Below are 55,015 nucleotides of genomic sequence, written 5' to 3'. Positions count from 1 at the left end.
TCGCGGACCGGACCGCCGACGGCCGTGCCTTCCACGTCCGCAGGAACGCCTCCGGCACCTGGCAGAAGACCGAGATACCGGTACCTCTCGACTCCAGCCAGCGCACCAAACTCATCCTGGACACGTACGACAACGCGTACGCGGTCTTCCCCTTCGGCAGGATCGCCGGGGCCTCCGCGGCCTCCGGGTACACCGACTGGAAGATCCTCTTCGACGGCAGCGGCCTCAATGCCTTCGGCGAGGTCGTCATCGACGAGACACGGGTCGCGCAGGACGGCGTGCTGTCGTTCATGTACCAGGAGAAGTCCAGCGGGACGACCCCCTCGGCGCTGCACGTCGTCGACTTCCGGCTGCCCGCCTGACCGCGACCGGTCCCCGGTGCGGCGTGCCGGTAATGTGAAACCGCCCCGCCCGCCGCCCCCTCGTCTCCCTCTGGAGGTCCCTGCCCGATGGCCCAGCCGGTGGGTATCAAGGACGTCGCACGCGTCGCCGGAGTCTCCGTCGGCACGGTCTCCAACGTGATCAACCGCCCGGACGCGGTCGCGACCGAGACCCGGGCCCGGGTGCTGTCCGCGATAGACCGGCTCGGCTACGTCCGCAGTGAGTCCGCGCGCCAGCTGCGCGCGGGCCGCAGCCGCATCATGGGGCTGCTCGTCCTCGACATGGGCAACCCCTTCTTCGTCGACGTCGCGCGCGGTGCCGAGCGCGCCGCCCGGCAGGCCGGACTCGGCGTCATGGTCTGCAACAGCGCCCAGAACCCCGGCGAGGAGGCCGAGTACCTGTCGCTCTTCGCCGAGCAGCGGGTGCGCGGTGTGCTGCTCACCCCGGCCGACGCGACCGGCCGCAACATCGAGACGTTCCGCCGGCACGGCATCCCGTTCGTCCTGGTCGACCGGGTCGCCGAGGGCACCACCGAGTGCTCGGTCTCCGTCGACGACGTGAGGGGCGGCGCCCTGGCCGTACGCCACCTCGTCGAGGCCGGGCACCGCTCGATCGCCTACGTCAGCGGCCCGCCCGGCCTGAACCAGGTCAGTGACCGCCGCACTGGCGCCCTCGAAGCCCTCGCCGAGGCCGGGCTCGGCCCCGACGCGCTGCGTGAGCTGCCCACCGAACGGCTGGACGTCGCCGCGGGACGGGACGCCGGGGCCCGGCTGCTCGGGCTGGCGGACCGGCCCACCGCCGTGTTCTGCGCCAACGACCTCCTCGCCCTCGGCCTCCTGCAAGCCATGTACGCGGCCGGCGTCGGTGTCCCCGACGACCTCGCCATCGTCGGCTACGACGACATCGAGTTCGCCGCCGCCGCTGCCGTCCCGCTCACCTCGGTGCGGCAGCCCGCCGTCGCCATGGGCGCCCTGGCCGCCGAGCTGCTCCTGGAGGAGACGGAGGGGGGCGCGGCGCGCGCACACGAGCACCGGAGGATCGTCCTCCAGCCCGAGCTGGTGGTCCGCCGCTCCAGCCTGTCCGCCCGCTGAGCCTGAACGGCGGTTCAGCAAGATTTCATGATCGAAGGGCTCACCCGCCGGTGATCCCTGTGATGAACTGGGACGCGGTCCGAAAATCCGTCCGTCCCGGGAGCCCTGTTGACCGTCAGCTACCGCCAGCCCGGAGTCGTCCTCACCGACCGTCGCTTCACCGTCCCCCTCGATCACGGCCGCCCCGAGGGCGAGACGATCGAGCTGTACGCCCGCGAAGTCGTCGCCGGCGACAAGACGCACCAGGACCTCCCCTGGCTCCTGTACCTCCAGGGCGGGCCCGGCTTCGGCGCCGACCGCTCCGTCGGCAGGCCCGGCTGGCTCGGCAGGGCCCTCAAGGAGTACCGCGTCCTGCTCCTCGACCAGCGCGGCACCGGCCACAGCACACCCGCGAACCGGCAGACGCTCCCGCTGCGCGGCGGACCGGCCGAGCAGGCCGACTACCTCACGCACTTCCGCGCCGACTCCATCGTCCGCGACTGCGAGGCGATCCGCGCGCAGCTCACCGGCGGCAGGCCGTGGACCGTGCTCGGCCAGAGCTTCGGCGGCTTCTGCGTCACCAGCTACCTGTCCCTCGCCCCCGAAGGTCTGGCCAACGCCGTGATCACCGGCGGTCTGCCCTCCCTCGACGCCCACGCCGACGACGTCTACCGGGCCGCCTTCCCGCGCATCGAACGCAAGGTCACCGCCCACTACGCCCGCTACCCCCAGGACGCCGAGCGCGCCCGCCGCATCGCCCGCCACCTCCTCGACCACGACGTGGTCCTGCCGAACGGCTACCGGCTCACCGTCGAGGCCTTCCAGTCCCTCGGCATCGCCCTCGGCACCGGCGACGGCAGTCACCGCCTCCACCACCTCCTCGAGCACGCCTTCGTCCGCACCCCGCAGGGCCGCACGCTCTCCGACGCGTTCCAGGAGCAGGCGCAGAGCATGCTCTCCTACGCCCGCCACCCGCTGTACGCCCTGATCCACGAGTCGATCTACGGCCAGGACGCCCGGCCCACGGCCTGGTCGGCCGAGCGGGTCCGCGCCGAGTTCCCGCAGTTCGACGCCGCCAAGGCCCTCGCGGGCGACGAACCCCTGCTCTTCACCGGGGAATCGATTCACCCCTGGATGTTCGACTGCGACCCCGCGCTGCGCCCGCTGCGCGAGACCGCCGACCTGCTCGCCGCCCGCACCGACTGGACGCCCCTGTACGACCCGGCCCGCCTCGCCGCCAACACGGTGCCGGTCGTGGCCGCCGTCTACCACGACGACATGTACGTCGACACGGCCCACTCCCTGCGCACCGCCCGCGCGATCCGGGGCCTGCGCACCTGGGTCACGGACGAGTTCGAGCACGACGGCATCCGCGCCGGCGGCCCCCGCGTCCTCGACCGGCTCCTGGCGCTCGTGCGGGACGAGGTGTGATCTCGTGCCGCAGACCCGGTGACGCCGCCGGCGCGGATTAGTCTGCCGACATGACGACCACTCAATTGCAGCCCATGCCCGGCGACTGGCGGCGTGCCCTCGCGGTCGTGGCGCATCCGGACGATCTCGAGTACGGCTGTTCGGCGGCGATCGCGGGCTGGACCGACGAGGGCCGCGAGGTCGCCTACGTCCTCGCGACGCGGGGCGAGGCGGGCATCGACACGCTGGACCCCGCGCGGTGCGGGCCGCTGCGCGAGCAGGAGCAGCGGGCGAGCGCGGCCGTGGTCGGCGTCTCGGAGGTGGAGTTCCTCGACCACAAGGACGGCGTCATCGAGTACGGCACCGCCCTGCGCCGCGACATCGCCGCCGCCATCCGCCGGCACCGGCCCGAGCTGGTCATCACGCTCAACCACCGCGACACCTGGGGCGGTGTCGCCTGGAACACCCCGGACCACGTGGCCGTCGGCCGGGCCACGCTCGACGCGGCCGGCGACGCCGGCAACCGGTGGATCTTCCCCGAGCTGATCGAGCGGGGCCTCGATCCCTGGGACGGCGTGCGCTGGGTCGCGGTCGCCGGATCCAGCACACCCACACACGCGGTCGACGCCACAGCGGGGATGGAACGGGCGGTGCGCTCCCTGCTGGAGCACCGCACGTACATCGAGGTGCTGACCAGCGAGGATCCGGAGACGTACGCACGCGGCTTCCTGGCCCGCAACGCCGAGGCGACGGGGGAGCGGTTCGGGGGCAGGCCGGCGGTGGCGTTCGAACTGTTCAGCAGATGACCGGCGGTTGACCGCAGACGACGGGGGAGAGCACGACAGGCAGCGAGGAACTGGCCGGGCGGTTCGAGGAACACCGGGGGCATCCGGAAGCGGTGGCCTACCGCATGCCCATATCGCTCGCGAGGCGGAGGACGCCGTCCAGGAGGCCTTGTTCGCCCCGTTCGTGCGCTCGCGGAGCTGGTGCTGATCAACCGCCGATCGGGGTGATCGACACGTCCGAGGGCCGGGTGCGGTCGGTCATGGGCTCACGATCGCCGACGGCCGGGCCTCCGGCAGTACACCCCGGCCGACCCCGAACGGTGGGAGCGCCTGAGGTGCCCCGGGCCGGTGGCATGACCGGCACCCGCCCGTCACCGGTCGTTTCGTATGCTGAACGGCATGCGGGATCACCAGGCCGGGCGGCCGGAACTGCGCGGCGACTGCGAGCGGTGCTTCGGGCTGTGCTGCGTCGCCCTGCCCTTCGCCGCCTCGGCCGACTTCGCGGTCGACAAGGCCGCCGGCACGCCCTGCCGCAACCTCCGTGAGGACCACCGCTGCGGCATCCACGCCCGGCTCCGGCAGCAGGGATTCACCGGCTGCACGGTCTACGACTGCTTCGGTGCCGGACAGCAGGTCTCGCAGATCACCTTCGGCGGCCGGGACTGGCGCACCGGGCCTGCTGAGGACGCCCGGCGCATGTTCGAGGTGTTCCCGGTGGTCCGGCAGCTGCACGAGCTGCTGTGGTACCTGACCGAGGCGCTCGCCCTGCCGGCGGCCCGTCCCGTCCAGGCCGAGCTGCGCAAGGCCTTGGAGAAGACCCGGGAACTGACCGGCGGGAGCCCCGAGGAGCTCGCCGCGCTCGACGTGGCGGCCCACCGCCAGGAGGTCAACGTCCTGCTGCTGAGGACGAGCGAACTGGCCAGGGCCGGCTTCAAGGGCCGCAAGAAGGACCGCCGGGGCGCGGACCTCATGGGCGCCCGTCTCAAGGGCGCCGACCTGCGCGGTGCGACCCTGCGCGGTGCCTACCTCATCGCCGCCGACCTCACCGGCGCCGACCTGCGGGGAGCGGACCTGATCGGTGCCGACCTGCGGGACGCGGACCTCACGGACGCCGACCTGACCGGGGCGTTCTTCCTCACCCAGCCGCAGCTGAACGCGGCCCGGGGCAGCGCCGGGACGCGGCTGCCCGGGTCAGTCACCCGTCCCGGGCACTGGACCGCGCAGGTCTGAGGCCGGCTCCCGCACCGGGGTGCGGCGCTCCGGGTGCAGGCGCAGGCCCTCCGGCATCAGCGTCAGCCGCTCCGTCACGCGCAGCCGGTAGCCCGGGTCGGCCCGCAGCTCGTAGCGCCGCAGCAGCAGCCCGAGCACCAGCGTCGCCTCGTGCAGCGCGAACTGCCGCCCGATGCACGCCCGTGCGCCCGTCCCGAACGGCTTGAAGGTGTGCGGGGGCCGGGACCGTACGGCACCGGCGTCGAAGCGGTCGGGGTCGAACCGTTCGGGGTCCTCGCCCCACACCTCGGGGTCCCGGTGCAGCATCGGCGTCAGCACCAGGGCCCAGGCGCCCCGCCGCATGGGGTGCTCCCCGGCCAGCACCGTGTCCTCACGGGCCTCCCGGGCGAACGCGGGCGCGGTGGGCCACAGCCGCAGCGACTCGTCCAGCACCCGGCGGACGTAGCGCAGCCGGGCCACCTGCTCGTAGGCGGGCTCCGCCGTGTCTGCCCACACCCGGTCCACCTCGGCGCGGGCCCGGGCGGCGATCTCGGGGTGGCGGGCGAGGTAGTGCAGGGCGAAGGAGAGGGCGCCCGAGGTCGTCTCGTGGCCGGCCACGAGGAACGTGATGACCTGGCGGCGGACGTTCTGCGGCGCCAGCCGTTCCCCGGTGCCGGGGTGCGTCGTCTCCAGCATGCGGTCCAGCAGATCGCCGTCGCCGCCACCAATGGCGCGCCGGGCCCGGACCAGTTCGTCGACCGTGTGGTTGAGGTGGGCGATGTCGGCCGCGTTGCGCCGGCTCGCGCTGCGCAGCAGCAGCGGGGCCAGCGGGAAGGGCACGGTGTTGAGCCGCTGCGCGTAGGTCAGGGTGCCCACCATCGCGGTCACGAAGGGATGCGGGAGGGAGCGCTCGAACGAACCGAAGTCGTGCCCGAAGCCGGTGCGCGCGATCGTCTCCAGCGTCAGCTTGGTCATGTCGCCGGGTACGTCCACCGCCCGGCCCGTCGCCGCCGCCCGGTCCCAGTGCTCGGTGAGCCGCCGCGCGACCGACAGCATCATCGGGTGGTAGCCGGCCATGGCGTCGCGGCTGAACCCCGGTGCGAGCACATCGTGGGCGAGCTGCCAGTTGGGCTCGTGGTTGTAGGCCGTGAACAGCCCGTCTCCGGCGACCGGCCGCAGGTTGGCCACGCCGAGCCCCACGTGCTTGGCGAACCGGGACTCGTCCGCGAGGTCGGCCGCGTGCCGGGCCCCCCACACGAACACGAACTCCTTGCCGAACGCCTTGCGCCGGAACACCGGGCCCAGCTGCCGGGCGTAGCGCAGCGAGTCCTGGATCGGAGTGCGCCGGTCGACACCCAGGACGTCCCCCAGCAGGGGGATCCGGCGCGGCGGGCGCGGGATGCGGTCCAGCTGCGGCCATCCCAGCTCGGCACTCCGGAACCCCTTGGGTTCCCCGGTCCGTGTCGGCGCCTCCGTCATGACGCGATCTCCCTTGATCCGGCAGCGGGTTCGCACGTGTTGTACGTGGGTTCAATAGCGCGGTTCAGTCTGGAGCCGTTGTTGAACCGGCGTCAAGTAAAGTGCGGCCATGGCCGCGAACCAGGGCGGGCGCACGCGCCGTCGGCTCAGCACCGAGGAGCGCCGGGAGCAGCTCCTGTCCGTGGGTGCGCGGCTGTTCTCGGAGAGCCCCTACGACGATGTGTGGATCGAGCAGGTGGCCGAGATCGCCGGGGTGTCGCGCGGACTGCTCTACCACTACTTCCCGACGAAGCGGGACTTCTTCGCTGCGGTGGTCGAGCGCGAGAGCGAGCGCATGCTGCGCATGACGGCGGCGGTGCCCGGAGTCCCGGTCCGTGAGCAACTCGCCGCGGGGCTCGAGACGTTCCTGGAGTACGTCCAGGCACACGCGCACGGCTATCGCGCCTTCCATCGCGCCGACGCGGCCGGGGACCAGGCGGTGCGGCGGGTCTACCAGCGGGCTCTCGGTGCGCAGGAGCGGCAGATCCTCACCGCGCTCGCCGCCGATCCCGAGTTCGGCCCCGCCTTCGAGGAGCGGCCGGAGGTCCGGCTGGCCGTGCGCGGCTGGCTGGCGTTCACCACGAGCGTCTGTCTGGAGTGGCTGCGCGGCGCGGAGTTGGACCGCGCGCAGGTGCGCGAGCTCTGCGCACGCGCCCTGCTGGGCGTGCTCACACCCTGAAGGTTGTCGCAAAGGGGATGTGCCGTGGTTGGCGCACACTCGGATCTTCGATAGGTTAGGTGAGGCTTACCTAAGGAGGTCTGGGATGGGTGACGACAGCCACAGCTGGACGGCGGCTCCCGCCGCGGCGGAGCGGGCGCGCTCGGTGCTCGCCACCGCGTGGTCCTGCTCCGTGACCGCGGAGGGCACACGCGAGGAACTGGTCGGCGCGCACACCGTGGGCGAGGACGGCCGGCTGCTCGTGGACGTGCCCGAGGACAGCGCCCTGCTCGCGGCCGCGATCTGCGCGCCCCGCGGCGAGCCGTCCGCGGTGCTGGAGTTCGCCGACGTCGCGCCCGTCCCGGTCCGCAACCGGATCCGCGCCCGGCTGTGGCTCGCGGGCTGGTTCGCCGTCGAAGGCGAGCGCATCGCCTTCACACCCACCCGGGTCGTGCTGCGGCAGCCGTCCGGTTCCCGGGTCGTGGACCTCGGCGAGTTCACCGCCGCCGTGCCCGACCCGCTCACCACGGCGGAGGCGCGGCTGCTGACGCACCTCGCCGACTGCCACGCCGACGCCGTCGAGCGGCTCACCCGGCTCGTCGACTCCGACAGCCTGCACGGCGCGGTCCGCGTCCAGCCGCTCGCCGTCGACCGGCACGGCCTGACGCTGCGCATCGAACGGGTCCGCGCCCACGGCGACGTGCGCCTCGCCTTCCACGCGCCCGCCGACGACGTCGCGCAACTCACCGAGCGCATGCACGTCCTGCTCGGCCAGGCCGCCGCCGCGTCGTGCCCGCGGGCACTACAGCGGCAGCGCACAGACGGCGACGGGTGAGGGGAACGTTTCTTCTGCGCGCCGGAGTTCGCCGTTCGCCTCGTCCACGTGGAAGACGGTGACGGTGGAGGACTTCTGGTTGGCGGCGAACAGCAGCGCGCCCTCCGGTGAGAAGGCGATCTGCCGGGGGAAGTCGCCGCCCACCGGCACCGTGTCGAGCAGCCGCAGCCGGGCGCCCTCCGCCTCCACGGCGTAGCGGGTGAGGCTGTTGTGGCCGCGGTTGGCGAGGTAGGCGTACCGGCCGTTCGCGGTCACCAGGATCTGCGCCGGGTGGTTGGTGCCCGAGCCGGTGCCGGTGGACTGCGCCTCGCCGACGGTGACCCGGCCGGAGGCCCTGTCGTACGAGCAGACCGCCACCGTGTCGTCGACCTCGTTGGCGAGGTAGGCGTAGCGGCCGCCGGGATGGAACGTGAGGTGGCGCGGACCCGCGCCCGGCCGGGTCCGCGCCCGCCCGACCTCGGTGAGCGTGCCCGCCTTCTCGTCCAGCCGGTACGTGTAGACGGTGTCCGTCCCCAGGTCCACGGCGAGCACATGCCCGCCGTCCGGGCTCGTGACGACCTGGTGGGCGTGCGGGCCCTCCTGACCCGGACCGGGCGGCGGAGCGGAGTGCCGGACGAGGTCGGTGCGTTCACCGAGGGCGCCCGAGGCATCGATGGGATGCACGGCCACGCTGCCCGAGCCGTAGTTCGCGCTCAGCAGCCAGCGGCCGCCCGGATGCACCGACAGGTGACAGGGGGCGGACCCGCCGGTGCTCCGGCTGCCCAGCACCTTCCGGTCGGACAGCCGGACGGCGGTCACCGCGCCGTCGTCCCGCTCGTCCACCGCGTACAGCGTGCGGCGGTCGGGGTGGACCGCCAGATACGACGGGTCGCCGACACCGCCGATCGTGCCGGCGCCGGTGATCCGCCCCGTCCCCGGGTCGTACGTCGCCAGGCCGACGCCCGTGCCGCCGCCCTCGACGGAGGTGTATGTGCCCAGGTAGAGCGGGCGGGGCCCGGAGGGGCGGCGGGCCTCGCGCGACGGGCTCGTGCCCGCCTCAGGGGCCGTGGCCGGATCCGTCGCCGGGGCGGGCGCGTCGCCGCAGGACGGCAACGCCGCCACGCCCGCCCCGCACGCCAGCGCGCCGACGAACCGGCGCCTGCTCCAGCCGCCACTGCCCATGTCGCCCCTCGTCGTCCCTCGTCCCGGTCGTGACAGCCACCTTGGCGTTTCCCGCCCGCCGGGTGCAAACAACGGCCGCCGCTGTCGCGCGCGATGCGACGGGCCGGCTACCAGTCGCCGTCCTGGACCGGGGCGCCCGGAGCGTCTTTGAGCTGCTGGGTCTGCCCCGGCGTGGGCGACTGCCAGGGCTCGTGGTCGTCGCCGAGCCAGTCGCCGACCGGCTTGACGGACTGGAGCGTGTCCGTGGGGGCGAGGTCCTCCGCGTCCTGGTCGAAGTAGTCGAACCAGGGCAGGCCGGCCCGGGTGTACGCGGCCCGGTCCACCGGCGACGGCGGTGCGGCCTCACCGGTGATGCGGCGCCACTCCGGCGGCGTGACCAGGTGCACGAACACCCGCCCCGCGGGTTTTTGCGACCAGTCGGTGAGCGGCCGGTCGTCCTGGTAGACCTCCTGCCGCATGGAGCCGCCGACACCCAGCCCCATCGCGGCGGCAGCGCGGCGGACTCGCCGGAACGGCACCGGCGGCGGGCGCCGGAACCGACCCGGGCGAGGCCGGGGCCGCCGGAGGCATCGGGGCGCCGTAACCGCCGGATGCGGGCGGCGCGGCCGAGGGCATCGGAGCGCCGTAGCCGCCGGGCGCGGGCGGCGCGGCCAGGGGCACCGGTGGGCCGTAGCCGCCGGTCGCGGCCGTCGGCAGCCCGCCCGGCATCGCCGCGCCGTAGCCGCTCGTCGGCGGTGCGGAGCGCTCCCGCTCCGCCCGCAGCCGCTCCTCGGCGCGCCACCGCGCCAGCTGCCGGTCGTTCAGAGCGAAGGACTGCAGCTGGACGCCGCCCCACACCTCCTCGCCGGTGACCTGCCCCTCGACGGTGGCGCCCAGACCGAGCGGGACGGCCACGAACTGCCGGACCGTGCCCGTGCCGGAGTTGATGCCGTCCAGCCAGGGCTGGCGGGGGAGCACCACGTAGTTCTGCGGGTCGCGTGCCGGACGGTCGCTCCAGGGCCGGCCGGAGACCGCGCACACCTTGCCGACGCCGACCTGGAGCGCGGCCGGCTCCGAGGTGCCCGCGAAGCTCAGCCACATCGCCTCGCGCAGATACACCGGCAGCATCACACCGCCGCGGGCCCGCCACTCCGCCGGGACCCGGTCCGCGTAGTCCTCGACGCGCCGCACCGGGAACTCGCCGAGGCCCGGGGGCAGCGGATGAGTGCCCGTCTCCGGCAGGCGCAGGGTGCGGATGAACCGCACGGCGACCCCGCCCGGCAGCCGCAGAGTGTTTCCGTCGATCCGCACGCCCGTTTCGGCCATCGGCCCGCCCCTCGCATCAGGCGCCGGCTCCCTGCCGGCGTTCCCCTCAGCGAGAACGCCCGCCGAACCCCGCGCGGTTCCGCCACATCTGCTCCGTGACGCCCAGCCGCTCCCGCAGCCGCGTCAGACGGGGCATCCGGGCCCGCTGCTCGCGCGACACACGGTCCAGTTCCTCGAACAGGCGGCGGGTGCGGTGCTCGGTGTCGAGCTCGTCGAGGATGCGGTTCACCTCCGTCAGCACGGCCCCCGGAAGCTGCCAGTGCCCGGGGGAGCGCTCGGCCTCCTCGCGCAGCAGCAGAGCCAGCTTGTCGCGGGTGCCCGCCGCGGTGCGCAGTTCGGCGGCGAGACGTTCCTCCGCCGACTCGGCGCTCGCGCTCAGATGGGTGGTGACCAGCACGGCGAAGCTCACCACGGCGTCGGCGATCTCGGATAGCACCTGCTCCAGGGCGGCGCCCGTCTCGGGCTCGAACAGCGGCTCGGGCTCACGCTCCTTCGCCAGGTCGGTCAGGGAACGGGCGAGCACGCGCAGGACCACCGTGCAGATCTCCAGCGTGTCCAGACCGGTGCGCATCACCACCCGGTGCAGCACGCTGTCCTGCACGCGCGGATTGAGCCGCAGACTGTCCTCCGCCTGCCGCAGCGCCGCGTCCACCTCGACGATGTCGTGGTCCAGCCGGCGCGCCTCGTGCAGCTGGCTCTCCGCGCGCTCCACGGGAATGCCGCCCGCGGCCTCCTCGCCCATGCGCAGCATCAGCTGCCGCAGCCGGCGCGCGAGACCCTCGATGGACTCGCCGGCCTCCTCCACCCACACCGGCGGAGCCAGCAGCAGGTTGCAGGCGAGCCCGACGGACGCGCCGATCAGGGTCTCCACCACCCGGGCCCACGCGTAGTCCCCGACGCTGGTCACGCCGAGCACGAGCATCGCACTGATCGCGACCTCGGGTACGTACTCCTCCACGCGGACCAGCCGTCCCACCGCCAGCGAGGCCAGCAGGAGCAGCGCCAGGCTCCACCAGGTCAGGCCCACGAGCAGGCTGAACGCGATGGCGAGCAGCACGCCGGTCACCACCGCGTTCACCCGCCGGAAGCCGTTGGTGATCGTGGCGTACAGGGTCACCTGGACGACCAGCAGCGCCGTCAGGGGAGCGGTGAGCGGGGCCGGCTCGGGGCTCAGCCGCAGCGCGATGACGTAGGCGATCGTCGCGGCGGTCGCGGACCGCAGCGTCTGGACGACCACGGGATCACGCCGCTTGCTCACGATCCGCTCGGCGTGCGCCGTCCACTCACGTACCTCTCGCATCCTCGGGCTGTTCCCCTTCCCCGGCGTATCGAACGGATCCGTCGAACACGTCCATCACTTCTCTGAAGGACGCTCACGAAGGACGTTAGTGCCGGGGCAAAGCACGGGCGACCGAGGAGGGCTCGGGCGGACCCCGTGTCTCAGGCGGACACCTTGTCGAGGAAGGCGGACAGATGGCTCCTGGTCCGCGCGATCTGTTCGTCCACGGTCAGGCTCTCCTCGAACCGCGACCCCGCCTCCGGTGCCTTCTTCCCGCGTACATAGAGGGAACAGGCGAGGTCGGTGCACATGTACGCGCCCACCGAATTGCCCTCACGGCCGGCCGCGCCCGCCTGGCGGGCGGTCATCAGCGAGACCCCGCCGCGCGGATGCGTCGTCAGGCACAGCGAACACATGCTGCGGTGCAGGAAACCTCGCTGCGCCGCCTGGAACCGCATCGAGAGGCCGACGAGCCGTCCTCCGCGCTCGGTCACCAGATAGCTCCGGTCGGGTGCCCCCGGGTCCCGCCACCCGAGGAAGTCGAGATCGTCCCAGGGGCGTTCGTCGAGGTCCCGGGGCACGGCCAGACGCTTGGCCTCGCCCTTCGAGCAGTTGATGAAGGAGGCGCGGACGTCCTGCTCGGTGAGCGGCTGCATGGAAGCTCCAGGGAGTCGTCTTCGTGAACCTAGGGGCCCTAGGTTTTGTGGGCCGGGCCAGAGTAGGCAGTCGCACCGCCGAGGGCGACCGGATTTCCGTCAGGCCCGGGGGGCCCGCGCCGGATCTGCGCGGCGTGATGCGTCGGCGACCCCCCGGCCGCCGACCTCCGGCGGCCACACCCCGGGCGCCAGCACCCCCAGCGCATACGCCCGGGCCACCAGTTCCGTGCGGTTGGACGCACCCCAGCGGGACGACAGCCGGCGCAGGTGGTAGGTGACGCCGTCGGTGGTGAGGCCCGTCTCCCGCGCCGCCCGGGCCGTGGTCGCGCCGGCGGCCAGGAGCGCCAGGACCCGGGTCTCCGTCGGAGTGACCCGGGCCTGCCCGACGGCCGGGGCGGGGGAGGGTGCGCGCTCGGGCTCCACCCGGAGCATCACCAGCAGAGCCGGGGTGTCCTCCGCGGTGTCGCTGACCGGATCCGCCGTCAGTTCGCCGTAGCGGTCCGCGCCGCCGGGGGTCCGCCAGCGCACCGACACCTGGTAGCGCGAGCGGCGGCGCAGGCGCAGGGCCTCGGCGATTCGCTCCACCTGGGTCGCCTCGCTCGGGCTGAACAGGTCCAGCACATCGCGTCCACGCAGCTGCCCCGGCGTCCTGCCGCACTCCGCCGCCATCGCCGGATTGGCCAGCAGCACCGCCCCGTACACGTCGCACACCGCGACCGGCATCGCGACCCGGTCGAACAGCAGCAGCGCGCGGTTGCGCCACGTCACGGCCTCCTGCCGGGCCAGGTCCACGCATCGGCTCCTTCCACGCCGGGCCGCTCCCGCGCAAGAGCGGGGCGGCCGCATGTACTACACAATCATGTAGGGCCGCCGACCCGCCTCCCCGGCCCGGTGGACCACGCTGGATCGCAGTACTTCCGTACCGCGAAAGGCAGTTGCCGCGTCATGCCCCCCACCGGACAGACTCCCCTGACCGCCGACGACCTCCCCGGCGTCCCCCTCGCCGACATCTCCGCCACCGGACCCGGTGGTGCGCCCATCCAGCAGGTCATGGACCTGATGCGCGAGCACGGGCCGGTCCTCGTGCGGCGGCTGTACGGGCGGGACACCCTGTTCGTGAGCGACCTGGACCTCGTGGCCGACCTCGCCGACGAGCAGCGGTTCGCCAAGCACGTCGGGCCCGGCCTGGAGAACGTCCGCGAATTCGCCGCCGACGGCCTGTTCACCGCGTACAACGACGAGCCCAACTGGGCCAAGGCGCACGACATCCTCATGCCCGCTTTCGCGCTGGGCTCGATGCGCACGTACCACCCGGTGATGCTGCAGGTGGCGCAGCGGCTCATCGCGTCCTGGGACCGTGACGCCCGCGCCGGCCGGCCGGTCGACGTGCCCGACGACATGACCCGCATGACCCTCGACACCATCGGACTCGCCGGCTTCGGCTACGACTTCGGCTCCTTCGAGCGGACCGAGCCGCACCCCTTCGTCCAGTCGATGGTCCGCTGCCTGGAGTGGAGCATGACCCGCCTGGCGCGCGTACCCGGGCAGGACTACACGCAGCAGGACGCGGCCTTCCGGAAGGACTCCGCCTACCTCGCCGAGGTCGTCGACGACGTCATCGCCGCCCGCACCGGCACCGACCAGAGCGACGCCGACGACCTCCTCGGCCTGATGCTCACCGCCCAGCACCCGGACGACGGCACCACCCTCGACACCGCCAACATCCGCAACCAGGTCATCACGTTCCTGATCGCCGGCCACGAGACCACCTCCGGCGCGATGTCCTTCGCGCTGTACTACCTCGCCAAGCACCCGACCACGCTCCGCCTGGTGCAGCGCGAGGTCGACGCGCTGTGGGGCGACCGGGCCGACGTCGAGCCGACGTACGAGGAGGTCGGCAGGCTGACCTACACGCGCCAGGTCCTCAACGAGGCGCTCCGGCTGTGGCCCACGGCCGCCGTGTTCTCCCGGGAGGCCCGCGAGGACACCCTGCTCGGCGGCCGTATCCCGCTGCGCACCGGGCAGGGCGTCCTGGTCCTCGCGCCGATGCTGCACCGGCAGCCCGTGTGGGGTGACAACCCCGAGCTGTTCGACCCCTCCCGCTTCACGGCCGAGGCGGAGGCCGAGCGGCCGGTGCACGCCTTCAAGCCGTTCGGCACCGGCGAGCGGGCCTGCATCGGGCGGCAGTTCGCGCTGCACGAGGCGACCATGCTGCTGGCCATGCTCGTCCACCGCTACCGGCTGAACGACCACGCCGACTACCGGCTCCACGTCAAGGAGACCCTCACCCTCAAGCCCGAGGGCTTCACCCTCGCACTGACGCCCCGCACCTGCGCCGACCGGGTCCACGGCCCGCTGCCCGGAGCCGCCCAGGCCCAGGACACCGCCACGGCCGAGCCGCAGGACCTGCCCGCCCGCGTCCGCCCCGGCACCGCCGCCCTCTTCCTGCACGGCAGCAACTACGGCACCTGCCGCGACTTCGCGGCCCGGCTCGCCGACGAGGCCGCCGCCCTCGGCTGCGCGACCGAGGTGGCACCCCTCGACGCCTACGCGGGCGGCCTGCCCACCGACCGGCCCGTCGTCATCACCGCCGCCTCCTACAACGGCCGCCCCACCGACGACGCCACCGCATTCGCCACCCGGCTGGAGGAGACCCGCGACCTTTCGGGCGTCACGTACGCCGTCCTCGGCGTCGGCGACCGCAACTGGGCCGCCACCTACCAGCACGTCCCCACCCGCATCGACGAACGGCTCGCCGCGTCCGGCGCCGACCGCCTGCTGGAGCGCGCCGCCGCCGACGCCTCCGGCGACCTCGCCGGCACCGTCCGCGCCTTCACCACGTCCCTGCGCACCGCCCTCCTGGAGCGCTACGGCGACCCGGACGCCACGACGCCGGACCCGCAGCCCGCGACCGCCTACGAGGTCCGCACCCTGACCGGCGGCCCGCTGGACGCCCTCGCCGAACGGCACGGACTCGTCCCCATGCGGGTCACCGAGGCCCGCGACCTCACCGCCCCCGGCTACGCCCGGCGCAAGCGGTTCCTCCGCGTCGCCCTGCCGGACGGCGTCACCTACCGCACGGCCGACCACCTCACCGTGCTCCCCGCCAACGCCCCGGACCTCGTCAGGCGCGCCGCCGCCGCGCTCGGCGCCGACCTCGACACGGTCCTGGACATCCGCGCCACCCGCCCGCGCCGCGACGGCATCGCCGTGGACCGGCCCGTGACGGTACGGCAGCTCCTCACCCACCACGTGGAGCTGCAGGAGCGCCCGAGCCCCGGGCAGCTCGCCGTGCTCGCCGCCGCCCACCCGTGCCCACCGGAGCGCACGGCCCTGGCGGCCCTCACCGACGACCCCCGCACCCTCGTGGAGATCCTGGAGGACCACCCGGCCCTGCGCGGCGCCCTGGACTGGCCGCAGCTGCTCGACCTCCTCACCCCCCTGCGCCCGCGCCACTACTCCGCCTCCTCCTCGCCCGCCGTCGACCCCCGCCACGTGGACCTGATGGTCTCGCTGCTGGAGGCACCCGCCCGTTCCGGCAAGGGTGTCTACCGGGGCACCGGCTCCGGCCACCTCGCCACCGTCGAGCCCGGCGACACGGTGTACGCCCGTGTGCAGCCGTGCCGCGAGGCCTTCCGCATCGACGCCACCGGCGATCCGGCGCCGGTCGTCATGGTCGCGGCCGGCACCGGCCTCGCCCCGTTCCGCGGCGCCATCGCCGACCGTGCGGTGGCCCTCGCGGCGGGCGCCGAACTCGCCCCCGCGGTGTGCTACTTCGGCTGTGACGCGCCTGACGCCGACTTCCTGCACGCCGACGAGCTGGGCGCCGCCGACGCCGCCGGGGCCGTCTCGATGCGGCCCGCCTTCAGCGAGGTCCCCGAGGGCGAGGTGCGGTTCGTACAGCACCGCATCGCCGCCGAGGCCGAGGAAGTCTGGGCCCTGCTGGACTCCGGGGCGCGGGTGTACGTCTGCGGCGACGGTTCCCGGATGGCGCCCGGGGTGCGGGAGGCGTTCCGTACCCTGTACCGCAAGCACACGCCGAGCGCCGACGAGGCGGCTGCCGAGCAGTGGCTCGACGGACTGGTCGCGCAGGGGCGTTACGTCGAGGACGTGTACGCGGCCGGCTGACCGACGCGGCAGGCGAGGGGCGGGCACACGGTGGTGGACTCCTGGGAACGGGCCCGGCGTGCCCTGGCGGCGGGCCTGGACCCCGGCCGGCCTCGCCCACCGGCCCTGGACGAGATCGCGGAGGCCTGCTGACCCCGCCACACCGGACGAGGCGGTTAGCTCACATCGTGAAATAAGGGGTGGAGGAATGTCGCGCCGGGCCCGTCCCCGACGGTATGTTGCAGGTCGGGCAGGGGATGCGAAGGGAGCCACATGACTGCGCGGAACGGGCGCACGGTACGCGATCTCAGGCGGGCCAACCGCACGGCCGTGCTGCAGAGGCTCTACTTCGACGGCCCGCTCAGCCGCTTCGAACTCGGCCCGGCGACCGGCCTGAGCTCCGGGTCCGTCAGCAATGTCGTCGCCGACCTCGTCGCCGACGGGCTGGTCGAGGAGGCCGGCAGCGTCGACTCCGACGGCGGCCGCCCCCGCATCCTGCTGCGCGTCGCGCCCGGCAGCGGCCACATGATCGGCGTCGACGTCGGCGAGACCCGGGTCCGGGTCGAACTCTTCGACCTCACCCTCACCGAACTCGCCCGCGCCGAGCGCCCGCTGTCACCCCAGCGCTACGAGGTCGAGGCCATCGTCGACCACATTCGTCACGGCATCGCCGAGGTACTGGACACCGCCGGTCCCGCGCCCGAACGGCTCCTCGGCGTCGGCATCGGCGTCCCCGGCATCGTCGAGCGCACCCCCGAGCGCGGCGCGCTCGTGCACGGACAGACCATCGGCTGGGACGCCGTCCCGCTGGAGGCCCTGCTCCGGGCCGGCTCCCCCCTGCCGGACACCGTCCCGTACTTCATCGACAACGGCGCCAAGACGCTCGGCCAGGCGGAGATGTGGTTCGGCGCCGGACGCGGCGCCCGCAACGCCGTCGTGGTCCTGTTCGGCTCCGGCGTCGGCGCCAGCCTCGTCACCCCCGACGTGGAGCAGGGCCGCGCGGTCGAATGGGGGCATCTGACCGTACGGGTCCGGGGCCGCCGCTGCCGGTGCGGGGCGCTCGGCTGCCTGGAGGCCTACGCGGGTGCCGAGTCGCTGCTCGCCCGCTGGCGGGAGGAGGGCGGACGGGTCCCCAGCGGTGCCGACGAGGAGACAGCCCTCACCGCGATGCTCGCCGCGGCCCATCCGCCCGAGGGGACCGCGGCCGACCCCGTCGCGCTGGCCGTCCTGGAGGAGACCGCCGAATACCTCGGAGCGGGCCTGTCCGACCTGATCAACCTCTTCCAGCCCGAGCGCATCCTCATCGGCGGCTGGGCGGGCCTGGCGCTCGGCGCGCGCTTCCTGCCCGCCGTACGCCGCCACGCCATGGCGTACGCGCTGCGCCACCCGGCCGGGAAGGTGACCGTCGACCTGGGACGGCTCGGACCCGACGCCGTCACCGTCGGTGCCGCGATCCTGCCGCTCGCGGACTTCTTCGCCCGCGGCGGACGGCGCCCCGACCCCGCACCGGAGTACCCGCTCCCCGCGTGGCGCACGGCACTCCAGGAGCGGATTCCGCGCTGAGGTTTCGACGATCAGCGCGGAGGTACTCGCGTGGCGCCCGGACCACAGAAGGGAGCACGCCGTGACCGACCACCGCCTCGAAGGACCCGGCGAGAACGGTGAGCCCATCCCGCGGGACATGCCGGACCAGCAGGCCGACGACGGCGAGGACCCGTGGGAGGTCGCCCCGCGCTTCACGGGCACCGGCGCGAAGGACGGGCGCCGGAGCGACGACGAGACCGACGAGCCCGCCGGTGACGTCCCCGACACGGACGAAGCGGGGACGGGCCGGCAAGGAGCACCGCGCTCGGGAACGGTGCAGACCGAGCACCCGGTGCCGGACGAGCCCTCCGCCTAGGAGGGCATCCCAACCGAGGGCCGCAGCCGGCTGTGGGGGTCGGCTGCGGCCCTCGGGCCTGTCCTGAGGCGGGCATGTCCTGGCATGGCCAGGTGCAGCCTGCCGGTTCAGCCCACCTTGCGTCCGCGCAGCGGTTCCGTCTGCGCCCCCGCGCCCTGCCGCAGGCCCAGCAGGAACTCCTCCAGCACCTCGGGAGCCGTGTGCTCCGGCCGCCAGCCCAGCTCCGTACGCGCCCGCGCGCAGTCCATCAGCGGCAGCCGCAGGACCGCGTCGAACAGGTGCGGCGAGGCGGGCAGCAGATGCAGACCCCAGGCGGCGGCGATCGCCGACCGGACCGCGGTGCGCGGCAGCCGCACCGGACGCGCGTCGAACATCTCGCCCAGCAGCCGCGCGTCGACCGGCGGGTCCGCCGCCAGGTTGAACGCGCCCCGGACGTCGGAGTGCAGCGCGAGCCGGTAGGCGTTCGCCGCGTCGTCCGTGTGCAGGGCCTGCATCCGCAGCCCCGGAATGTCGGGCAGGACGGGCAGCAGCTCGGGGCGGGCCAGCGGGCCGGGCAGGAATTTGCCGCCGAAGATGCGGCGCTGCTCGCTCGCGGACTCCCGCCGGAACAGGAAGGCGGGCCGCATCCGCACCACCCGTGTCCCCGGGTGGTCACGCTCGAAGGTGTCCAGCGCCCGCTCCAGATAGGCCTTCTCCCGGCAGTAGGCGGCATCCGGCCAGCCGTGCGTCGGCCAGGATTCGTCCACCGCCTCGTCCTTCGGGCCGGGCGAGTACGCGCCGACCGACGAGGCGTGCACCAGGGCCGGAACGCCGGCGGCGGCCACCGCCTCGAAGACGCGCATGCTGCCGAGCACGTTGGTGCGCCAGGTCGACGCCGGGTCGTGCGTCGGCTGGAACGCCCATGCCAGATGGACCACCGCGTCGGCGTCCGAGAACCGCTCCGCCAGGCCGGACCGTTCGGAGGACAGATCGACGGCGGCCCAGTCCGTCTTCGGCGGCGACCAGTCGGGGATCCGCCGGGCCAGCCCCAGCACGGAGGCGACCTCCGGGTCCTCCGACAGCAGGCGCACCACGCTCGTGCCGACGTTGCCGGTGGCACCCGTGACGACGACCCTCTTGCCCGTTGTGCTGCTCACTGCGTGCTCCTCTCGGCCACCTGGTTTTACGAGAGGTGACCGAGTACCCGGGTTCCCCGTCCCGGACCCCTGACCGCCGGGGTGCTCACCGGTCCTCGTCGCCCGGGACCGTCTCCGCCCAGAGGTTCTCCGCCTGGAGCAGCAATGTGCCCAGCACCGCCGTATGGGCGGCGCCCTCTCCGGCGTTCCGGCGCAGCTGCTCCTGCAACTCCTCCTGCAGTTCCCGCATCGCCTTCTGCGTCTCGTCGTCCGGCCGGGCGGTCACGCTGCCGTCGAGCAGGCTGTCGGCCTCGGCGCACAGGGCGTCCCCGATCAGCTCCAGCAGCCGCGCGTACGAGCGCAGAGCCGGACCCTCCGGCGGGGCGGGGGAGCGGTTGTCGTCCACGGACACCGCGAGGGCCCGGGTGAGCGTGCCGACGTGCCCGGTGACCCGGGCGAGCCGCTCGTCCTCGTCCACCGCCGGCAGCGCACCGCCATGCGGTACGCGGTGCAGGGCACGCAGCGGGGCGTAGGTCAGGCGCAGGCTCTCCTGCGACCACCGGCGCGCCGAGCGCAGCGCCTGCACGCGGTGGTCCAGCCGTTTCGCCGCACCGACCCAGCCGCTGGCGGTCTGCGCGTCCCACTCGCCCTCGCGCAGATCGCCGGCGACGAGGTGCAGCACCTCGCCCGACTCCCGCGCGAGCGCGGCCAGGTTCGCCCGTACGTCCCGCAGGTGGATCGGCGGCAGGATGAGTGCGTTGACCGCGACGCCGATGACGGCGCCGATCGCGGCCTGGCCCACCCGGTGCCCGACGGCGGACAGACTCACCATGCCCGAGGAGATGGTGAACAGGGCCGTCGTCGCCGCGTAGATGCCCTGGTCGCCGAAGCGCGGCCAGTTCGCGAGCAGCATCAGCACCGGGACGGACAGGGCGATCGCGCCCAGCGTGTCGTCGGCGATCGCCTGCGCCGCCGAGGCCACCAGCGTGCCCACGCAGATGGCCCCGAACTGCCGCGCCCCCTGCACCAGGGAGCTGAACACCGTGGCCTGCACCAGGACCAGCGCCACCCAGGGCGCCATCAGCGCCAGCGGGTCGCCCATCCAGACGCCGCCCACCGCCCAGGCGAGCACGGCCGCCCCGGCCGCCTTCAGCGACTGGACCACCAGGTCCCGCTCCCGGCCGGGCCCGCGCCACGCCGCCAGCACGGCCTCCCAGGCCGACCGGGACTCCCGCCGTACGGCATCCACCGGCCGCACGGTCCGCTTCCCCTGCCCCGGATGCTCGATCCGCCCCCGGCCCGCGGCCGCTCCCCGCGGCCCTGCCTCCGAGGCCGCCCCCGTGTCTTCGTTCATGTCCCTCCGACCGCGGATGGCCTCCGCCGTCCGCCGTAGCGCACTCGTCACACGCGTCATGTGCTGTGGGTATCCGTCCCACCGGCGGTTTCACGTTCCTTCATGCCAGCGGGCTGTCGCCGAGGGCGGACAGCAGGTGCGCGGGGTCGGCGTAGACCGCGTCCGCGCCGGACTCCGCGAGGTCGGCGCGCGGAATGCCGCCGCACAGGACGCCCACACAGCGCACCCCGGCCCTGCTGCCGGCCTGCATGTCCCACACGGTGTCGCCGACGAACACCGCTCGCTCCGCCGGCACCCCGGCCAGCTCCAGGGCGTGCTCGACGGGCTCGGGCGCGGGCTTGCCCGCGTCGACGTCGTCGGCGCTGGCCGTGGCCATGATGGCGTCGTCCGCGTCGATCGCCCGGCGCAGCGCGCCCAGCTCCGCGCCGCCCGCGGAGGTGGCCAGCACCACCGCCCAGCCGTCCCGGTGCAGCCGCCGCAGCAGTGCCCCGGCCTCCGGCAGCGCGGGCAGCCGGTCGAAGTACTGCCCGTACAGCGCCTTGTGCCCGGCGCTGATGTCCGCGTCCTGGTCCGTGTTCCGGTCGTCGCCGAGCAGATGGGCGACCAGGTCGGTCGACGGCAGGCCCACGGCCCGGTGGATGGCGTGCATCGGCACCTGGTGGCCCGCCTGCCGGAAGGCCTCCCACCAGGCCACGACATGCAGATGATTGGTGTCGACCAGCGTGCCGTCGACGTCGAACACAGCCGCCCGTTCCGCGCGTCCCATAGGTGCAGTCCCTTTCTCTCCGGCCGCGCGGGTACCACGTCAGCCGCTCGCCACGCCGGACGGCACCCGCCGCTCACGGGTCCAGGCCAGCAGTTCCTCGAGGGACCACGTGGTCACCACCCGCTCGGGCGGCACCCCGCACTCCTCCGCCCGGGCGCACCCGTTGATCTGCCAGTCCAGCTGCCCCGGCGCGTGCGCGTCGGTGTCGACGGAGAACAGCACCCCGGCGTCCACGGCACGGCGCAGCAGCCGCCGCGGCGGGTCCAGCCGCTCCGGCCTGCTGTTGATCTCCAGGGCCGTGCCCGTCTCCGCGAGCGCGGCGAACACCTCGTCCGCGTCGAACTCCGACTCGGGCCGCCCCCGCCCGGTCAGCAGCCGCCCGGTGCAGTGCCCGAGCACGTCCGCGTGCGGATCCCGCACGGCGGCCACCATCCGCCGGGTCATCGACCGCTTGTCCATGCGCAGCTTGGAGTGCACCGACACGACCACCACGTCGAGCCGCTCCAGCAGCTCCGGCTCCTGGTCGAGCGCGCCGTCCTCGAGGATGTCGCACTCGATGCCGGTCAGCAGCCGGAACGGAGCCCAGGTCGCGTTCAGCTCCGCCACCACGTCCAGTTGCTCCCGCAGCCGCTCGGGCGACAGGCCGCGCGCCACCGTCAGCCGTGGCGAGTGATCGGTGAGCGCCGCCCATTCGTGGCCCAGCTCCGCGGCGGCCCGGCCCATCTCCTCGATCGGGCTGCCGCCGTCCGACCAGTCGGAGTGCAGATGGCAGTCCCCGCGCAGCAGGGCCCGCAGCTTCTCCCCGCCCCGCACGACCGGGCGTGCCTTCTCCGCCTCGCCCTCCAGCTTCTCCAGATAGCCGGGGACCTCGCCGGCCAGCGCCTCCCGCACGACCTGGGCGGTCTTCGGGCCGATGCCCTTGAGCCTTTCCAGCGAACCGTCCGCCGCCCGCCGGCGCACCTCGTCCCCCTCCAGGTCCTTCAGTACGCGGGCCGCCGTACGGAAGGCGCGCACGCGGTAGGTCGGTGCCAGGGACCGCTCCAGCAGGAAGGCGATCCGGTCCAGTGCCTCGACGGGATCCATCGCCACCTCCACCTCAAGGGTTCCCCAGCGCCCGGCGGGCCGCACGACGGGCACGCGGTTTGCCCGGTATCCCCCCGGGTACTGCGATGCCTCGCCCACCCGTCGACGAGGAGGCCCGTCATGTCCGACCCCACCGCGCCCACCGGCAAGGTCGCCGTGATCACCGGCGCCGACTCCGGCATCGGCCGTGCCACCGCCGTCCACCTGGCGCGGGCCGGCATGGACATCGGCATCACCTACCACACGGACCGCAAGGGCGCGGAGGAGACGGCCGACGAGGTGCGCGCGCACGGGCAGCGCGCGGAGGTCGCCCGGATGGACCTCACCCGGCTGCCCGACGCCGCGGACACCGTCGACGAGCTGTGCGAGCGACTGGGCCGCGTGGACGTGCTCGTCAACAACGCCGGCACCGGCACCATGACGCCCTTCCTTGACCTGGAGCTGTCCGATGTGCGCGAGGTCCTCGACGTGGATCTCGTGGGGCCCTTCCTGTGCGGGCAGAAGGCGGCCCGGCACATGATCGGGCGCGGCGAGGGGGGCCGGATCATCAACGTCACGTCCGTCCACGAGCACCAGCCGCGGGTGGGCGCCGCACCGTACTGTGCAGCCAAAGGGGGCCTTGGACTCCTGACCCAGGTCATGGCCCTCGAACTGGCCGAGCACCGCATCACCGTCAACGCCGTGGCCCCCGGGGAGATCGCCACGCCCATGACCGGGCAGGAGGACACCGACCCGCACACCGAGAGCCGCCCCGGCATCCCGCTCGGCCGGCCCGGCGACGCCCGTGAGGTGGCGGCGGTCATCGCCTTCCTCGCCGGTCCGGACGCCTCGTACGTCACCGGCGCGTCCTGGAGCGTCGACGGCGGCATGCTGCGGATGGGTCCGCAGGCCGGTTCCCATCTGACCGGCCACGACTGGCGCCGCCCATGAGGGACCGGCCGGTCCGGCGGGGCTTGGACCCGCGCCACGGCCGGTTGCGTTCTACGCTCGATGCATGACCGAAAGCGCGAGCCCGTACATATCCCACCCGCGGATCCTGGTGCTCGGGGTCCAGCCGGGCACACCGCCGTTCCGGATCGTCCAGATCGACGGCCAGGTGGTCGGGGAGGCCCGTGCCGTCACCGACGTTCTGGCGGCCGCGGCCGCGTACGGCATCCCCGTGCACGACATGGACGATCCGGACGTGGTCCGCTGGGTGGGCGGGGACAAGTTCACCTGGACCCTGCACTGAGACATCCGCGCACGGCGCCGGACTAGGCTTTGTCGGCCGACGGCTTCTCCTCCGCCCGGGCCGGGCGGGGCCTGCGGGCGTGCACGGCCCTGCTGAGGCGGCGCCCCAGGAGGAGGTAACCGATGAGCGCGCCCGAGGTGTTGAGGATGACGTCGTCGATGTCGAAGGCGCGGCCGGTGACCAGGGCCCCCTGTGCGAACTCCACCAGGAGCATCACGATCGCGGTCAGGAACAGCACGCGCAGGATGCCCCGGGTGCGGGGGGCGACCACGGGCACCAGGACGCCGAAGGGGATGCCCAGCAGGATGTTGCCGCCGATCTGCTTGACAGCGTCCCGCAGTTCGGGCTGGCCGAGGTAGGCCTTCAGGGAACTGCCGGGTTGCAGATTGCTGTGGGTCAGCGCCTCCGAGGCGGGGGAGGGCTGCAGGGTCAGCCGGGCCAGCACCACGGCGAAGGCGACCATGAACAGGAACGCGCACAGCATCGCCAGCAGCCGGACGGGCCACGGGAGCGGGCGGCGCTCGCTCTCCGGCCCGGCGGTCCGGGGACGTGAGGCTGCACTGGTCATGGGGGGCCCTCCACTCTTCAACTTCCCTGCGTGACAAGGCGGTTACCCCAGGGCGTGCCGACGATGCCGTGGGGGGTCGTTCCCGGCCACGGCCCCCGGCGTCGTCTCCGCGGACCGCCATCACCCTCCGTTGCCCGCGTTCGGCCCGGGCACTCCCCCCGGGTGGGCACCACAACGGGGCGGGACCCACGGTCCCGCCCCGTCGCCCGGGCGCCGGATCAGCTCCCGTACGTGACGCGCACCTGCTTGAAGCCGAGGGAGCGCAGCAGGCCTTCGAGCATGCCGGTGGTGTTCGACTCGGCGCGTGCGGTCAGCTCGCTCTCCTTCGCCGCGTCCCCGATGTGCCGTACGGCCAGCTTCTGGACGGCCTGTTCGCCGTTGGGGTTGTCCGAGAAGATGTCGCCGAGGCGGTCGAGCAGGCCGCGTTGCTTGGAGACCGCGTAGGAGCGGTCGGGGTCGAGGGCGGGCTTGCCCAGTTGCGCGTGGGGCAGTCGCAGGGTGGCGGACGTGCGGTCGTCGTTGACCTTCACGTCGTTCTCGCCCACCTTGCCCAGGTCGACGTAGGCGTCGACGGTGCCCGCGCCGACGTACAGCGTCCGGGTCCCGCGGATGGCGTCGGGCAGGAGTTTGGTGTCCTTCTCCAGGTCCACGACGACCTGGAAGTTGCCGGACGCGGCGTCGTAGCGGCTGATGTCCTGGATGGACTTCAGCAGCGCCGGGCCGGACCGGTCCTGGGTCTCGGTGCCGAACAGGTCCTTCAGGCCCGGGATCACACTCAGCCGGAGCCCCGCGAAGAACACGACGAGCAGCAGCACGAGCGCGGTCACCAGCTTCGCCCAGCCGGGCATGCGCCTGGGGAGGCGCTTGACGGGAGTCGTCATGCGACGGCCCTCCTTCCTACTGTCCGGATGCCCGCCCGGCTCCCGGCCAGACCGCCGGATCCGGGACGGGAAGGCCCCGGCGGAAGCACGTGGGGCGCATCCCCGTCACGGGCGGGGCGTCGCCTCGGGCTGTTCCAGCGCTGCGTCCAGTGTCGGCTGCGGAGGCAGCAGCCGCGACAGGCCGGTGATCCGCAGGACGCGCAGCGTCAGCGGGTGCGCGCAGACGAGGAGGACCTGTCCGCGCCGGTCGAGCACCCGGCTGCGGGCCCGGTACAGCAGTCGCAGTCCGGAACAGTCGAAGAAGTCGATCCCGCTGAGGTCGATGACGAGCCGGGCGGCCGGGCGGGCCGTCTCGCGGTCCAGGTGCGGTGCGATCTCCGAGGCCGCGGCGAGATCGATCTCACCGCGGAACTCCAGCACCGTGTGGCCCCGTTCCCGGCGGACGCGCAGATGCGGGGTGAGCGGTGCAGGTTCCTGCCGCACGACGAGATCGCCTCCAGCCTGCTCCGTGCGTGGGAGGGGCACGGGCTCAACGCCGTTCCCCGTCCTGCAAGTTACCCCCCAACGAGTGAATTTGAGCATGTTCGATTGACATATGTCTTTGAAGATCCGCCGAGTTGGCCGAGGTTCGCGCCGGGGCGTGCGCGGGTGTGGTTCACCCGGCGCGTTCCGAGGTTCCGACCGGAGTACGACCGGGCGTGCCAGGCCTTGGTGAGTGGCGGAACTGCCGCGCCGAACGCCTCACCCTGGCGAAGGAACTGGGCGCCACCCCACCGTCGACACCAGCGGGACGGACCTCGCCCAGGCCCTCGACGAGATCACCGGGGGACAGGGCGCGGACGGGGTCGTGGAGACCACGGGCAACGTCGGTGTCCTGCGCCAGGGCGTCGACGCGCTCGCCGCCCGCGGCACCCTGGTCGTGGTCGGCGCCCCGCCCTTCGGCACCGAGGTCGCCCTCGACGTCAACGGCCTCCTCGGCGGCAAGCGCGTCGTCGGCCTCACCCTCGGCGACAGCGAGTCGCAGACCATGATCCCGGCCGTGGTCGCGCTGGTGAAGGACGGACGGCTCCCGCTGCACCGCCTGATCGGCACCTACCCCTTCGCGGACATCGACCGGGCGGTGCGAGACATGAGATCCGGCAAGACGATCGAGCCGGTCCTGACGTTGTGACACAGCCCGCGACGCCGGCTCAGTCGTTCAGCAGGACCAGCTTCCCCGTCGTACGGCCGGTGTCGCCGAGGGCATGCGCCTCGGCGGCCTCGGCCAGCGGGAAGGTCCCGGCGATGGTGGCGCGCAGCTTCCCCGCCTCCACGAGCCCCGCGACCGCCTCCATGCCGCCGCGGTCGGCGTCCACCAGCATCCGCAGGGCCCGCACGCCGAGCCGCTCGGCCTCCTGGTAGAGGTCGTCCGAGCCGACAGGGAGGATCGACACCAGGACACCGCCGGGGCGCAGGACGCGCAGCGAACGCAGGGCGTTGTCGCCGCCGATCGTGTCCAGGACGACATCGACGTCCTTCACGGCCTCGGCGACGTCCGTCTCCCGGTAGTCGATCGTCTCGTCGACGCCGATGCCGCGCAGGAACTCGTGCTTGCCCGCGCTCGCCGTGCCGATCACGTAGGCGCCGCGCGCCTTCGCGACCTGCACCGCCACGTGCCCGACCCCGCCGGCCGCGGCGTGGATCAGCACCCGCTGCCCCGGCTGGAGATCCGCGTGCTCGGTCAGCGCCTGCCAGGCGGTGAGCGAGACCAGCGGGAGCGCGCCCGCCTGGGTGTGGTCGACGCCGGCCGGCTTGCGGGTCAGGGCGCGGACCGGGGCGACGACGTACTCGGCGTGCGAGCCGTGCCCGTAGGGGTACGGCAGCATGCCGAAGACCTCGTCACCGGGCGCGAAGGCCGCGACGCCGATGCCGACCGCCTCCACCACCCCGGAGACGTCCCAGCCCAGGACGAAGGGCGGCTCGCCCAGGAATCCGCCGGTGGCGCGGTGCTTCCAGTCGGTCGGGTTGACTCCTGCGGCCCGCACCCGGACCAGTACCTCGTTGGGCTTCGGTACCGGGCGCTCGACCTCCGCTTCCTTCAGGACCTCAGGGCCGCCGAGGACGTCCTGAGTGATGACGCGCATCGTGTTCTGTGTGCTCATGGTCAACCAGCGTGCCGGTCCGCGTCCCCCGCGCCAATGGCAAGATTGCCAACATTCGATACGATCGTGCCATGCGACGTGAGCGAGTGGTGGTCCTGGCCCTGGACGGGGTCTATCCCTTCGAGCTGGGCATCCCCAGCCGGATCCTGGGCGCGGCCGACGGCCGGTACGAGGTCCTCACCTGCTCGGTCGACGGCCGTCCGGTGCGCACCAACGCGGACTTCGGCGTCACCGTCGAGCACGGCCCCGAGATCCTCGCCACGGCGCACACCGTGGTGATCGCGCCCGTCGCCCCCGGCCACCTGGCCGAGGAAGTCTCCGGCGACGTCCTGGCCGCGCTCGCGCTCATCCGCCCCGGCACCCGCATCGTCTCCATCTGCACCGGCGCCTTCGTCCTCGCCGCCGCAGGTCTCCTCGACGGGCGCCGGGCGACCACCCACTGGCAGGTCGCCGACCAGTTCCGCCGCATGTTCCCGCGCGTCGACCTCGACCCGGACGTGCTGTTCGTCGACGACCACCCGTTCCTGACCTCCGCCGGGGCCGCCTCCGGCGTGGACATCTGCCTGCACCTCGTCCGCAAGGACCACGGCAGCCGGCTGGCCAACAGCGTCGCCCGCCGCTGCGTCGTCCCGCCCTTCCGGGACGGCGGCCAGGCCCAGTACATCGAACAGCCCGTCCCCGAGCAGGGCGCCGCGAGCACCGCGGCCACCCGGGCCTGGGCCCTGGAGCGCCTTGACGAGCCGCTCACCCTGGCCGACCTCTCCGGCCACGCGCGGATGAGCCAGCGCACCTTCGCCCGCCGGTTCCAGGGCGAGGTGGGCCTCAGCCCCGGGCGCTGGCTGATCCAGCAGCGCGTGGTCCGGGCCCGGCACCTGCTGGAGTCCAGCGACCTGACGGTGGACCAGATCGCCGGCCGGGTCGGCTTCGCGACCGGTGCTTCCCTGCGCCAGCATCTGAACGCGGCGATCGGTGTCTCCCCGCAGGCCTACCGGCGTACGTTCCAGACCGCCCGCTGACCTCGGCGGCCCACCTGTACTTTCTCTGACGGCTCGCCAATTCCCCTGACAGCAAACCCATTTGTCGACCTGTTGCCTTGTGCCGGAGAGTGACGGAACCCTCACGTCCGGGGGCGGGTGAGATTGATCCTTTCGGGTCCGAACCCGATAAGGTTCCGATCGGCGCTGCGAGTTGACGCGATCGCGTCCAGTCGACCCGCGGTGCGTACTCATGAGTGCGGTCCACACCCCCCCTGTTCGTTCGTGTTGCTTCGAAGGATGCAGATGGAACTCGCCACTCCGCCACCGGCGGCGCGGGCCCCTGTCGCCTGGTACAGCTGGTGGTTGATGCCGCTGGGCCTGGGAGGCGGGACCGTCGCCGCCACGTTCATGAGCTCGGAGCGCATAACCGCGGCCGTCGCCGGAATCGCGGCGACGGCGGCCGGTGCCGTGTGCGTACGGCTGCTGCTGCGCACCAGGGCACAACTGCACCGTACGGAGAGCTCTTTCCGCGCCACGCAGGCCGAGCACAACCAGCAGTGGCAGCAGCACGTGGCCGGCCTGGAGCGCAAGCACTCCGCCGAACGTGCCGGCCTGGAATCCCAGCTCAACGAGCAGAACGCGACGTACGAGCGGCGTCTGGCCGAGCAGAGCGCCACCTATGAGGCGCAGCTCGCCGACCGGACCGTCACGTACGAGACGCAGCTCGCCGACCGGTCCCGGGCCTACGAGGAACGGCTGACCGAGCAGGCCGCGTCCTACGAGGCCCAGCTCGCCGACCAGGCGGAGGTCTGGCAGGAGCAGCTCTCCCACCAGCTCGCCGCGGTCGCCCGGCTCGCCGACGAGCAGCTGCCCGACGCGATGGCGAAACTGCGCGCCGGTGACGCCATCGACGACCTGCTGCCCAGCGTCAACCAGTGCGCCAAGGTCAGCTCGGAACTCCAGGCCGAACTGCGCAAGCTGCTGCGCACCTCCCTGATCGGCCTGGAGACGGAGTTCGACCGCTCCACCTCCGCCGAGCAGGCCGTGATCAGCATCGGCAACCGCATCCACGTCCTGACCAGCAAGCTCCGCGGCCGGCTGCACGAGATGCAGGGCGAGCACGGCCGGCTGCCGGCCGTCGCCCGGGGCCTGATGGAGCTCGACCAGGAACTCGGCCCAGCCGACTCGCTCGCCGCGAGCATCGGCGTGCTCGGCGGCTCCGACCGGCCCGGCCGGCAGTGGCAGGAGCCGCAGCGCCTGCTGAGCGTGGTGCGCGGCGGCATCGGCCGCATCAAGGACTTCCACCGGATCCAGGTGCGCCACCTGCCCGAACTCGGCGTCGACGGCGGCCTCGTCGATCACCTCACGCTGATTCTCGCCCACCTCCTGGACAACGCGGCCCGCTACTCGCCGCCCACCGAGCCGGTGCTCATCTCCGGCAGGGAGGTGCCCAACGGCGTCGGCATCGAGATCCAGGACTCCGGCAAGGGCCTGAGCGAGGAGAAGAAGCGCCAGGCCGAGCACGCCCTCGCGGGCACCGCGCCCGGCGCGGGCCTCGGCGGCATCACCGAGGATGCCAACATCGGTCTGCGCGTCGTCGGCGCCCTCGCCCGCCGCTACGGCATCCGCGTCACCTTCGCGGACTCCCCGTGGCTCGGCACCTCCGTGGTGGTCGTGGTCCCGCACAAGTACTTCAGCCCGCTGCCCACGGCCGCGCCCGCCGCGACCGCGACGGCAGCGACGGCCGCGTCCGCCCCGCAGACCCGCACCGCCACCGCCGCCCCGGCCCGTGAGACGGCCACCGTGCCCGCACAACGGGCCGCGCGGGCCGAGACCGGGGAGACCACACCCGGCGGACTGCCCCGGCGACGCAGCAAGCGCAACGAGACGGAGACGCCCAGACCCGCCGAGCGAAGCGACCGGACCACCGTGGCCGCCGTCCCGCCGGACGCGTCCTTCTCGGGACTCGCCGCCTTCGCCACCGCCGGACGCGACGCGGCGGAGGCCGTCGAGCCGGCCGACGACGGCGGCACCCCCGACGGCCGCGAGTACACCGAGCACCGCACCGAAGAGAGCGACTAGTCCTCATGACGCAGCAAGGAACAGACGTGAGCTGGGCGCTCCGCGATCTCGTCGAGAGCATCCAGGAGATCCGTTTCGCCCTCGTGGCCTCCAGCGACGGCAAGGCCATCACCTCCTACGGCGCCGAAGACCCCGACGACGTCGACCGGTTCGCGGCCGTGGTGGCCGGCCTGCAGGCCCTGGCCCAGCCGGTCGCCGAGCAGTTCCCCAAGTACGCCGGGCAGTTGCGCCTGGCGATGATCGAGGTGGACGGCGGGCACCTCTTCGTCGTGCGCGCGGGTGTGGAGACGTATCTCGGTGTCCTCGCCAGGGAAGGCCTCGACCAGGGCCTGCTGGGACACCAGATGAGGGACCTGGCCCGCAGGATGGGTGAACTCCTCGGCACCACTCGGCGCCTGGAGGAGCACTCTGGATGAGTGCTCCCCGCAGACCGTCGGACCCGTCCGGTCTCGAGCGCTACTACGTCCTCACCGGAGGGCGCAGCGGACCGGGCGGTTCGGCGTCGAGCCTCGACGTGGCGACCCTGGTCGTCGCCCGCGCCGCCCCGTTACCGGGCATGCAGCACGAGCACGAGGAGATCCTCCGCCGCTGCCGGGACCCGCTGTCGGTCGCCGAACTCGGCGCTCACCTCGGGCTCCCCTTCAACATTCTCGCGGTGCTGCTGTCGGACCTGCTGGACGCAGGTCGCGTCGAAGCCCGTAACCCCATCCCGGCACACGAAGCCGGCCGCGGGCCCGACCTCGCGCTCCTTGAGGAGGTACTCAGTGGACTTGAAAGGCTTTGACCAACCCGGAGGCTCGGCCGGGGACACCCGCTCGGTGAAGGTGATGATCGCGGGCGGCTTCGGCACCGGGAAGACCACCATGGTCCGGTCGGTCAGCGACATCAAGCCGCTCACCACCGAGGAGACCCTCACCCAGGCCAGCGCCGACGTCGACCACCTCATCGGCGTCGCCGACAAGACGCAGACCACCGTCAGCCTGGACTTCGGCAAGATCGGCATCAACGAGAGCCTGGTGCTGTACCTGTTCGGCACGCCCGGCCAGGAACGGTTCTGGTTCCTGTGGAACGGCCTGTTCAAGGGGGCCCTCGGCGCGATCGTCCTGGTGGACACGCGCCGTCTGGAGTCCAGTTTCCGGGCGATCGAGGAGATGGAGCGCCAGGAAGTCCCCTTCGTCGTCGCGCTGAACGTCTTCCCCGACTCCCGGAACTACCCGGTCGAGGAGATCCGGGATGCCCTGGACATCCCCGAGAACACCCCGGTCGTGGCCTTCGACGCCCGTGACCGGGCCTCCAGCCGGGACGTCCTCGTCGCCCTGATCCACCATCTGAAGGAACGCTCCGCCGTGGCCCTGGAGCCCCGATGAACGACCAGACCGAACACTCCCTCCAGGGCCGCGGCTGCCCCGTGGCCCACCACGGCAGCGACCTCACCCGGTTGTACGGGCCGGAGGCCGCGACCGACCCCGGGGGCATCTACGAGCGGCTGCGCAAGGAACACGGCTCGGTCGCACCGGTGCTGCTGGAGGGCGACATCCCCGCCTGGCTGGTACTGGGTTACCGGGACAGCCGGCGAGTGCTCGAGAATCCCCTCCAGTTCCACCGGGACGCGCGGACATGGCGTGACCTGCGGGAGGGTCGGGTCGCGGACGACTCTGCGCTCGTTCCCATGCTGGCCTGGCGTCCCGACTGCGTGTCCCAGGACGGCGAGGCTCACCGCCGACTGCGCCGTGCCGTCAACGACGCGCTGCAGTCCGCTGCCGGCCGCGGTGTCCGCCGCCACGCCATGCGCTTCGCCAACCAGCAGATCGACACGTTCGCGGACTCCGGCCGCGCCGATCTGGTGGCGGACTACGCCGACTGCCTGCCGATGATCGTGGTCGCGCGTGTTCTGGGGCTCGCCGAGGCCGAGGGGCGCCGCCTGGTCGAGTCCTGCGCCCAGGTGATGAGGGGCGGCGAGGACGCCGTCCTGCACGACGGCGTGATCAAAGAGATCCTCGGTGAACTCGCCGAGCGCAGGCGGTCCGAACCCGGCTCCGACCTCGCCACCGGATTGCTGGAGCATCACGCGGCGCTCGACCACGACGAGGTCGTCTCCCACCTGCGCGCGGTGCTGATCGCCGCGCATGTGACGACCAACCTGCTGGCCCGGGTGCTGGAGCTGATCCTGACCGACGCCTCCCGGCTCTCCGGGCTGATCAGCGGTCAGCTGAACATCTCGGCGGTGGTGGAGGAGGCGATGTGGAACTCGCCGCCGCTGGCCGTCCTGCCGGGACGCTTCGCCGCCGGCGACGTGGAACTGGGCGGGCACCGCATCGAGGAGGGCGACCTGCTCGTCATCGGTCTCGCCCCGGGCAACCTCGACCCCGAGATCCGGCCGGAACTGGGTGTCTCGGTGCACGGCAACCAGGCGCACCTGGCGTTCGGCGCGGGCCCGCACGAGTGCCCGGGGCAGAACATCGGGATGGCCGTCATCGAGATCGCGGTGAACGTCCTGCTGCACCGTCTGCCGGGCCTGCGCCTGGCCGTGCCGTCGGGGGAGCTCACCTCGACCGCGTCCACATGGATGTCCCTGCTGGACAGCCTGCCGGTCGAGTTCGACGTATAGGCGCGGAACACCGCTGCCCGGCCGGCTCTGCCCGGCCGGGCAACGGCGTCATCCGTCGAGCCAGTCGCCTGATAGGTCAGAGGGCCGGTATCCCGTGGCGCTCCAGAGGAAATGCGGGTGGGCGCAGCCGAACATGTAGGCGAGCAGTGCGATGTCCTCCCTCCCGGTCCCCGGGTCTTGCAGGGTGTGGAAGAACTCGGCTCCGACTGCGCCGGAGTCCTGTTGGATCTCACGAGCGCGGGCTGTGGACGCCGTGGAGCCGGCCGCCTCCACGGCGGCGATGTACGTGCGGCGCAGAACCTCCCAGGTGCTGTCGATGCTGCCGTGCCAGGGACCGTGCAGTGCTTCGAAGGCATGCAGCTCGGCGTCGAAGAGGGGCCATGTCTCGGGGTACTGCTCCCGGCAGCGGGCGGACAGCTCGGCGGCGTGGGTGCCCAGAGACGGTGCGGTGGGCCGCGGGGCGATGGTGAGGGTGGTGCCGTGAGTGAGGATGCCGGTGCACGGGTCGGGCTGGAGGTCGCACAACGGGCACCCCTCGGCCGGGGGGAGGCCCTGGGTGATGCCGTCGAACCACAGGGCGTGGCGGCCGGTGAGCCCCAGCCAGACGATGGTGCTGGGCATCAGCCAGGTGTTCCACATCGGGGAATGCGCCTCGGGCATGCAGCCGTACTTGATGAGGGCGATGGCGGCGGCAGCGTAGAGGACCTTGGTGTGGGAGGGCATGTCGGCGAGCCAGAAGTTGCTGATCTCGCCGGTGAGGGCGTCGGCTCGTACGTCGACCATGTCGTCGACGACGCGGCACAGCAGCAGGGAGGCGAGGTGTTCCTCCTGCCAGAGCTCTGTGTCGGGCGAGACGTGCCAGAACAGGCAGTCCATCATCTGCAGGACGGAGTAGGCGCTCTGGGTGAGCGGGTTGGTCTGGGGGAGTACGACGCCGCCCGCGTGGTGCTGCTGGAGCCAGTACTCGTCCGCGGACCGCTTGTGGGCTGCGTAGAGACCGCAGACCAGGGCCCGTGCGGTGTTGGTGCTGAAGTTCTCGGCCAGGCGGCCTTCGATGAGCTGGGTGAGGTGCGTGGTGTCTATCGTGTCGATCACGCGTTTGTACTCGTGGAAGAGCAGGATGTCGTCCTCGAAGCGGTGGCGGTAGCCGAGGTCTTGTTCCAAGTCGTTCAACACCCGGGCCAAGACCCATCCACCGGTCAGGACGCTGTCGAGTTCCCGCTGGTAGGGCCAGGTCTTGACGGTGAGGGGACGACCGGCGCTCTGCCGCCAACCGTAGTCAGCCGGCGTACGGTCGGGGGGCGTGGGCCGCCGACGGCACAGCGAGCAGTCGCACACGGCGGTCCGCTCCTCCTCGCGCGGCGGAGCGAGTGCTCGGCTCCTCCACGCCCCTTCCAGCATCGCGCAGGTCAGTCGGCAGAGCTCGATATCGGTGCTGACCTGGGGAAAAGCTGCTTCGATCACGCGCAGGCCGGCGTCGAGCCGCTGCAACCTGGCGGAGCCCTCCTCGTCGGGCGGGAGGAATGCGCGCGGCGCCGGACTGAGGGCTCCCTCGACATGAAACGTGGTTCTGGAGTGAGGGGACCGGAGTGTGTCCAGCCGTTGCTGAGCGGCGTTCCGGGAAGCGCGGTATTCGTCCGTGCACGGCTTTGTGTGGTCCGCGAAGAGGCGGGCCAGGGCGTTCCCTGCCTCCGCGGACGGGTGCTGGGTGCTCGGACGGGCCGGGAGGAAGGTGTCGGTGGAGATCTCCGGACCACCGCCTACGACTCGAGATTTCACACGGGTCTCCCTTCAAGCTGTGGTCACGGCAGCACGAATTACCCCGCCTCTGCGGGTAGGCGGTCAGGGTGAGCGCCCATCTGCTCGAACCGGGGTTCGTGGCACGAAAGTTGAAGCGGAACGAATCTGCCCGGCGTGTAATTGATCCACGCGGGACCGGACCGTGATGTCCGTTACTGCTCAAGGCTCCTGAGCTGCGTATACTCACTCGTCCCTCACCCGGCGTGTCGCGTCCGCCGGGCCTCTGCGGTCGCTGGGCGGCACACTGGACTCGGTCTGTCCGACGACTCCTCAGGAGGCGCACCGACGATGACGTCCGAACCCGTACGCAGCGCTGAGCAGCGCAAGAAGGACACACTGCACCGGCTGGACCACGACGTGGACGCCTGGGTCGCCACGGCCGACAGCGCGTCCGGCACGCCGTACCTCGTCCCGCTGTCCTTCCTCTGGAACGGCTCGTACCTGCTGTTCGCCACACCCGCGTCGAGCCCCACCGGACGGAATCTGGCCGCGTCCGGCCGGGCCCGGGTGGGCATCGGGCCGACCCGTGACGTCGTCATGGTCGAGGGGGACGTCGAGACGGTCCAGCCCGGCGAACTGACCGAGCAGGACGCCGAACTCTTCGCCGCCAAGACCGGGTTCGACCCCCGCCGGCTCGCCACGCCGTACCTCTACTTCCGGATCGTGCCGCGGCGGGTGCAGGCCTGGCGGGAGGCCGATGAACTCGACGGGCGCGAACTCATGCGCGACGGACGGTGGTTGAAGACCGACTGAATCGGCCGCACCGGGATATCCGCAAGGGAGAGGGCCGGGGCACGACCGCCCCGCGCCCGCAATCCTGCGGAGGAGACATGGCACTGGTGAAAGCGGGGGTCCTCGTGCTCGACTGCGCCGAGCCCGAGAAGCTCGCCGTGTTCTACAAGGAGCTGCTGGAAGGGGAGGAGGTGGACGCCACCGCCAACCGGATCGAGATCAGGAGCGGTGACGGCTTCCGGATCGCGCTGCGCCGGGACGTCAACGCGACGCCGCCCAGCTGGCCGCGCCCCGAGAACTCCCTCCAGGCCCATCTGGAGTTCGTGGTGGACGACCTCGACGCGGTGGAGCGCCGCGTGATCAGCTTCGGCGGCCGCCCCCTGGAGGCCAAGGAACCTTCCGGCCCTCTGGATGAACGCGGTTACGCCGACCCGGCAGGCCACTCCTTCACCCTGCGCCGCACCGCCCCGACGGCACCCAAGCAGGGCTGAGCACCGCGAGGCTTACGAACAGGCCGGTCGGGCGAAGTCCAGGCCGCTGACACCACCAGGGACGAGGCAGCCCGACAGAGCAGCTTGGGCCCGCACGGCCAGCCCGGGCCAGGGCGCGTGACGCCCCGGCAGGGTTCCGGAGGCCCGCACTGCCCGTCCGGGCCAGAACGCATGACGGCCCGGCAGGGCTGCGGCGGCCCGCGCCGCAGGCTGCGGCGGCCCGCGGTGCCCGCCCCGCCCCGGGCAGGTGCGTGAAAACGAGGCCGGCCCCGCCCGGCGACCGCCGGGCGGGGCCGGATGGCCGTGTCAGTCCCGGCCGCCCTTCTCGCCGACGGGCCACGTGCCGGTCGAACGCTCGATGGCCTTTGCGCCCGCACGGTCCACGGCGCTGCGCACCACCGCGAAGATCGCGCCCTGGATCGCGGCCGCCAGCAGGACTTCGCCCCAGCCACGGTCCTTGTCCAGTGCGTCCGGCGCGTCCTCCTCGTGCCGGATCGCCATCCACGTCTTGCGGAAGGCCAGCCCGGCCAGCCAGCCGCCCGACCAGCCGAGGACGAATCCGAAGGGCTGGTACGCGAGGGACATCTTCTTCTTCTTGGCCACGGGAGCTCCTAGATCGCTAAGGGGGGTGAGTGTGGTCAGGGGGTGTGCGCCGCCGGGATCCGCTCCTCGGCGCGGACCGGTCCGGGCGGTGTGCCGTCACCGAACGGCCTGCCACCCAGCTCCTCACGGTGGTGCGGGGTGAGCCAGCCGGACAGGTCCGGGCCGAGCGGCACGATGCGGGTCGGGTTGATGCCCGTGTGCACCTGGTAGTAGTGGCGTTTGATGTGGTCGAAGTCGACGGTGTCGCCGAACCCCGGCGTCTGGTACAGGTCGCGGACGTACGCCCACAGCACCTGGTTCTCCGTCAGCTTCCAGCGGTTGCACTTGAAGTGGCCGTGGTACACAGCGTCGAAGCGGACCAGGGTGGTGAACAGCCGGATGTCCGCCTCGGTGATCGTGTCGCCCACCAGGTACCGCTGCTGCTCCAGCCGCCCGGCGAGCAGCTCCAGCCGTCGGAAGACCCCGGCGCAGGCGGCCTCGTACTCCTCCTGCCCGGTGGCGAAACCGGCCCGGTAGACGCCGTTGTTGACGTCCTGGTAGACGTCCGCCATCACCTCGTCGATCTCGTCGCGCAGCTTGTCCGGGTACAGGTCGGGCGCGCCCTCCCGGTGCAGGGCCGTCCACTCGGTCGCGAGGTCGAGGGTGAGTTGCTGGTAGTCGTTGGTCACCAGTCGCCCGCTGGGCACGTCCACGATCGCCGGCACGCTGACCCCGCCGGGGTAGTCGCGCTCCCGGCGGTCGTAGGCCTCGCTGAGATAGCGGATGCCGAGGACCGGGTCACGACCGTCCTCGTCCAGCGTGAAGCGCCAACTGCGGTCGTCCTGGATCGGGTCGGTGACGGCCAGGGACAGGGCGTCCTCCAGACCGAGCAGCCGCCGGGAGACCAACGACCGGCTCGCCCAGGGGCAGGCGCGGCTCACGACCAGACGGTAGCGGCCGGCCTCCACCGGCCAGCCGTCCCGGCCGTCCGCGGTGATCCGGTCCGAGAAATGCGCCTTGGACCGTTTGAACGCCCTCCTTCCGTAGTCGGTGTTGCCGTCGCCGTCGTCGCGGCTCATGGGGGTGACCTCCTCTGCCGTACGTGGGCCCTGGTGAACGCGTTCCCCGTTTTCCGTCAAGCCCACGGTGTGAGTACCCCCGACCGGGGCAATCGGCGGAGGTGACTGATGAAGGAAGTGATCACAAGACACGCGTCACCGTGCTGGTGGCGCTCGCGGCCAATCTGGTGATCGCGGTCGCCAAGGCCATCGGCGGCCTCGCGGCCGGTTCACCGGCCCTGCTGTCCGAGGCGGCCCACTCGGTGGCCGACAGCCTCAACGAGGTGTTCCTGCTCGCGGCACTGCGCCGCAGCCGCCGCCCCGCCGACCGGCGTCATCCGTTCGGTTACGGCAAGGAGCGGTTCTTCTGGTCGCTCCTCGCGGCCGTCGGGATCTTCGTGATGGGCGGCTGCTTCTCCTTCTTCCAGGGCTTCGAGGCCCTGACGAGCCAGACGGAGGAGAAGCTCAGCGGCTATGTGGCCGGCCTGATCGTGCTCGGCGTCGCCCTCCTCGCGGAGGGCGGCTCGCTGCTGCGGGCGCTCTACCAGGTGCGACGGCAGGGTGGCATGGGCTCCGGGCTGCGCGATCCGGCGCTGCGGACGGTCGTCGCCGAGGACGGCACCGCCGTGCTCGGCGTCACCCTGGCCATCGTCGGCATGGCGCTGCACATGGTCACCGGCCAGGCGGTGTGGGAGGCCTCGGCCTCACTCGCGATCGGCGCGCTGCTCGTCTACGTGGCTTTCCGGCTCGGCCGCGACGCCCGCGACCAGCTGATCGGCGAGGCGGCCGACCCCGAGGCCAGCGGGCGGATCTGCGCGCTGCTGCGGGCTCAGCCCGAGATCGACACTGTGGAAGCGCTGTTCACGATGAAGACCGGACTGGACACGGCTCTGGTGGCCGCCCGCGTCGACCTGGTGCCCGGACTGGACAGCGAGCGCGTGGAGGAGGTCGCCGTCCGCATCAAGCGCTCCATAGCCAGCATGGTGCCCGAGGCCGACGAGATCTTCCTCGACGTGACCGATCGGCCCGCCGGCGAGGCAGTGGAAAGCCCCGCCGCGACGGGGGAGCGCGGCGGGGCCTGAACCTCGCGTGCCCCGTCGCGGCCGGTTCACACATGCGGGGCGGAAGATTTTTTGGCCGGCTGCCCGCGCGGGGCGGCCGGCCCGCTGTCAGCCGGCGTCGGCCGGTTCCAGGACGAACACCGGAATCTCCCGGTCCGTCTTCTTCTGGTAGTCGGCGTACGCCGGGTAGGCGGCGACGGCCCGCTCCCACCAGGCCGCCTTCTCCTCGCCCGTGACCTCACGCGCGGTCATGTCCTGCTTCACCGGTCCGTCCTGGAGCTCCACCTGCGGATCGGCGCGCAGGTTGAAGTACCAGACCGGGTGCTTCGGCGATCCGCCGAGGGAGGCCACCGCCGCGTACCGTCCCTCGTGCTCCACCCGCATCACCGGTGTCTTGCGCAGTTTCCCGCTTCTGGCGCCGCGCGAGGTCAGGATCACGACCGGCATCTTCGAGCCCTGCAGCGTCGTCCCCTCGGTACCGCCGGAGCTCTCGTACAGCTCCACCTGCTTGCGCACCCACTGCGTCGGGCTGGGGTCGTACTCACCTTCGAGCGGCATGGCATCCGTCCCATCGTCGCGTCCGTGGCTCATCGCCGTCTGCCGTCAACAACCGTGCCCCGAAGAATCATCCGCACCCGCGGGATCCGGCCGGAAGCACACCTCATCCCGGAGCCAGCGCCATCCGCACGGCGAGCGCCGTCATCACCCCGCTCGCCACCCATGCCGTCGCCAGCCGTCCCCGACGGCCGGTCAGCGCCCGGCCGAGCAGCGCCCCGCTCCCGGCCAGCAGCACCTGCCAGCTCGCGGAGGCGGCGAAGGCGGCCACGACGAACACGCCCTGTTCCAGTGCGCCGGCCGGGCTCGTGGCCCGGGATCCGAGCACGAGGGCGGCGAAGTAGATGACGGTGGTGGGATTCAGCAAGGTGATGCCCAGCAGCCCCAGATAGGCCCGGGCAGGGCTCGGGGGAGCGGGGGCCGACCGGGTCGCGAGCCGGTGGCCGCGGTACTCGCGCAGCGCGGTCAGCGCGCCCCGCGCCGCCAGCACGAGCAGCACCAGCACGCAGATCCAGCGCAGCGGCCCGAGCACCGGGCGCAGCGCGGACGCCAGAGCCGCGCCCCCGAGGCTGGCCGCGAGCGCGTAGAGCCCGTCGGCGGTGGCGACGCCGAGAGCGGCGCAGACACCGGTGCGCAGGGTGGTGCGGGCGGTGAGGGAGACGAGGTAGGTCCCGACGGCGCCCACCGGGACGGCGATGCCGTACCCCGCGAGCAGCCCCGCGACGAGCGCGGCCGTCATGAGCGCGGCGGCGTCGGCCCTCCGCGGTGGCCGGACTGCTGCTGTCGGCGCGCGGCGGAGGTGGCGGCGGACAGCGGCAGGAGAACAGTCGACGTAGGCATGGCCGGATCCTGCGGCCTGCCTCGCCCTGCCGACAACCGGTTTTCGCGTCGGCGCCCCCGCCTCGGCGCCCGGCGGGGACCACGGCACCGGCCCTCTGTGGGTCCGACACCGGCCCCCGGCACCGGTCCTGCGCGCCTGACACCGGCCCCCGCAGCCGCACGGGAGGACGGCATTCCCCGGCCATGTTGCCTCCGTCGTCGATCTGGCCGAACTTCGCGTCGCCCATTAGATGCCTCGGGCATCTAATGAAGATCGGCACGACGCACTACTCGTCTGCGAGGTCTCCATGACGGAAACGACCGCACCCGTCGCCTTCCCCCAGAGCCGGACCTGCCCCTACCACCCACCCGCCGCCTACGACACGCTGCGCACCGAACGCCCCCTGACCCGGATCACCCTCTTCGACGGCCGCGAGGCCTGGCTCGTCAGCGGGCACGCCACCGCCCGCGCGCTGCTGGCCGACCCGCGCCTGTCGTCCAACCGCGACCGGCCGGGCTTCCCCGCCCCCACCCAGCGCTTCGCCGCGATCCGCAACCGCAGAACGGCCCTGCTGGGCGTCGACGACCCCGACCACCGCACCCAGCGGCGGATGGTCGTCGGGGACTTCACCCTCAAGCGGGCCGTCGAACTCCGGCCACGCATCCAGCAGATCGTGGACGAACGGCTCGACGCGATGACCGCCGGGGGCCCGGTGGCGGACCTGGTGAGCGCCTTCGCACTTCCCGTGCCGTCCATGGTGATCTGCGCCCTGCTCGGTGTCCCGTACGCCGACCACGACTTCTTCGAGGCCCAGTCGCGTCGGCTGCTGCGCGGCCCGGAGACGGCCGACGTGCTCGACGCCAGGGACCGGCTGGAGAAGTACTTCGGCGAACTGATCGACCGCAAACAGCGTGAGCCGGGCACCGGCCTGCTGGACGACCTGGTCCACCGGCAACTGCGCGAGGGCGACCTCGACCGGGAGGGCCTGATCGCCATGGCCCTCATCCTGCTGGTGGCGGGCCACGAGACGACCGCGAACATGATCTCGCTCGGCACCTTCACCCTCCTCCAGCACCCCGAGCGGCTCGCCGAGCTGCGCGCGGACCCCGGGCTCCTGCCCGCCGCCGTCGAGGAGCTGATGCGGATGCTGTCTATCGCCGACGGCATGCTGCGTCTGGCCGTCGAGGACATCGAGGTGGCGGGGACGACGATCCGCAAGGGCGAGGGGGTGGTCTTCGCGACCTCCGTCATCAACCGCGACGAGACGGTCTACCCCGACCCGGACGCCCTCGACTGGAACCGCCCGGCCCGGCACCACGTGGCGTTCGGCTTCGGCATCCACCAGTGCCTCGGTCAGAACCTCGCCCGTGCCGAGCTGGAGATCGCCCTGCACAGCCTCTTCGACCGGCTGCCCGGCCTGCGCCTGGCCGCCCCGGCCGAGGAGATCCCCTTCAAGCCCGGCGACACCATCCAGGGGATGCTGGAACTCCCCGTGACCTGGTAGGGGCCCGCACCCATGCACATCGACATCGACCAGGACGTCTGCATCGGCGCGGGCCAGTGCGCCCTGACCGCCCCGGGCGTGTTCACCCAGGACGACGACGGTTACAGCACCCTGCTGCCGGGCGGCGAGGACAGCGGCAGCCTCCTGGTGCGGGAGGCGGCCCGTGCCTGCCCGGTCGGCGCCATCACCGTGTCCGAGCGGGTGGGCTGACGCCGGAGCATCCGGCGCCCAGGAGCCGCCGGGCCGCCTCGCGCGCCTCGGCCGCGGGCTCGGCGCTCCTGGTCACCCCCGCCGTGACCATGGCACCCTCGGCCAGCAGGAACAGCTGACCGGCCAGCGCGTCGGGCCGCCCCGCCGCCGCCACGAGGTCCTCGAGGTACTGCCGGAACCCCCGCTTGTGCGCCCGCACTTGGGCGGCCACGCGCTCCGAGGTGGCGCCCAGCTCGCCATAGGCGTTCAGCCACGCACAGCCGCGGAAGCCCGGCTCGCGGAACCACTTCGCGAGCCAGTCGAACACGGCCAGGATCCGCTCGTCGGGCTCCGGCCGCCGCTCGACGTACGCGGCCAGCTCCCCGCGCCAGCGGGTGTCGCGTCGCACCAGATACGCCTCTACCAGCTGCTCCTTCGCCGGGAACAGCTGGTAGAGCCGCTTGAGTGAGACCCCGGAGGTGCCGCGTACGTCGTCCATACCGACGGACTGCACACCCCGCCCGTAGAACAACTCCTCGGCGGCGTCCAGCGCCCGCTCCCGGGCCTCTGCCCTGTCCATCTCCGGCCCTCCTTGACGCAAGAACGAGCGTTCTCCTACGGTAGCGGCCACTGGGGAGAACGGTCGTTCTCCTCCGCTGCCGGGGAGGAACCATGACCGACCGCCCGCCGCTGCCGCCCTTTACCCGCGCGACCGCGGCCCAGAAGGTCCAGGCCGCCGAGGACGCCTGGAACACCCGCGACCCGCACAAGGTCTCCCTCGCCTACTCACCGGACTCCGTCTGGCGCAACCGCGACACCTTCGTCACCGGCCGCGCCGAGATCGCCGGGTTCCTGACCCGCAAGTGGGAGCGCGAGCAGGAGTACGCGCTGCGCAAGGACCTGTGGGCGTTCGACGGCAACCGCATCGCCGTCCGCTTCCAGTACGAGTGCCGGGACACGGACGGGCAGTGGTGGCGCTCCTACGGCAACGAACTGTGGGAGTTCGACGAGCACGGCCTCATGACCCGGCGCGAGGCGAGCATCAACGACATGCGGATCGAGGAGGGCGAGCGCCGCATCTTCGGCCCCCGCCCCGAGTCGGAACGCGCAGACACCTTCCCCCTCCGGTGAGCCGGGGCGGTCGCTAGGGTTTCCCGGATGACCGACCAGGACGCCCGCAAACCCTTCCTCTACGTCGTCGTCTGCGCCGCCGGCATCGCCCAGGACGTCACCGAGCTGATCACGGCCGCGCAGGAACGGGACTGGGAGGTGGGCGTCATCGCGACGCCCGTCGCCATGAACGGCTTCTTCGACACCGCCGCCGTCGAGGCTCTGACGGGCCGCCGCATACGCTCCGCCTGGCGCTCACCCAACGAGCCGCGACCGTTCCCGGCGCCCGATGCCGTGGTCGTCGCGCCCGCCACCTTCAACACCGTCAACAAGTGGGCGGCCGGCATCGCCGACACCCTGGCCCTGGGCACGCTGTGCGAGGTCGCGGGCCTCGGGGTGCCGATCGCCGTCCTGCCGTGCGTGGCGGACGCCCTGGCCGCCCATCCCGCCTACCGGGACAGTCTCGGACGGCTGCGGGGGATGGGCGTGCGGTTCGGGGAGCCGTACGCGGGAGAGCCCCGGGAGGACGGCGGGCGGCCGGAGTTCGGGTGGGAACGGGCCCTGGACCTGGTCGCCGCACGCCGCTGACGGACCGGTTCGGGCCCCCCTCTGACGGTCCGTCCGGTCGGGTCTTCGAGCGCACACGAACACGTACGCTCCCCGTGGAACCCTCCCGAAGGCAGGAGCAGCAACGATGCAGTACGTGAAGCTCGGTTCGACGGGCCTGGACGTCTCGCGGATCTGTCTGGGGTGCATGACCTACGGTCTGCCCGACCGCGGCACCCACGAGTGGACCCTCGACGAGGAGGCCTCGCGCCCGCTGATCCGGCAGGCGGTCGAGGCGGGGATCAACTTCTTCGACACGGCCAACGTCTACTCCGACGGCACCAGCGAGGAGATCGTCGGCCGTGCTCTGCGCGATTTCGCCCGCCGCGACGACATCGTCCTCGCGACGAAGGTGCACGGCCGGATGCGGCCCGGACCGAACGGCGGCGGCCTGTCCCGCAAGGCGATCATGACCGAGCTCGACCAGAGCCTCGCCCGCCTCGGCACCGACCACGTCGACCTCTACCAGATCCACCGCTTCGACCCGGACACCCCGGTCGAGGAGACGATGTCGGCCCTGCACGACGTCGTCAAGGCGGGCAAGGTCCGTTACCTCGGAGCCAGTTCGATGTACGCCTGGCAGTTCTCCAAGGCCCAGTACACCGCCCGTCTGAACGGCTGGACCCCCTTCGTCTCCATGCAGAACCACTACAACCTGATCTACCGCGAGGAGGAGCGCGAGATGCTCCCCCTGTGCGCCGACCAGGGCGTGGGCGTGCTGCCCTGGAGCCCGCTCGCCCGCGGCCGTCTCACCCGGGACTGGGACACCACGACCGAGCGCAGCGCCACCGACGCCTTCGGCAGCAGCCTCTACCAGGAGGGCGACCGCACGATCGTCGAGGCGGTCACCCGCATCGCCGGCGAACGGGGTGTCCCCCGCGCGCAGGTCGCCCTCGCCTGGCTGCTCCACCAGCCCACGGTGACCGCACCGATCGTCGGCGCGTCCAGGCCCGGGCACTTGGAGGACGCGGTGGCCGCCGTCGAGCTCCGGCTGGGCGACAAGGAACTGGAGGAACTCCAGGACCCGTACGTCCCTCACCCCATCGCCGGGCACTGAACGCACGTCCCGAAGGTCAGTGGGGTCCCCGCGGGGCGAACTCCGTTCCGCAGGGACCCGCCCCCTCGCTCTCCGCCAGTTCCACCCTCGTCCCGCTCATCGTCAGCGTCCGGTAGAACCGTCCGATCCGTTCGGCCGAGCGGCCCACGTAGTGGCCGATGAAGGACCGCCGGAACCGCTCGGGAGCCCGGTTCGGCTGAGACCCGTGCACCAGGCTCCCGTTGAAGAACAGGACGTCCCCCGGTGCCATGTCCACGGGCACCGTCGTCAGCCCTTCCGGCGGCGCAACGAACTCCCGGGCGAACGACACCTCCTCGTCAGCGAGCCCAGGGCAGAACAGGTCCATGCGATGCGTGCCCGGCACGACCTCCAGCCCGCCGTTCTCCCGGTCGATCACGTCGCAGGCCACCCAGGCCGCCACACACGTGCCCGGCTCCACCCGCAGGTAGAAGTTGTCCTGGTGCAGCGCCTGCCCCCGGGCCCCCGGCGGCTTGAAGTAGAACATGCTCTGCGCGGCCAGCACCTCCTCGGCGAGGAGCGCCTCCAGGACCGTGCGCAGCCGGGCGTCCAGCAGGACCTCACGTGCGAGGTCGTTGATCTCGTGCGGGTGCATCACCCGCGGCCACCCGTGCAGTGGATCGGCGTCCGGCTCGTCCCCGGCGCGGGGCTCGAAATGCCCGGGTACCGGACCGGCCGCCCGCAGTGCCGCGAACTCGCCGCACAGCCGCTCCGTCTCATCGGCTCCGAAGAGCCCGCGCAGCACCGTGAAACCGTCCTCCTCGAATGCCTCCCGACACCGCCGGAGCCCGGCGGGGTCCAGGATGGAGGCACCGGTGGCCCCGTTGTCCGCGACGGTCATGAACGCTCCCCTCGATCGGGTGTCATCGCTACGGAACGCTAGGCCGACCGGCCGCCGAGGAGGATGCCCGTGGGTGCTGACGGACTGCCCAGGACTGCTGCCGAACGACACCGCGAGAACGCCGCGACCACCGCGGCCGCGCCGATCACCGTCACCACCTCGACGGCTACGCCCGCGACTACGACCGCGCCCGCGACTACGACCGCGCCCGCGACTACGACCGCGCCCGCGCCTACGAGCGCGCCCGCGACTACGACCGCGCCCGCGACGACCACCGCGGCGCCCGCGACGACCACCGCGGCCAGTGGGGATCCCGCGCCGCCGCCCGGGCTGGTCGTCCTCGGCCACTTCGACCAGCCGCCCCCCCTACGGCGTGAACCGTCCGCAGGGCTCCGCCAGCTGGCTCTTCACCTGGACCACCGCGGGCGCGGGCCGGCTGCGGCAGGGCGACGCGCGCACCTCGGCCGCCGCGGGCACCCTGGTCGTGCTCGCCCCGGGTGTCCCGCACGGCTACGGCGTCGAACCCGGCGCCGGGCACTGGCGGTTCTGGTGGGCGCACTGCCGGGCCCGCCCGTCCTGGGCCGCGTGGCTGCGGCCCTACGACGCCGGGCACGGGATGTACGTGGTCTCCTCCGTCCCGGCCGGGGTGCTCGGCCGCGTCGCGGCGACGTTCCGGCGGATGCATGCCGACGTCCGGTGGACCGGCACCGAAGCACCGCCCGCCCCGTCACCGCCGGAGGAGTCGTCGCCGGACGGGCAGGTCGCCGTGGCGCACGGCAGCGCGGCCCGCGAACTGGCCCTGTGCGCACTGGAGGAGATCGTCCTCCTCACCACCGCAGGCGCCCGGCCGGCGCAACCCCCACCCGGCCTCGACGCCCGGATCCGCCGCGCCCAGGAACTGATCGACGCCGACCCGGGAGCGCCGCACACCGTCCACTCGCTCGCACAGAGCGTCGCGCTGTCACCGTCCCGCTTCGCCCACCTGTTCAGCGGCCAGCTCGGCCGGTCACCCATGCGCGCGCTTCGTGAGGCGCGGCTGCGCCATGCCGCCCGGCTGCTGGAGGGCACCGACCTGCCCGTGGAACGCGTCGCCGCCGCCTCGGGGTTCGCCAGCCCGTTCCACTTCAACCGCGTCTTCCGTGCGCGCTACGAGGAACCGCCCGGGGCGTACCGCGCGACGCACGGCGGCCGGTCCGGCTGAGCGGCCTATTGGTTCCGCCGCAGGCATCGAAAGGCCGATGCGGAATCGCGGCGACCGCGTGAGCTGCTGCTCGGGAGGCCGCCCAATGGTTGCCGTACGGTCGGCGAGAGCGGGCAAATGCGAGCAGCTGAAGATGCAGTCGGCACTGAAATGTCTTTCGCCGCGCTCATTGACTTCCTGTCAAATAGCGCTGGACGCAGTCGCAAAGCACGAAACCGTGCGCTCACTTGTTCCCTGTCCCTGACCTGTGCAAAGGTGTGCCCTGTCGGCGTGCCCCCACACGCCTTTCTTTCGTATGCGCGAGGCCACCGGCCGGCATACCCCTTGGTATGGACTTTATTCCGTATGTCCTTGAGAGGAATGCAGCCGTGAAAGACGCAGGCCCGTCGAATTCTCCGGCCTCGGCCCGTGGGTTCGGCGCGACGGACGAGCAACTGAGCGCGGAGCTCAGGAAGTGGACCGGGGCGACGCCCGCACTTCACCCCGTCGGTGAACTGCTGGACCGGCACTGGGAGGCGGCCTTCGCCTACGCCCGGCTGTGCACCGACGGCCCGCGCTCCGCGGGCATGCTCACCACCGCGGCCTTCACCCGGCTCTTCGGGGAGACCCTCCGGCAGAACGGTCCGACGTCCGCCTGGCGCCCCCATCTGCTGCTCACCGTGCGGCGCATCGCGGCCGAGTGGGCGGGCGACCACCGCTGCGACATGCTCCACCCCGAGCTGCTCGCCGGGACCGCGGAGGGGGAGCGGCCCGCCTCCCGGTTGCTGCCGTCGCGGCACCGGCGTCTGCTGTCCGGGGCCTTCCAGCGGCTGCCCCAGTCCGCGCGGTGCCTGCTGTGGCACGTGGAGGTCGAGGCCGAGCCGCTGACGTCCCCGGCCGGACTGCTCGGCCTGGACGAGGAGGGGGCGCGCGTCGAACTGGGCCGGGCCCGGGACCGGTTGCGCGAGGAGAGTCTCCAGCTCCATCGCGAACTCGCCCCCGACGAGGAGTGCCGGCGCTATCTGCGCCTGCTCGACGTGACGTACCGGCGCGGCGGTCTCGACATCGACCCAGATCTACGCGCGCATATCGAGGGGTGCGGACACTGCAGCGCGGCGGCGGACCAGCTCGGCCAGTTCAACCACGGTCTGGGCGTCGCCCTGTCGGAAGCGGTGCTGGGCTGGGGCGGGCGGGGGTACGCGGAGGTCCGTCTGAGCCAGGCGGGGGAGAGCGCGGCGGAGCGGGGACACCCCGGCGGAGCGGGCGCCGTGGCCGGTGCGACCGCCGCCGAGGTTCCGGCCTTCGCCGCGCGCGCACTGTTCCCGGACCCGGTGGCCCTGGCACGCGAGGTCTTCCCGGACCCGGACCCACTGGCCTACGAGATCATCCCGGAACCGGCGCGTGAGGCTGCTCCTGGGCGGGCCGGTGAGCCGGGTGCGGCCTTCACGGGGCCGACAGGTGCGGGGCGTGAGGCTTTTCCGGGGCCGAGAGGCGCGGTGGGTGAGGCCTTCTCGGGGCCGGCAGGTGCGGCGGGTGAAGCCTTCCCGGGGCCGGGAGGCGCAGCGCGTGAAGCCTTCCCGGGGCCGGCAGGTTCTGTTCCGGACGCCTTCCCCGACTCGGTTCGTGCGGCGCACGAGACCTTCCCCGGGCCGACTCCACAGGCGCGGGAGGCGTTCCCCGGGTCCAGCGCCGGGACAAGGGAGGCCTTGCAGGATCCGGTCGGTGCGGCCCCTCTGGCCTTCTCCGCCCCGCACGCAGTCGCCGGTGCGGCGCATGAGAACGTCGCGGACCCGGTCGCCCTCGCCGGTGCGGTCGGGGAGTCCTTCACCGATCCGGGCGGCCCCGCAGCCGTACCGCCGTTCCCGCCCGTGGCCGAGGGCGCGGCACCCGCCCCGGCGCCGGCCCGCACCGCACCGCCCGCGCCCCCGCGCCACCGGCCCGAAGGCGCGCGCACAGCCGCCCGGAGAGCCGCCCACAAGGCGGCCCGCCGCGCCGCCCGGCGGCGCAACCTCACCGCGGGCATCCTGACCGTCAGCGGCCTCGTCGTCCTGCCTCTGGTCCTGTGGTCCACCGGTGACTCCGGCGACAGCGCCCCGGCCGGCGCGGACCGGCCTGCCGGCGAGGCACCCGACTCCGAGGCGGGCGACACGAGCACCGACCCGTCCGGGAACGGTGCGGGCGACGTCCCGCAGGGCGCCCTGCGCGGCCGGCTGCACAATGTCGCCTCGGACCTGTGCGTCGGCATCGAGGACGAGAAGGCGGTCCTGGGCGGGGAGGCCGAGCTCACCACCTGCTCGGCGGACGCCGCCCAGCAGTGGACGTACGAGACTGACGGGCTGCTGCGCAACGGGGCCGCCCCCGACCTGTGCCTCGACTCGCGGCTCGGCTACTCCGTGCGGCTGGCTCCCTGCGCCGGCCCCTCCCGGCCGGACCCGAAGAACATCCGCTACGACTTCACCCTCCAGGGCGCCCTGGTGCCCCGCTGGGACCAGGACCTCGCCCTGGCGCCGGCCGCCACGGACGGCTCGGGAGCCCTGGTGGTCAAGGCCCGCCGGGACGACGAGGTCCAGCGCTGGGTGATCGACACCGCCAAGGCCGACCTCCAGATGCAGGCCGTCACTTGGAACGACGCCGTCCCGGCCGCCCGCACCACCCCAACGCCGTCCCCCCGTCCCACCCCGTCGAAGACGCCCGGTACCGCACCGGCCCCGCAGCCGACGCCGAGCAGCCCGGCCACAACCGCATCGCCCTGCGACCGCTTCGGCTCCTCCTGCGACTCCGACGGCCGGTACGGCAACCCGCACGACGGCTACCCCGGCTACGGCTACGGCGGCCACGGCGGAGGCGGTCGCCGCTGACCCGGGACGGGCTCAGGCGCCGACGACGGTCAGCGACAGCCACAGGGCGGCCACGGCCGACACCAGCGCGGCCGGTACCGCGAGCAGCCCGAGCCGGGTGAACTCACCGAGCCCGACCCGTTGCCCGTCCTGCTGGACGATCCGCCGCCACAGCAGGGTCGCCAGCGATCCGGCGTAGGTCAGGTTGGGGCCGATGTTCACGCCGAGCAGCACCGCCAGCACAGCACCGGGACCGGACCCGGCGGTCAGGGGCAGCAGCACCAGCACGGCGGGCAGGTTGTTGATGAGGTTCGCCAGCACCGCGGCCAGCACGGCCACGCCCAGCAGGGTGAGCAGCCCCGATCCGTCGGGCAGCACACGGCTCAACGCGTCGGCGAGTCCGTGGTCGACGACCGCGCGCACCACGACGCCGAGCGCGAGCACGAACGCCAGGAACGCCGGGGCCGCGGACCGCACCACTGTGAGCGGCGTGGCCCGCCGCCGTACGAGTGCCCGCCCGGCCAGGACCAGCGCACCGGCCAGAGCCGCCCACGCCGGCGCGATGCCCACCGCGGACGCCACGACGAACCCGGCGAGCGTGCAGCCGACGGTCACGAGGGCGAACAGCGGGAGCGGCCCGGGACGCTGCTCGGCCTCGGGGGAGGGGAGGGGCGCCGCGAGTTCCTCGTCGAAGAAGCGCCGGAACACCAGGTACTCGGCGGCGATGGCGACCAGCCAGGGCAGGGCCATGAGCGCCGCGAAGCGGGTGAAGCTCAGCCCGCTCGCGGTGAAGGCCAGCAGATTGGTGAGATTGGAGACCGGAAGCAGCAGCGAGGCGGTGTTCGACAGGTGGGCGCAGGCGTACAGGTGCGGCCGCGCCCGGACGCCCATGCGGGTGGCGGTGGCGAGCACCACGGGGGTCAGCAGGACGACGGTGGCGTCCAGACTGAGCACGGCCGTGATCAGGGACGCCAGCGCGAACACCGCGGTCAGCAGCCGCGTGGGGCGCCCCGCCGCCCAGCGGGCCATCCACGCCCCGCAGGCCGTGAAGAGCCCTTCGACGTCGCAGAAGTGGGCGAGCACCAGTACGGCGGCGAGGAAGCCGACCACGGGCCCGAGCCGCTGGATCTCCTCCCAGGCGTGGTCCGGCGAGATCACCCCGAGGGCGATGGCGAGCCCGGCGGCGGGCACCGCCAGCACGGCCTCGGGCAGGCCCTTCGGGCGGGCGACGGCCCAGACGAGCACGGCGGCCAGCAGCGTCACGGACAGGACTTCGGCGAGCGGGGTGTTCAGGGCGGGGTCCTCCGGAGCGTGATCTGGCCGTGCCCGCCCATGGAAGCAGGCGTGGGTAAGAAAGCCGCAGCCGCCCCTGTCCGGCCGGGGTCCGCCCTCCGGCCCGGGCCGCACGCCCGCCGGGTCGAGAGGTTCGTTCAGATCTCTTCGTCGAGCAGGGCCAGCTCGGCCCAGATGGTCTTGCCCTCGGCCGTGTGCCGGCTGCCCCACCGCTGGGTGAGCTGGGCGACCAGGAGCAGACCGCGGCCGCCCTCGTCCCAGGTCTTGGCCCGGCGCAGGTGCGGTGCCGTGTGGTTGGTGTCGGACACCTCACAGATCAGCGTGGCCGCGTCGTGGATCAGCCGGAGCCGGATGGGCGGTGCGCCGTAGCGGATGGCGTTGGTGACCAGCTCGCTCACCACCAGCTCGGCGGTGAACGTGGCCTCGGACAGCCCCCAGCGTTCCAGCTGGTCGACGACCTGCTTGCGGATGGGGGCGACCAGCGCCGGGTCGGCGGGGATGTCCCAGGTGGCGACCTGCGTGGACGGCAGACCGCGGGTGAGGGCCAGCAGGAGGGCCACGTCGTCGCTGGAGCCGCCCGGCGGGAGCAGGGTGTTCAGCACGCGGTCGCAGATCTCGTCCAGGGAGCCGGCGGGTCCCGACAGCGCCTCGCGGAGCATCCGGCCGCCCGCGTCGACGTCCCGCTCGCGGCTCACGAGCAGCCCGTCCGTGTGGAAGACCAGGATGCTGCCCTCCCGCAGCTCCACCTCGGCCGCCTCGAACGGCAGCCCCCCGACACCCAGCGGGGGCCCCGAGGGAAGGTCGAGGTGGTGGGCCGGGCCGCCCGGTGGCACCAGCAGTGGCAGGGGGTGCCCGGCCCGGGCGAGGGTGCAGCGCCGCGACACCGGGTCGTACACCGCGTACAGGCAGGTCGCCCCCACCTCGCCGGTGCCGTCGTCACCGCCGGACTCGGCGGACAGCCGGACGACCAGGTCGTCGAGGTGGGTGAGCAGCTCGTCGGGGGCCAGGTCGATGTCGGCGAGGGTACGGACGGCGGTGCGCAGCCGGCCCATGGTGGCCGAGGCCTGGATGCCGTGGCCGACGACATCGCCGACGATCATGGCGACCCGCATCCCCGACAGCGGGATCACGTCGAACCAGTCGCCGCCCACGCCGGAGCGGGTGGCCGGCAGGTAGCGGGAGGCGGCCTCGACCGCCGCCGTGCGCGGCAGGGTGCGGGGCAGCAGGCTGCGCTGCAGGGTGAGGGTCGTCTCGCGCTCCCGGGAGTAGCGGCGAGCGTTGTCGATGCAGACGGCGGCCCGGGCCGTGACCTCCTCGGCCAGCAGCACGTCGTCGGGGGTGAACCCCTCGGGGCGGCGGAAGCGGGTGAAGACCGCCACGCCGAGGGTGGTGCCCCGGGCCTGGAGCGGCACGGACATCGTGGAGTGGATGCCGTACTCCTGGATCCGCCGGTAGCGCAGGGGGTCCCAGGCGAGCCAGCGTTCGAGGTCGCCGGACGCGCCCGAGGCCACGACGGTGTGCCCCGCCATCAGGGAGGCGGACTGCGGGGAGTTCTCCGGGTAGACCTGCACCTGCCCCGGCTTGGCGACGGCCTCGGGGCTGCCCCTGTTGACCGACTGGTGGGCGCACCGGCGCAGGCTCAGCGGCGGGACCGGCGGCCCGGCGGACTCGCCGCCGTACTCCCGGGGGTCGAGCAGGTCGACGCTGACGAAGTCGGCGAGGGTCGGCACGCACACGTCCGCCAGCTCCTGGGCCGTGCGGGTGACGTCGAGGGTGGTGCCGATGCGCACGCTCGCCTCGTTGACCAGCAGCAGCCGCTCTCGCGAGCGGTACTGGTCGGAGAAGTCGTGGGCCGTCACGCAGACGCCGCGCACCCGGCCGGTGCCGTCGGTGAGCGGGGCCATCCTGGCCAGCCAGGCGTGGGCCGCCCGGCTCTCACCGGTCGCCTTCATGTACGTCTGCATGTCCTGCCGCCGGCCGGTGTCGAGCACCCGGCGCAGATTGTCCTCGAGCTCGGTGTTCTGCGGCCGGCTGCCGATGTCGGTGGGTTTCAGTCCCACCATCCGCCCGGCGGGCAGCCCCAGGAGGTCCGCCATGGCGTCGTTGAGGCCGCGCAGCCGCAACCGCTCGTCGAAGATCATCATGGCGCAGGGCGACTGTGTCAGGGCCATGTGCACCAGCGGATCGTCCGGCATCCCCTGGCCACCGGACTCCGGCGGGGAGACCGCGAGCCAGTCGGTCGCCTCCGGTCCGTCGGGCGGTCTGCGGTGGGCGAGCACCCAGACGGACACCGGGTGGCCGTCGCGGTGGCGCAGGGTGAGGGTGCCGCTCCAGCGGGAGTCGTCCGTCACGGAGGGCGGCTCCGCGCCGTCGGCCAGCAGCGCGGCGGCCGGGCGGCCCACGACCTCGGCGGCCGTATGGCCCAGGAGACGGCGGGCGCCCTCGCTCCACTCGGTGAGCGTGCCGTCGGCGGCGATGACGGCACGGGCGGCCACGTCATCGTCGAACGCCTCGTCCGGGCTCATCGTGGCGACTCCATACGGACACTCACAGTGAACAGGGAAGCCAGTTGAGTTCAAGCGTAGTCCGTAGGCACCCGGCGTGGACCGGTAACCCCCGCTGCCGCCTCCCCGGGGGGGGCGGGGCGTACGTCCGGCCGGAGTGATCACAGGCACAGAAGGACGCTGCCGCACCCGAGCGGCGCCTACGCTGACGCCCACCTCCCCGGATACGACGACACACCGTCCAGGTGTGCCCTCCCGGTCCGGACGGGCGGCGAACAGCCAGTCCTGTCCGGACCGTTGACGGGGCGTCACATCTGCCACAACCATGGCCTGCGTCCGCTTCTGGGAGCGCTCCCACGCCGAGCGTCACCCGCACCTCCGACGAGGAGCCCAGACGTGAAACGACGCAGAACCGCCCTGCTGTCCCTGACGGCCCTGCTGGCGACCGCGCTCACCGCGCTTCCGGCGGCGCCGGCCGGGGCCGACGAGGTCGAGCAGGTCAGGAACGGCACCTTCGACACCGACACCGCCCCGTGGTGGACGACCAGCAACGTCACCGCGGGCCTGTCCGACGGCCGGCTCTGCGCCGACGTCCCCGGCGGCACGGCCAACCGCTGGGACGCCGCCGTCGGGCAGAACGACATCACCCTCGTGAAGGGGGAGTCGTACCGCTTCTCCTTCAGCGCGACCGGGACGCCCGCCGGGCACGTGGTGCGGGCGATCGTGGGTCTGTCGGTGTCGCCCTACGACACCTACCACGAGGTGACACCGCAGCTCAGCGTCTCCGGCGACCGCTACTCCTACACCTTCACCTCGCCCGTCGACACCGCGCAGGGCCAGGTCGGCTTCCAGCTCGGCGGCAGCGCGGATCCCTGGCGCTTCTGTATGGACGACGTCTCGCTGCTCGGCGGCGTGACGCCGGACCCGTACGAGCCCGACACCGGCCCCCGGGTGCGCGTCAACCAGGTCGGCTATCTGCCGGCCGGCCCGAAGAACGCCACCCTCGTCACCGACGCCACGGCCAAGCTGCCCTGGCGGCTGAAGAACTCCGGCGGGACGGTCGTCGCCGAGGGCACGACCCTGCCACGCGGCGTCGACGCCTCCTCCGGGCAGAACGTCCACTCCATCGACTTCGGCGCCCACCGCGCCAAGGGCACGGGCTTCACGCTCGTCGCCGACGGCGAGACCAGCCGGCCCTTCGACATCGACGCGAGCGCCTACGAGCGGCTCCGCCTCGACTCGGCGAAGTACTACTACACCCAGCGCAGCGGCATCGCGATCCGCGACGACCTGCGGCCCGGCTACGGCCGCCCGGCCGGTCACGTGGGAGTGGCGCCCAACAAGGGCGACACCGCCGTGCCTTGCCAGCCCGGCGTCTGCGACTACACCCTCGACGTCAGCGGCGGCTGGTACGACGCCGGCGACCACGGCAAGTACGTCGTCAACGGCGGCATCTCCACCTGGGAACTGCTCAGCACCTACGAGCGCGCCCGGCACGCCCGCACCGGGCGGACGGACACACTGCGCGACGGCACGCTCGCCATCCCGGAGAGCGGCAACAAGGTCCCGGACATCCTCGACGAGGCACGCTGGGAACTGGAGTTCCTGCTGCGGATGCAGGTGCCCGACGGCAGGCCCCTGGCCGGCATGGCCCACCACAAGATGCACGACGAGCAGTGGACCGGCCTGCCGCTCAT

At 72.8% G+C, this 55,015-nt stretch carries 53 protein-coding genes and 2 pseudogenes (2 of these 55 running past the window's edge); 30 read left to right on the top strand and 25 right to left on the bottom strand.

All coding sequences use genetic code 11. The features are described 5' to 3' along the window. The 5 genes from ACFZDI_RS13690 to ACFZDI_RS13670 all read left to right on the top strand — a co-directional run. Nucleotides 1-362, top strand: partial view of a BNR-4 repeat-containing protein gene (locus ACFZDI_RS13690; protein ID WP_391250264.1) — the final stretch only. 1,063 nt of this gene lie to the left of the window's left edge; the window shows 362 of its 1,425 coding nt (coding positions 1,064-1,425); the start codon falls outside the window, past its left edge; its stop codon occupies nt 360-362. Between the two features lie 87 nt (nt 363-449). Next, nucleotides 450-1,472, top strand: coding sequence for a substrate-binding domain-containing protein (locus ACFZDI_RS13685; protein ID WP_391250262.1), 1,023 nt, complete (start codon nt 450-452; stop codon nt 1,470-1,472). Nucleotides 1,473-1,580: 108 nt separating this feature from the next. Then, nucleotides 1,581-2,882: an alpha/beta fold hydrolase gene (locus ACFZDI_RS13680; protein WP_391250260.1), complete on the top strand. Its 1,302-nt coding sequence runs from the start codon at nt 1,581-1,583 to the stop codon at nt 2,880-2,882. 50 nt (nt 2,883-2,932) lie between these two features. Beyond that, nucleotides 2,933-3,667 carry a PIG-L deacetylase family protein gene (locus ACFZDI_RS13675; RefSeq protein WP_234845794.1) on the top strand — a complete coding sequence of 245 codons (735 nt, stop codon included), beginning with the start codon at nt 2,933-2,935 and terminating at the stop codon, nt 3,665-3,667. Between the two features lie 366 nt (nt 3,668-4,033). After that, complete coding sequence (locus ACFZDI_RS13670) at nt 4,034-4,876, top strand: pentapeptide repeat-containing protein (RefSeq protein ID WP_268838773.1); 843 nt, start codon at nt 4,034-4,036, stop codon at nt 4,874-4,876. On the opposite strand, the gene ACFZDI_RS13665 is transcribed toward ACFZDI_RS13670, so the two are convergent. Beyond that, nucleotides 4,838-6,334 carry a cytochrome P450 gene (locus ACFZDI_RS13665; protein ID WP_391250257.1) on the bottom strand — a complete coding sequence of 499 codons (1,497 nt, stop codon included), beginning with the start codon at nt 6,332-6,334 and terminating at the stop codon, nt 4,838-4,840. The genes ACFZDI_RS13670 and ACFZDI_RS13665 overlap by 39 nt on opposite strands. Nucleotides 6,335-6,443: 109 nt before the next feature. On the opposite strand from ACFZDI_RS13665, the gene ACFZDI_RS13660 reads away from it, so the two are divergent. Next, nucleotides 6,444-7,052, top strand: a complete 609-nt coding sequence (locus ACFZDI_RS13660; protein WP_361112306.1) for a TetR/AcrR family transcriptional regulator — start codon at nt 6,444-6,446, stop codon at nt 7,050-7,052. Nucleotides 7,053-7,137: 85 nt separating this feature from the next. Next, on the top strand, nt 7,138-7,866 hold the full coding sequence (locus ACFZDI_RS13655; protein WP_391250254.1) for a DUF2470 domain-containing protein: 729 nt from the start codon (nt 7,138-7,140) through the stop codon (nt 7,864-7,866). Here the strand turns inward: ACFZDI_RS13655 and ACFZDI_RS13650 are convergent. The 6 genes from ACFZDI_RS13650 to ACFZDI_RS13625 form a co-directional block, all read right to left on the bottom strand. Further along, nucleotides 7,834-9,027, bottom strand: a complete 1,194-nt coding sequence (locus ACFZDI_RS13650; RefSeq protein ID WP_391250252.1) for a beta-propeller fold lactonase family protein — start codon at nt 9,025-9,027, stop codon at nt 7,834-7,836. The genes ACFZDI_RS13655 and ACFZDI_RS13650 overlap by 33 nt on opposite strands. Before the next feature lie 107 nt (nt 9,028-9,134). Next, complete coding sequence (locus tag ACFZDI_RS13645; protein WP_391250250.1) at nt 9,135-9,413, bottom strand: hypothetical protein; 279 nt, start codon at nt 9,411-9,413, stop codon at nt 9,135-9,137. Continuing rightward, nucleotides 9,370-10,332, bottom strand: coding sequence for a hypothetical protein (locus ACFZDI_RS13640; protein ID WP_391250248.1), 963 nt, complete (start codon nt 10,330-10,332; stop codon nt 9,370-9,372). Before ACFZDI_RS13640 ends, ACFZDI_RS13645 begins: the two co-directional genes overlap by 44 nt. Nucleotides 10,333-10,378: 46 nt before the next feature. Further along, nucleotides 10,379-11,632 carry an aromatic acid exporter family protein gene (locus ACFZDI_RS13635; RefSeq protein ID WP_234845789.1) on the bottom strand — a complete coding sequence of 418 codons (1,254 nt, stop codon included), beginning with the start codon at nt 11,630-11,632 and terminating at the stop codon, nt 10,379-10,381. 140 nt (nt 11,633-11,772) lie between these two features. Then, nucleotides 11,773-12,267, bottom strand: a complete 495-nt coding sequence (locus ACFZDI_RS13630) for an FBP domain-containing protein (protein WP_391250246.1) — start codon at nt 12,265-12,267, stop codon at nt 11,773-11,775. Between the two features lie 99 nt (nt 12,268-12,366). Next, entirely contained in the window at nt 12,367-13,059 is a 693-nt protein-coding gene (locus ACFZDI_RS13625) for a PAS domain S-box protein (protein ID WP_391250244.1), read from the bottom strand. 153 nt (nt 13,060-13,212) lie between these two features. On the opposite strand from ACFZDI_RS13625, the gene ACFZDI_RS13620 reads away from it, so the two are divergent. The 3 genes from ACFZDI_RS13620 to ACFZDI_RS13610 all read left to right on the top strand — a co-directional run bounded on the left by ACFZDI_RS13620 (nt 13,213) and on the right by ACFZDI_RS13610 (nt 18,274). After that, the gene (locus tag ACFZDI_RS13620; protein ID WP_391250242.1) at nt 13,213-16,395 is read left to right on the top strand and encodes a cytochrome P450; all 3,183 of its coding nucleotides are present in this window, start codon (nt 13,213-13,215) and stop codon (nt 16,393-16,395) included. Between the two features lie 252 nt (nt 16,396-16,647). Then, the gene (locus tag ACFZDI_RS13615) at nt 16,648-17,937 is read left to right on the top strand and encodes an ROK family protein (RefSeq protein ID WP_391250240.1); all 1,290 of its coding nucleotides are present in this window, start codon (nt 16,648-16,650) and stop codon (nt 17,935-17,937) included. A gap of 61 nt (nt 17,938-17,998) precedes the next feature. Further along, nucleotides 17,999-18,274: a hypothetical protein gene (locus tag ACFZDI_RS13610; RefSeq protein WP_234845784.1), complete on the top strand. Its 276-nt coding sequence runs from the start codon at nt 17,999-18,001 to the stop codon at nt 18,272-18,274. A 107-nt stretch (nt 18,275-18,381) separates the two neighbouring features. Here ACFZDI_RS13610 and ACFZDI_RS13605 read toward each other — a convergent pair whose 3' ends face one another. From ACFZDI_RS13605 to ACFZDI_RS13590, 4 genes are all read right to left on the bottom strand, one after another. Then, entirely contained in the window at nt 18,382-19,410 is a 1,029-nt protein-coding gene (locus tag ACFZDI_RS13605) for an NAD-dependent epimerase/dehydratase family protein (protein ID WP_391250237.1), read from the bottom strand. An 85-nt stretch (nt 19,411-19,495) separates the two neighbouring features. Next, nucleotides 19,496-20,743 (bottom strand): aromatic acid exporter family protein, encoded by a 1,248-nt coding sequence (locus tag ACFZDI_RS13600; protein ID WP_391250235.1) that lies wholly within the window; start codon nt 20,741-20,743, stop codon nt 19,496-19,498. A 100-nt stretch (nt 20,744-20,843) separates the two neighbouring features. Then, nucleotides 20,844-21,509 carry an HAD family hydrolase gene (locus ACFZDI_RS13595; protein ID WP_234845781.1) on the bottom strand — a complete coding sequence of 222 codons (666 nt, stop codon included), beginning with the start codon at nt 21,507-21,509 and terminating at the stop codon, nt 20,844-20,846. 39 nt (nt 21,510-21,548) lie between these two features. Beyond that, nucleotides 21,549-22,592: a PHP domain-containing protein gene (locus tag ACFZDI_RS13590; protein ID WP_391250232.1), complete on the bottom strand. Its 1,044-nt coding sequence runs from the start codon at nt 22,590-22,592 to the stop codon at nt 21,549-21,551. 120 nt (nt 22,593-22,712) lie between these two features. Between ACFZDI_RS13590 and ACFZDI_RS13585 the strand changes: the two genes are divergently transcribed. Beyond that, on the top strand, nt 22,713-23,522 hold the full coding sequence (locus ACFZDI_RS13585) for an SDR family oxidoreductase (RefSeq protein WP_391250230.1): 810 nt from the start codon (nt 22,713-22,715) through the stop codon (nt 23,520-23,522). A 64-nt stretch (nt 23,523-23,586) separates the two neighbouring features. Beyond that, nucleotides 23,587-23,823, top strand: a complete 237-nt coding sequence (locus tag ACFZDI_RS13580; RefSeq protein WP_234845778.1) for a hypothetical protein — start codon at nt 23,587-23,589, stop codon at nt 23,821-23,823. Nucleotides 23,824-23,845: 22 nt separating this feature from the next. On the opposite strand, the gene ACFZDI_RS13575 is transcribed toward ACFZDI_RS13580, so the two are convergent. The 3 genes from ACFZDI_RS13575 to ACFZDI_RS13565 form a co-directional block, all read right to left on the bottom strand. Further along, complete coding sequence (locus ACFZDI_RS13575; RefSeq protein ID WP_391250228.1) at nt 23,846-24,391, bottom strand: VanZ family protein; 546 nt, start codon at nt 24,389-24,391, stop codon at nt 23,846-23,848. A gap of 218 nt (nt 24,392-24,609) precedes the next feature. After that, nucleotides 24,610-25,272 carry a DUF4230 domain-containing protein gene (locus tag ACFZDI_RS13570; RefSeq protein WP_234845776.1) on the bottom strand — a complete coding sequence of 221 codons (663 nt, stop codon included), beginning with the start codon at nt 25,270-25,272 and terminating at the stop codon, nt 24,610-24,612. A gap of 105 nt (nt 25,273-25,377) precedes the next feature. Continuing rightward, on the bottom strand, nt 25,378-25,755 hold the full coding sequence (locus ACFZDI_RS13565) for an anti-sigma factor antagonist (protein ID WP_391250225.1): 378 nt from the start codon (nt 25,753-25,755) through the stop codon (nt 25,378-25,380). Between the two features lie 251 nt (nt 25,756-26,006). Between ACFZDI_RS13565 and ACFZDI_RS13560 the strand changes: the two are divergent. After that, nucleotides 26,007-26,443: pseudogene (locus ACFZDI_RS13560) on the top strand (zinc-binding dehydrogenase); the annotation flags it as partial. Nucleotides 26,444-26,462: 19 nt separating this feature from the next. Here the strand turns inward: ACFZDI_RS13560 and ACFZDI_RS13555 are convergent. Then, entirely contained in the window at nt 26,463-27,413 is a 951-nt protein-coding gene (locus ACFZDI_RS13555) for a zinc-binding dehydrogenase (protein ID WP_391250223.1), read from the bottom strand. Between the two features lie 71 nt (nt 27,414-27,484). On the opposite strand from ACFZDI_RS13555, the gene ACFZDI_RS13550 reads away from it, so the two are divergent. From ACFZDI_RS13550 to ACFZDI_RS13525, 6 genes are all read left to right on the top strand, one after another. Next, nucleotides 27,485-28,429 carry a helix-turn-helix domain-containing protein gene (locus ACFZDI_RS13550; protein ID WP_391250221.1) on the top strand — a complete coding sequence of 315 codons (945 nt, stop codon included), beginning with the start codon at nt 27,485-27,487 and terminating at the stop codon, nt 28,427-28,429. A 264-nt stretch (nt 28,430-28,693) separates the two neighbouring features. Then, nucleotides 28,694-30,472, top strand: a complete 1,779-nt coding sequence (locus ACFZDI_RS13545) for an ATP-binding protein (protein ID WP_391250219.1) — start codon at nt 28,694-28,696, stop codon at nt 30,470-30,472. 5 nt (nt 30,473-30,477) lie between these two features. Continuing rightward, nucleotides 30,478-30,888 carry a roadblock/LC7 domain-containing protein gene (locus ACFZDI_RS13540; RefSeq protein WP_391250217.1) on the top strand — a complete coding sequence of 137 codons (411 nt, stop codon included), beginning with the start codon at nt 30,478-30,480 and terminating at the stop codon, nt 30,886-30,888. Then, entirely contained in the window at nt 30,885-31,256 is a 372-nt protein-coding gene (locus ACFZDI_RS13535; protein WP_104784390.1) for a DUF742 domain-containing protein, read from the top strand. Before ACFZDI_RS13540 ends, ACFZDI_RS13535 begins: the two co-directional genes overlap by 4 nt. Beyond that, nucleotides 31,237-31,839, top strand: coding sequence for an ATP/GTP-binding protein (locus ACFZDI_RS13530; protein ID WP_390977845.1), 603 nt, complete (start codon nt 31,237-31,239; stop codon nt 31,837-31,839). Before ACFZDI_RS13535 ends, ACFZDI_RS13530 begins: the two co-directional genes overlap by 20 nt. After that, nucleotides 31,836-33,080, top strand: coding sequence for a cytochrome P450 (locus tag ACFZDI_RS13525; RefSeq protein ID WP_234845770.1), 1,245 nt, complete (start codon nt 31,836-31,838; stop codon nt 33,078-33,080). The genes ACFZDI_RS13530 and ACFZDI_RS13525 overlap by 4 nt, the downstream gene beginning before the upstream one ends. Before the next feature lie 48 nt (nt 33,081-33,128). Here the strand turns inward: ACFZDI_RS13525 and ACFZDI_RS13520 are convergent, their stop codons facing one another. Next, complete coding sequence (locus ACFZDI_RS13520) at nt 33,129-34,571, bottom strand: hypothetical protein (RefSeq protein WP_391250213.1); 1,443 nt, start codon at nt 34,569-34,571, stop codon at nt 33,129-33,131. A 597-nt stretch (nt 34,572-35,168) separates the two neighbouring features. On the opposite strand from ACFZDI_RS13520, the gene ACFZDI_RS13515 reads away from it, so the two are divergent. Both ACFZDI_RS13515 and ACFZDI_RS13510 read left to right on the top strand, forming a co-directional pair. After that, nucleotides 35,169-35,633: a pyridoxamine 5'-phosphate oxidase family protein gene (locus ACFZDI_RS13515; RefSeq protein WP_234845768.1), complete on the top strand. Its 465-nt coding sequence runs from the start codon at nt 35,169-35,171 to the stop codon at nt 35,631-35,633. Nucleotides 35,634-35,710: 77 nt separating this feature from the next. Continuing rightward, entirely contained in the window at nt 35,711-36,103 is a 393-nt protein-coding gene (locus ACFZDI_RS13510; RefSeq protein WP_391250210.1) for a VOC family protein, read from the top strand. A gap of 306 nt (nt 36,104-36,409) precedes the next feature. Here the strand turns inward: ACFZDI_RS13510 and ACFZDI_RS13505 are convergent, their stop codons facing one another. Then, nucleotides 36,410-36,706 (bottom strand): DUF4235 domain-containing protein, encoded by a 297-nt coding sequence (locus ACFZDI_RS13505; protein WP_234845766.1) that lies wholly within the window; start codon nt 36,704-36,706, stop codon nt 36,410-36,412. Nucleotides 36,707-36,741: 35 nt separating this feature from the next. After that, a complete protein-coding gene (locus ACFZDI_RS13500; RefSeq protein WP_391250208.1) occupies nt 36,742-37,764 on the bottom strand; it encodes a glutathione S-transferase C-terminal domain-containing protein in 1,023 nt (340 codons plus the stop codon). 101 nt (nt 37,765-37,865) lie between these two features. Here ACFZDI_RS13500 and ACFZDI_RS13495 point away from each other — a divergent pair, with 101 nt between their 5' ends. After that, nucleotides 37,866-38,825, top strand: coding sequence for a cation diffusion facilitator family transporter (locus ACFZDI_RS13495; RefSeq protein WP_234845764.1), 960 nt, complete (start codon nt 37,866-37,868; stop codon nt 38,823-38,825). A gap of 87 nt (nt 38,826-38,912) precedes the next feature. Here ACFZDI_RS13495 and ACFZDI_RS13490 read toward each other — a convergent pair whose 3' ends face one another. Beyond that, complete coding sequence (locus tag ACFZDI_RS13490; protein ID WP_391250206.1) at nt 38,913-39,362, bottom strand: nitroreductase/quinone reductase family protein; 450 nt, start codon at nt 39,360-39,362, stop codon at nt 38,913-38,915. Nucleotides 39,363-39,465: 103 nt separating this feature from the next. Beyond that, on the bottom strand, nt 39,466-40,098 hold the full coding sequence (locus ACFZDI_RS13485; protein ID WP_391250203.1) for a LysE family transporter: 633 nt from the start codon (nt 40,096-40,098) through the stop codon (nt 39,466-39,468). Nucleotides 40,099-40,486: 388 nt separating this feature from the next. Here ACFZDI_RS13485 and ACFZDI_RS13480 point away from each other — a divergent pair, with 388 nt between their 5' ends. Together ACFZDI_RS13480 and ACFZDI_RS13475 are read left to right on the top strand one after the other, a co-directional pair. After that, entirely contained in the window at nt 40,487-41,683 is a 1,197-nt protein-coding gene (locus tag ACFZDI_RS13480) for a cytochrome P450 (RefSeq protein WP_391250201.1), read from the top strand. A 12-nt stretch (nt 41,684-41,695) separates the two neighbouring features. Beyond that, nucleotides 41,696-41,893, top strand: a complete 198-nt coding sequence (locus ACFZDI_RS13475) for a ferredoxin (protein WP_234845760.1) — start codon at nt 41,696-41,698, stop codon at nt 41,891-41,893. Here the strand turns inward: ACFZDI_RS13475 and ACFZDI_RS13470 are convergent. Then, nucleotides 41,868-42,452, bottom strand: a complete 585-nt coding sequence (locus ACFZDI_RS13470; RefSeq protein WP_391250199.1) for a TetR family transcriptional regulator — start codon at nt 42,450-42,452, stop codon at nt 41,868-41,870. The two genes, ACFZDI_RS13475 and ACFZDI_RS13470, sit on opposite strands and share 26 nt — an antisense overlap. 92 nt (nt 42,453-42,544) lie before the next feature. On the opposite strand from ACFZDI_RS13470, the gene ACFZDI_RS13465 reads away from it, so the two are divergent. The 3 genes from ACFZDI_RS13465 (at nt 42,545) to ACFZDI_RS13455 (ending at nt 44,645) form a co-directional block, all read left to right on the top strand. Further along, nucleotides 42,545-43,003: a nuclear transport factor 2 family protein gene (locus ACFZDI_RS13465; protein ID WP_234845758.1), complete on the top strand. Its 459-nt coding sequence runs from the start codon at nt 42,545-42,547 to the stop codon at nt 43,001-43,003. Nucleotides 43,004-43,030: 27 nt separating this feature from the next. Then, the gene (locus tag ACFZDI_RS13460; RefSeq protein ID WP_391250196.1) at nt 43,031-43,570 is read left to right on the top strand and encodes a flavoprotein; all 540 of its coding nucleotides are present in this window, start codon (nt 43,031-43,033) and stop codon (nt 43,568-43,570) included. Between the two features lie 106 nt (nt 43,571-43,676). After that, entirely contained in the window at nt 43,677-44,645 is a 969-nt protein-coding gene (locus tag ACFZDI_RS13455) for an aldo/keto reductase (protein ID WP_391250194.1), read from the top strand. Between the two features lie 16 nt (nt 44,646-44,661). On the opposite strand, the gene ACFZDI_RS13450 is transcribed toward ACFZDI_RS13455, so the two are convergent. Together ACFZDI_RS13450 and ACFZDI_RS13445 are read right to left on the bottom strand one after the other, a co-directional pair. Beyond that, nucleotides 44,662-45,504, bottom strand: a complete 843-nt coding sequence (locus ACFZDI_RS13450) for a phytanoyl-CoA dioxygenase family protein (protein WP_391250192.1) — start codon at nt 45,502-45,504, stop codon at nt 44,662-44,664. 38 nt (nt 45,505-45,542) lie between these two features. Next, a complete protein-coding gene (locus tag ACFZDI_RS13445; RefSeq protein WP_391251159.1) occupies nt 45,543-45,800 on the bottom strand; it encodes a hypothetical protein in 258 nt (85 codons plus the stop codon). A 34-nt stretch (nt 45,801-45,834) separates the two neighbouring features. Between ACFZDI_RS13445 and ACFZDI_RS13440 the strand changes: the two are divergent. Next, a pseudogene (locus ACFZDI_RS13440) lies at nt 45,835-46,705 on the top strand (helix-turn-helix domain-containing protein). Nucleotides 46,706-47,073: 368 nt separating this feature from the next. Then, entirely contained in the window at nt 47,074-49,542 is a 2,469-nt protein-coding gene (locus ACFZDI_RS13435) for a ricin-type beta-trefoil lectin domain protein (protein WP_391250190.1), read from the top strand. Nucleotides 49,543-49,554: 12 nt separating this feature from the next. Here the strand turns inward: ACFZDI_RS13435 and ACFZDI_RS13430 are convergent, their stop codons facing one another. Then, nucleotides 49,555-50,784 (bottom strand): SLC13 family permease, encoded by a 1,230-nt coding sequence (locus ACFZDI_RS13430; RefSeq protein ID WP_391250188.1) that lies wholly within the window; start codon nt 50,782-50,784, stop codon nt 49,555-49,557. 167 nt (nt 50,785-50,951) lie between these two features. Then, nucleotides 50,952-53,339 carry a SpoIIE family protein phosphatase gene (locus tag ACFZDI_RS13425; RefSeq protein ID WP_391250186.1) on the bottom strand — a complete coding sequence of 796 codons (2,388 nt, stop codon included), beginning with the start codon at nt 53,337-53,339 and terminating at the stop codon, nt 50,952-50,954. Nucleotides 53,340-53,714: 375 nt separating this feature from the next. Between ACFZDI_RS13425 and ACFZDI_RS13420 the strand changes: the two genes are divergently transcribed. Then, nucleotides 53,715-55,015: the 5' portion of a glycoside hydrolase family 9 protein gene (locus tag ACFZDI_RS13420; RefSeq protein ID WP_391250184.1), read on the top strand. It continues 943 nt past the right edge of the window; only the first 1,301 of its 2,244 coding nucleotides appear in the window; the start codon lies at nt 53,715-53,717; its stop codon lies beyond the right edge, outside the window.

The organism is Streptomyces sp. NPDC007907 (assembly GCF_042959365.1).
Classification (GTDB): Bacteria; Actinomycetota; Actinomycetes; order Streptomycetales; family Streptomycetaceae; genus Streptomyces; species Streptomyces indiaensis.
Note: the sequence above shows the minus strand (reverse complement) of the source record. Positions and strands in the feature narration are given on the sequence as shown.

Bases quoted from the DNA above. Each gene is read 5' to 3' on its own strand.
- ACFZDI_RS13600 (WP_391250235.1), bottom strand. From the start codon at position 20,743: ATGAACGAAGACACGGGGGCGGCCTCGGAGGCAGGGCCGCGGGGAGCG.
- ACFZDI_RS13515 (WP_234845768.1), top strand. From the start codon at position 35,169: ATGACGTCCGAACCCGTACGCAGCGCTGAGCAGCGCAAGAAGGACACA.
- ACFZDI_RS13550 (WP_391250221.1), top strand. From the start codon at position 27,485: ATGCGACGTGAGCGAGTGGTGGTCCTGGCCCTGGACGGGGTCTATCCC.
- ACFZDI_RS13670 (WP_268838773.1), top strand. From the start codon at position 4,034: ATGCTGAACGGCATGCGGGATCACCAGGCCGGGCGGCCGGAACTGCGC.
- ACFZDI_RS13480 (WP_391250201.1), top strand. From the start codon at position 40,487: ATGACGGAAACGACCGCACCCGTCGCCTTCCCCCAGAGCCGGACCTGC.
- ACFZDI_RS13655 (WP_391250254.1), top strand. From the start codon at position 7,138: ATGGGTGACGACAGCCACAGCTGGACGGCGGCTCCCGCCGCGGCGGAG.
- ACFZDI_RS13450 (WP_391250192.1), bottom strand. From the start codon at position 45,504: ATGACCGTCGCGGACAACGGGGCCACCGGTGCCTCCATCCTGGACCCC.
- ACFZDI_RS13640 (WP_391250248.1), bottom strand. From the start codon at position 10,332: ATGGCCGAAACGGGCGTGCGGATCGACGGAAACACTCTGCGGCTGCCG.
- ACFZDI_RS13500 (WP_391250208.1), bottom strand. From the start codon at position 37,764: ATGAGCCGCGACGACGGCGACGGCAACACCGACTACGGAAGGAGGGCG.
- ACFZDI_RS13660 (WP_361112306.1), top strand. From the start codon at position 6,444: ATGGCCGCGAACCAGGGCGGGCGCACGCGCCGTCGGCTCAGCACCGAG.
- ACFZDI_RS13615 (WP_391250240.1), top strand. From the start codon at position 16,648: ATGACTGCGCGGAACGGGCGCACGGTACGCGATCTCAGGCGGGCCAAC.
- ACFZDI_RS13585 (WP_391250230.1), top strand. From the start codon at position 22,713: ATGTCCGACCCCACCGCGCCCACCGGCAAGGTCGCCGTGATCACCGGC.
- ACFZDI_RS13595 (WP_234845781.1), bottom strand. From the start codon at position 21,509: ATGGGACGCGCGGAACGGGCGGCTGTGTTCGACGTCGACGGCACGCTG.
- ACFZDI_RS13650 (WP_391250252.1), bottom strand. From the start codon at position 9,027: ATGGGCAGTGGCGGCTGGAGCAGGCGCCGGTTCGTCGGCGCGCTGGCG.
- ACFZDI_RS13545 (WP_391250219.1), top strand. From the start codon at position 28,694: ATGGAACTCGCCACTCCGCCACCGGCGGCGCGGGCCCCTGTCGCCTGG.
- ACFZDI_RS13455 (WP_391250194.1), top strand. From the start codon at position 43,677: ATGCAGTACGTGAAGCTCGGTTCGACGGGCCTGGACGTCTCGCGGATC.
- ACFZDI_RS13575 (WP_391250228.1), bottom strand. From the start codon at position 24,391: ATGACCAGTGCAGCCTCACGTCCCCGGACCGCCGGGCCGGAGAGCGAG.
- ACFZDI_RS13630 (WP_391250246.1), bottom strand. From the start codon at position 12,267: ATGCAGCCGCTCACCGAGCAGGACGTCCGCGCCTCCTTCATCAACTGC.
- ACFZDI_RS13590 (WP_391250232.1), bottom strand. From the start codon at position 22,592: ATGGATCCCGTCGAGGCACTGGACCGGATCGCCTTCCTGCTGGAGCGG.
- ACFZDI_RS13525 (WP_234845770.1), top strand. From the start codon at position 31,836: ATGAACGACCAGACCGAACACTCCCTCCAGGGCCGCGGCTGCCCCGTG.
- ACFZDI_RS13465 (WP_234845758.1), top strand. From the start codon at position 42,545: ATGACCGACCGCCCGCCGCTGCCGCCCTTTACCCGCGCGACCGCGGCC.
- ACFZDI_RS13540 (WP_391250217.1), top strand. From the start codon at position 30,478: ATGACGCAGCAAGGAACAGACGTGAGCTGGGCGCTCCGCGATCTCGTC.
- ACFZDI_RS13665 (WP_391250257.1), bottom strand. From the start codon at position 6,334: ATGACGGAGGCGCCGACACGGACCGGGGAACCCAAGGGGTTCCGGAGT.
- ACFZDI_RS13555 (WP_391250223.1), bottom strand. From the start codon at position 27,413: ATGAGCACACAGAACACGATGCGCGTCATCACTCAGGACGTCCTCGGC.
- ACFZDI_RS13570 (WP_234845776.1), bottom strand. From the start codon at position 25,272: ATGACGACTCCCGTCAAGCGCCTCCCCAGGCGCATGCCCGGCTGGGCG.
- ACFZDI_RS13490 (WP_391250206.1), bottom strand. From the start codon at position 39,362: ATGCCGCTCGAAGGTGAGTACGACCCCAGCCCGACGCAGTGGGTGCGC.
- ACFZDI_RS13635 (WP_234845789.1), bottom strand. From the start codon at position 11,632: ATGCGAGAGGTACGTGAGTGGACGGCGCACGCCGAGCGGATCGTGAGC.
- ACFZDI_RS13470 (WP_391250199.1), bottom strand. From the start codon at position 42,452: ATGGACAGGGCAGAGGCCCGGGAGCGGGCGCTGGACGCCGCCGAGGAG.
- ACFZDI_RS13675 (WP_234845794.1), top strand. From the start codon at position 2,933: ATGACGACCACTCAATTGCAGCCCATGCCCGGCGACTGGCGGCGTGCC.
- ACFZDI_RS13425 (WP_391250186.1), bottom strand. From the start codon at position 53,339: ATGAGCCCGGACGAGGCGTTCGACGATGACGTGGCCGCCCGTGCCGTC.
- ACFZDI_RS13485 (WP_391250203.1), bottom strand. From the start codon at position 40,098: ATGACGGCCGCGCTCGTCGCGGGGCTGCTCGCGGGGTACGGCATCGCC.
- ACFZDI_RS13460 (WP_391250196.1), top strand. From the start codon at position 43,031: ATGACCGACCAGGACGCCCGCAAACCCTTCCTCTACGTCGTCGTCTGC.
- ACFZDI_RS13685 (WP_391250262.1), top strand. From the start codon at position 450: ATGGCCCAGCCGGTGGGTATCAAGGACGTCGCACGCGTCGCCGGAGTC.
- ACFZDI_RS13535 (WP_104784390.1), top strand. From the start codon at position 30,885: ATGAGTGCTCCCCGCAGACCGTCGGACCCGTCCGGTCTCGAGCGCTAC.
- ACFZDI_RS13475 (WP_234845760.1), top strand. From the start codon at position 41,696: ATGCACATCGACATCGACCAGGACGTCTGCATCGGCGCGGGCCAGTGC.
- ACFZDI_RS13510 (WP_391250210.1), top strand. From the start codon at position 35,711: ATGGCACTGGTGAAAGCGGGGGTCCTCGTGCTCGACTGCGCCGAGCCC.
- ACFZDI_RS13620 (WP_391250242.1), top strand. From the start codon at position 13,213: ATGCCCCCCACCGGACAGACTCCCCTGACCGCCGACGACCTCCCCGGC.
- ACFZDI_RS13580 (WP_234845778.1), top strand. From the start codon at position 23,587: ATGACCGAAAGCGCGAGCCCGTACATATCCCACCCGCGGATCCTGGTG.